This window comes from Roseibium sp. JB4-4, from assembly GCF_055693425.1.
On the sequence record NZ_CM146333.1, the window covers coordinates 2,527,279 to 2,584,949 of the forward strand.

The 57,671-nt window shown below is 54.8% G+C and carries 52 protein-coding genes, 1 tRNA gene and 2 pseudogenes; 31 read left to right on the forward strand and 24 right to left on the reverse strand.

What is annotated here, in order from left to right:
- Positions 1-16: 16 nt before the first annotated feature.
- Together ACZ1HV_RS11715 and ACZ1HV_RS11720 are read right to left on the reverse strand one after the other, a co-directional pair.
- Complete coding sequence (locus tag ACZ1HV_RS11715; protein WP_298960682.1) at positions 17-298, reverse strand: hypothetical protein; 282 nt, start codon at positions 296-298, stop codon at positions 17-19.
- A gap of 600 nt (positions 299-898) precedes the next feature.
- Positions 899-1,243 (reverse strand): hypothetical protein, encoded by a 345-nt coding sequence (locus ACZ1HV_RS11720; RefSeq protein ID WP_298822802.1) that lies wholly within the window; start codon positions 1,241-1,243, stop codon positions 899-901.
- Positions 1,244-1,465: 222 nt separating this feature from the next.
- On the opposite strand from ACZ1HV_RS11720, the gene ACZ1HV_RS11725 reads away from it, so the two are divergent.
- Positions 1,466-2,104: a nucleotidyltransferase family protein gene (locus ACZ1HV_RS11725; RefSeq protein WP_472718173.1), complete on the forward strand. Its 639-nt coding sequence runs from the start codon at positions 1,466-1,468 to the stop codon at positions 2,102-2,104.
- A gap of 46 nt (positions 2,105-2,150) precedes the next feature.
- On the opposite strand, the gene pabB is transcribed toward ACZ1HV_RS11725, so the two are convergent.
- The 5 genes from pabB to ACZ1HV_RS11750 form a co-directional block, all read right to left on the reverse strand.
- Positions 2,151-4,007 carry an aminodeoxychorismate synthase component I gene (gene pabB, locus ACZ1HV_RS11730; RefSeq protein WP_472718174.1) on the reverse strand — a complete coding sequence of 619 codons (1,857 nt, stop codon included), beginning with the start codon at positions 4,005-4,007 and terminating at the stop codon, positions 2,151-2,153.
- 199 nt (positions 4,008-4,206) lie between these two features.
- A complete protein-coding gene (locus ACZ1HV_RS11735) occupies positions 4,207-5,697 on the reverse strand; it encodes a methyl-accepting chemotaxis protein (RefSeq protein WP_472718175.1) in 1,491 nt (496 codons plus the stop codon).
- Positions 5,694-6,017 (reverse strand): hypothetical protein, encoded by a 324-nt coding sequence (locus ACZ1HV_RS11740; protein ID WP_298982826.1) that lies wholly within the window; start codon positions 6,015-6,017, stop codon positions 5,694-5,696. The genes ACZ1HV_RS11735 and ACZ1HV_RS11740 overlap by 4 nt, the downstream gene beginning before the upstream one ends.
- A gap of 251 nt (positions 6,018-6,268) precedes the next feature.
- Positions 6,269-6,913 (reverse strand): peptide-methionine (S)-S-oxide reductase MsrA, encoded by a 645-nt coding sequence (gene msrA, locus ACZ1HV_RS11745; protein WP_472718437.1) that lies wholly within the window; start codon positions 6,911-6,913, stop codon positions 6,269-6,271.
- A gap of 141 nt (positions 6,914-7,054) precedes the next feature.
- On the reverse strand, positions 7,055-7,381 hold the full coding sequence (locus ACZ1HV_RS11750; RefSeq protein WP_152503623.1) for a hypothetical protein: 327 nt from the start codon (positions 7,379-7,381) through the stop codon (positions 7,055-7,057).
- A gap of 439 nt (positions 7,382-7,820) precedes the next feature.
- Here ACZ1HV_RS11750 and ACZ1HV_RS11755 point away from each other — a divergent pair.
- From ACZ1HV_RS11755 to ACZ1HV_RS11765, 3 genes are all read left to right on the forward strand, one after another.
- Positions 7,821-7,910, forward strand: a tRNA-Ser gene (locus tag ACZ1HV_RS11755).
- Positions 7,911-8,356: 446 nt separating this feature from the next.
- Positions 8,357-8,716, forward strand: a complete 360-nt coding sequence (locus tag ACZ1HV_RS11760) for a DEAD/DEAH box helicase (protein ID WP_298960749.1) — start codon at positions 8,357-8,359, stop codon at positions 8,714-8,716.
- Positions 8,717-8,774: 58 nt separating this feature from the next.
- Positions 8,775-8,984 (forward strand): cold-shock protein, encoded by a 210-nt coding sequence (locus ACZ1HV_RS11765; RefSeq protein ID WP_298822794.1) that lies wholly within the window; start codon positions 8,775-8,777, stop codon positions 8,982-8,984.
- Positions 8,985-9,510: 526 nt separating this feature from the next.
- Here ACZ1HV_RS11765 and ACZ1HV_RS11770 read toward each other — a convergent pair.
- From ACZ1HV_RS11770 to ACZ1HV_RS11810, 9 genes are all read right to left on the reverse strand, one after another.
- Positions 9,511-10,791, reverse strand: coding sequence for a TRAP transporter large permease (locus ACZ1HV_RS11770; protein ID WP_298822793.1), 1,281 nt, complete (start codon positions 10,789-10,791; stop codon positions 9,511-9,513).
- A 1-nt stretch (position 10,792) separates the two neighbouring features.
- Positions 10,793-11,326 (reverse strand): TRAP transporter small permease, encoded by a 534-nt coding sequence (locus tag ACZ1HV_RS11775; RefSeq protein ID WP_298822791.1) that lies wholly within the window; start codon positions 11,324-11,326, stop codon positions 10,793-10,795.
- Between the two features lie 60 nt (positions 11,327-11,386).
- Positions 11,387-12,385, reverse strand: coding sequence for a TRAP transporter substrate-binding protein (locus ACZ1HV_RS11780; protein ID WP_298822789.1), 999 nt, complete (start codon positions 12,383-12,385; stop codon positions 11,387-11,389).
- Positions 12,386-12,478: 93 nt separating this feature from the next.
- Positions 12,479-13,366, reverse strand: a complete 888-nt coding sequence (locus tag ACZ1HV_RS11785) for an SDR family NAD(P)-dependent oxidoreductase (RefSeq protein WP_472718176.1) — start codon at positions 13,364-13,366, stop codon at positions 12,479-12,481.
- Between the two features lie 63 nt (positions 13,367-13,429).
- Positions 13,430-15,766: a DUF4962 domain-containing protein gene (locus ACZ1HV_RS11790; protein ID WP_472718177.1), complete on the reverse strand. Its 2,337-nt coding sequence runs from the start codon at positions 15,764-15,766 to the stop codon at positions 13,430-13,432.
- A gap of 65 nt (positions 15,767-15,831) precedes the next feature.
- Positions 15,832-17,394, reverse strand: coding sequence for an extracellular solute-binding protein (locus tag ACZ1HV_RS11795; protein WP_298822786.1), 1,563 nt, complete (start codon positions 17,392-17,394; stop codon positions 15,832-15,834).
- 27 nt (positions 17,395-17,421) lie between these two features.
- Positions 17,422-18,303: a carbohydrate ABC transporter permease gene (locus tag ACZ1HV_RS11800; RefSeq protein ID WP_298822785.1), complete on the reverse strand. Its 882-nt coding sequence runs from the start codon at positions 18,301-18,303 to the stop codon at positions 17,422-17,424.
- 13 nt (positions 18,304-18,316) lie between these two features.
- On the reverse strand, positions 18,317-19,303 hold the full coding sequence (locus ACZ1HV_RS11805; protein ID WP_298822784.1) for an ABC transporter permease: 987 nt from the start codon (positions 19,301-19,303) through the stop codon (positions 18,317-18,319).
- A 2-nt stretch (positions 19,304-19,305) separates the two neighbouring features.
- Positions 19,306-20,406 carry an ABC transporter ATP-binding protein gene (locus ACZ1HV_RS11810; RefSeq protein ID WP_472718178.1) on the reverse strand — a complete coding sequence of 367 codons (1,101 nt, stop codon included), beginning with the start codon at positions 20,404-20,406 and terminating at the stop codon, positions 19,306-19,308.
- Between the two features lie 636 nt (positions 20,407-21,042).
- On the opposite strand from ACZ1HV_RS11810, the gene ACZ1HV_RS11815 reads away from it, so the two are divergent.
- Together ACZ1HV_RS11815 and ACZ1HV_RS11820 are read left to right on the forward strand one after the other, a co-directional pair.
- On the forward strand, positions 21,043-21,759 hold the full coding sequence (locus tag ACZ1HV_RS11815) for a ribonuclease activity regulator RraA (RefSeq protein ID WP_298822782.1): 717 nt from the start codon (positions 21,043-21,045) through the stop codon (positions 21,757-21,759).
- 11 nt (positions 21,760-21,770) lie between these two features.
- On the forward strand, positions 21,771-22,466 hold the full coding sequence (locus ACZ1HV_RS11820; RefSeq protein WP_472718179.1) for a FadR/GntR family transcriptional regulator: 696 nt from the start codon (positions 21,771-21,773) through the stop codon (positions 22,464-22,466).
- Between the two features lie 173 nt (positions 22,467-22,639).
- On the opposite strand, the gene ACZ1HV_RS11825 is transcribed toward ACZ1HV_RS11820, so the two are convergent.
- Positions 22,640-22,987 carry a cupin domain-containing protein gene (locus tag ACZ1HV_RS11825; protein WP_298822780.1) on the reverse strand — a complete coding sequence of 116 codons (348 nt, stop codon included), beginning with the start codon at positions 22,985-22,987 and terminating at the stop codon, positions 22,640-22,642.
- A 215-nt stretch (positions 22,988-23,202) separates the two neighbouring features.
- On the opposite strand from ACZ1HV_RS11825, the gene ACZ1HV_RS11830 reads away from it, so the two are divergent.
- Positions 23,203-23,619 (forward strand): GlcG/HbpS family heme-binding protein, encoded by a 417-nt coding sequence (locus tag ACZ1HV_RS11830; RefSeq protein WP_472718180.1) that lies wholly within the window; start codon positions 23,203-23,205, stop codon positions 23,617-23,619.
- A 148-nt stretch (positions 23,620-23,767) separates the two neighbouring features.
- Here ACZ1HV_RS11830 and ACZ1HV_RS11835 read toward each other — a convergent pair.
- A pseudogene (locus tag ACZ1HV_RS11835) lies at positions 23,768-24,798 on the reverse strand (L-idonate 5-dehydrogenase).
- A 7-nt stretch (positions 24,799-24,805) separates the two neighbouring features.
- The gene (locus ACZ1HV_RS11840) at positions 24,806-25,753 is read right to left on the reverse strand and encodes a 2-hydroxyacid dehydrogenase (protein ID WP_298960716.1); all 948 of its coding nucleotides are present in this window, start codon (positions 25,751-25,753) and stop codon (positions 24,806-24,808) included.
- An 85-nt stretch (positions 25,754-25,838) separates the two neighbouring features.
- Between ACZ1HV_RS11840 and ACZ1HV_RS11845 the strand changes: the two genes are divergently transcribed.
- From ACZ1HV_RS11845 to ACZ1HV_RS11865, 5 genes are all read left to right on the forward strand, one after another.
- On the forward strand, positions 25,839-26,606 hold the full coding sequence (locus tag ACZ1HV_RS11845; protein WP_298822776.1) for an SDR family oxidoreductase: 768 nt from the start codon (positions 25,839-25,841) through the stop codon (positions 26,604-26,606).
- Positions 26,606-27,106: a gluconokinase gene (locus ACZ1HV_RS11850; protein WP_298822806.1), complete on the forward strand. Its 501-nt coding sequence runs from the start codon at positions 26,606-26,608 to the stop codon at positions 27,104-27,106. Before ACZ1HV_RS11845 ends, ACZ1HV_RS11850 begins: the two co-directional genes overlap by 1 nt.
- Positions 27,103-27,990: an NAD(P)-dependent oxidoreductase gene (locus ACZ1HV_RS11855; protein ID WP_472718181.1), complete on the forward strand. Its 888-nt coding sequence runs from the start codon at positions 27,103-27,105 to the stop codon at positions 27,988-27,990. Before ACZ1HV_RS11850 ends, ACZ1HV_RS11855 begins: the two co-directional genes overlap by 4 nt.
- Entirely contained in the window at positions 27,987-28,319 is a 333-nt protein-coding gene (locus ACZ1HV_RS11860) for a hypothetical protein (protein WP_152503759.1), read from the forward strand. The genes ACZ1HV_RS11855 and ACZ1HV_RS11860 overlap by 4 nt, the downstream gene beginning before the upstream one ends.
- 111 nt (positions 28,320-28,430) lie before the next feature.
- Positions 28,431-29,447 carry a LacI family DNA-binding transcriptional regulator gene (locus ACZ1HV_RS11865; RefSeq protein ID WP_298822774.1) on the forward strand — a complete coding sequence of 339 codons (1,017 nt, stop codon included), beginning with the start codon at positions 28,431-28,433 and terminating at the stop codon, positions 29,445-29,447.
- 7 nt (positions 29,448-29,454) lie between these two features.
- Here ACZ1HV_RS11865 and ACZ1HV_RS11870 read toward each other — a convergent pair whose 3' ends face one another.
- From ACZ1HV_RS11870 to ACZ1HV_RS11880, 3 genes are read right to left on the reverse strand one after another with little or no spacing between them, the layout of a single operon-like run.
- Positions 29,455-30,438, reverse strand: coding sequence for a TRAP transporter substrate-binding protein (locus ACZ1HV_RS11870; RefSeq protein ID WP_472718182.1), 984 nt, complete (start codon positions 30,436-30,438; stop codon positions 29,455-29,457).
- A gap of 17 nt (positions 30,439-30,455) precedes the next feature.
- Positions 30,456-31,736, reverse strand: a complete 1,281-nt coding sequence (locus ACZ1HV_RS11875; protein ID WP_472718183.1) for a TRAP transporter large permease subunit — start codon at positions 31,734-31,736, stop codon at positions 30,456-30,458.
- The gene (locus ACZ1HV_RS11880) at positions 31,733-32,221 is read right to left on the reverse strand and encodes a TRAP transporter small permease (RefSeq protein WP_298822771.1); all 489 of its coding nucleotides are present in this window, start codon (positions 32,219-32,221) and stop codon (positions 31,733-31,735) included. Before ACZ1HV_RS11880 ends, ACZ1HV_RS11875 begins: the two co-directional genes overlap by 4 nt.
- A gap of 154 nt (positions 32,222-32,375) precedes the next feature.
- On the opposite strand from ACZ1HV_RS11880, the gene ACZ1HV_RS11885 reads away from it, so the two are divergent.
- Positions 32,376-33,368 (forward strand): LacI family DNA-binding transcriptional regulator, encoded by a 993-nt coding sequence (locus tag ACZ1HV_RS11885; protein WP_472718184.1) that lies wholly within the window; start codon positions 32,376-32,378, stop codon positions 33,366-33,368.
- Between the two features lie 19 nt (positions 33,369-33,387).
- Here ACZ1HV_RS11885 and ACZ1HV_RS11890 read toward each other — a convergent pair whose 3' ends face one another.
- Positions 33,388-34,413: a LacI family DNA-binding transcriptional regulator gene (locus tag ACZ1HV_RS11890; protein WP_298960727.1), complete on the reverse strand. Its 1,026-nt coding sequence runs from the start codon at positions 34,411-34,413 to the stop codon at positions 33,388-33,390.
- A 130-nt stretch (positions 34,414-34,543) separates the two neighbouring features.
- On the opposite strand from ACZ1HV_RS11890, the gene ACZ1HV_RS11895 reads away from it, so the two are divergent.
- The 6 genes from ACZ1HV_RS11895 (at position 34,544) to ACZ1HV_RS11920 (ending at position 41,386) form a co-directional block, all read left to right on the forward strand.
- A complete protein-coding gene (locus ACZ1HV_RS11895) occupies positions 34,544-36,052 on the forward strand; it encodes a sugar ABC transporter ATP-binding protein (RefSeq protein WP_472718185.1) in 1,509 nt (502 codons plus the stop codon).
- A gap of 11 nt (positions 36,053-36,063) precedes the next feature.
- A complete protein-coding gene (locus ACZ1HV_RS11900) occupies positions 36,064-37,086 on the forward strand; it encodes an ABC transporter permease (protein ID WP_298960731.1) in 1,023 nt (340 codons plus the stop codon).
- A gap of 23 nt (positions 37,087-37,109) precedes the next feature.
- Positions 37,110-38,159: a substrate-binding domain-containing protein gene (locus ACZ1HV_RS11905; protein ID WP_298822766.1), complete on the forward strand. Its 1,050-nt coding sequence runs from the start codon at positions 37,110-37,112 to the stop codon at positions 38,157-38,159.
- A gap of 136 nt (positions 38,160-38,295) precedes the next feature.
- Positions 38,296-39,069: an ATP-binding cassette domain-containing protein gene (locus ACZ1HV_RS11910; protein WP_298822765.1), complete on the forward strand. Its 774-nt coding sequence runs from the start codon at positions 38,296-38,298 to the stop codon at positions 39,067-39,069.
- A 9-nt stretch (positions 39,070-39,078) separates the two neighbouring features.
- The gene (locus ACZ1HV_RS11915; RefSeq protein WP_472718186.1) at positions 39,079-40,206 is read left to right on the forward strand and encodes an ABC transporter permease; all 1,128 of its coding nucleotides are present in this window, start codon (positions 39,079-39,081) and stop codon (positions 40,204-40,206) included.
- Between the two features lie 37 nt (positions 40,207-40,243).
- Complete coding sequence (locus ACZ1HV_RS11920) at positions 40,244-41,386, forward strand: substrate-binding domain-containing protein (RefSeq protein ID WP_298822762.1); 1,143 nt, start codon at positions 40,244-40,246, stop codon at positions 41,384-41,386.
- 185 nt (positions 41,387-41,571) lie between these two features.
- Here ACZ1HV_RS11920 and ACZ1HV_RS11925 read toward each other — a convergent pair whose 3' ends face one another.
- Complete coding sequence (locus ACZ1HV_RS11925; protein WP_472718516.1) at positions 41,572-41,829, reverse strand: hypothetical protein; 258 nt, start codon at positions 41,827-41,829, stop codon at positions 41,572-41,574.
- Between ACZ1HV_RS11925 and ACZ1HV_RS11930 the strand changes: the two genes are divergently transcribed.
- From ACZ1HV_RS11930 to rfbG, 12 genes and pseudogenes are all read left to right on the forward strand, one after another.
- The gene (locus ACZ1HV_RS11930; RefSeq protein ID WP_472718438.1) at positions 41,747-42,859 is read left to right on the forward strand and encodes a LacI family DNA-binding transcriptional regulator; all 1,113 of its coding nucleotides are present in this window, start codon (positions 41,747-41,749) and stop codon (positions 42,857-42,859) included. The genes ACZ1HV_RS11925 and ACZ1HV_RS11930 overlap by 83 nt on opposite strands.
- Positions 42,829-43,920 carry an ABC transporter ATP-binding protein gene (locus ACZ1HV_RS11935; RefSeq protein ID WP_298982856.1) on the forward strand — a complete coding sequence of 364 codons (1,092 nt, stop codon included), beginning with the start codon at positions 42,829-42,831 and terminating at the stop codon, positions 43,918-43,920. Before ACZ1HV_RS11930 ends, ACZ1HV_RS11935 begins: the two co-directional genes overlap by 31 nt.
- A 28-nt stretch (positions 43,921-43,948) precedes the next feature.
- Positions 43,949-45,280 carry an extracellular solute-binding protein gene (locus ACZ1HV_RS11940; RefSeq protein WP_298822760.1) on the forward strand — a complete coding sequence of 444 codons (1,332 nt, stop codon included), beginning with the start codon at positions 43,949-43,951 and terminating at the stop codon, positions 45,278-45,280.
- A 66-nt stretch (positions 45,281-45,346) separates the two neighbouring features.
- Entirely contained in the window at positions 45,347-46,270 is a 924-nt protein-coding gene (locus ACZ1HV_RS11945; protein ID WP_472718187.1) for a carbohydrate ABC transporter permease, read from the forward strand.
- On the forward strand, positions 46,270-47,142 hold the full coding sequence (locus tag ACZ1HV_RS11950; RefSeq protein WP_298822758.1) for a carbohydrate ABC transporter permease: 873 nt from the start codon (positions 46,270-46,272) through the stop codon (positions 47,140-47,142). The genes ACZ1HV_RS11945 and ACZ1HV_RS11950 overlap by 1 nt, the downstream gene beginning before the upstream one ends.
- Positions 47,139-47,882: a cytochrome b561 domain-containing protein gene (locus ACZ1HV_RS11955; protein WP_472718188.1), complete on the forward strand. Its 744-nt coding sequence runs from the start codon at positions 47,139-47,141 to the stop codon at positions 47,880-47,882. The genes ACZ1HV_RS11950 and ACZ1HV_RS11955 overlap by 4 nt, the downstream gene beginning before the upstream one ends.
- A complete protein-coding gene (locus tag ACZ1HV_RS11960) occupies positions 47,882-48,808 on the forward strand; it encodes an SMP-30/gluconolactonase/LRE family protein (protein ID WP_472718189.1) in 927 nt (308 codons plus the stop codon). Before ACZ1HV_RS11955 ends, ACZ1HV_RS11960 begins: the two co-directional genes overlap by 1 nt.
- A 558-nt stretch (positions 48,809-49,366) precedes the next feature.
- On the forward strand, positions 49,367-51,850 hold the full coding sequence (locus tag ACZ1HV_RS11965) for a M10 family metallopeptidase (RefSeq protein ID WP_472718190.1): 2,484 nt from the start codon (positions 49,367-49,369) through the stop codon (positions 51,848-51,850).
- 717 nt (positions 51,851-52,567) lie between these two features.
- The gene (locus ACZ1HV_RS11970) at positions 52,568-54,394 is read left to right on the forward strand and encodes an N-acetylneuraminate synthase family protein (RefSeq protein WP_472718191.1); all 1,827 of its coding nucleotides are present in this window, start codon (positions 52,568-52,570) and stop codon (positions 54,392-54,394) included.
- Positions 54,387-55,406 (forward strand): GDP-mannose 4,6-dehydratase, encoded by a 1,020-nt coding sequence (locus tag ACZ1HV_RS11975; protein ID WP_472718192.1) that lies wholly within the window; start codon positions 54,387-54,389, stop codon positions 55,404-55,406. Before ACZ1HV_RS11970 ends, ACZ1HV_RS11975 begins: the two co-directional genes overlap by 8 nt.
- Before the next feature lie 137 nt (positions 55,407-55,543).
- A pseudogene (gene rfbF, locus ACZ1HV_RS11980) lies at positions 55,544-56,306 on the forward strand (glucose-1-phosphate cytidylyltransferase).
- Positions 56,306-57,388 (forward strand): CDP-glucose 4,6-dehydratase, encoded by a 1,083-nt coding sequence (gene rfbG, locus ACZ1HV_RS11985; protein ID WP_472718193.1) that lies wholly within the window; start codon positions 56,306-56,308, stop codon positions 57,386-57,388. Before rfbF ends, rfbG begins: the two are co-directional and overlap by 1 nt.
- Positions 57,389-57,671 lie beyond the last annotated feature (283 nt).

The following is a 57,671-nucleotide window of genomic DNA, read 5'->3' on the forward strand; positions in this document are numbered from 1 at the left end:
GGCTGATCTGTTTGGCTTAGTTGTTGTTTTCGCGTGGCTCAACGCAAACACTGACACCGCAGCGCATCGTGTCCTTGGTCGGGACGGTCGTCGTTCTTACATTCTGCCCGGGAAAACACTGATTGCGGCTGGCGACATATCTGTCGAATTTGATCGGTCCGGATTTCAGATTAATCGCGCCGAACCTGTTGATAAGGTCCGTTGTCTGCGCACATGTCAGCTGCGTCGTGTCCGGTTGCCGACGCGTTTGGGCCTCGGTTGAAGATGCAGTCCAAAGGGGCGCAAGCAACATACTCATCCCTACAGCCAAAGACCCTGCACTTTTTTGGTGTTTTTTTGTATTTTTCCCGCGCATTACAAGGCCTCTCCTGATCGTTCAGGCAAATAATACTATTCAGATGAGATTGATTACCCGAAGCGGATCATCCCTTTTCATATTTGTGAAAAGGGCAGGAAATGCAATGCCGATGAGAGATTGAGCAGTGGGTATAAAGCCAATTCGGGTTCTGGGAGACGATTTTGCGCAGTGCTCAACCCATCACCTGTTGTCCCTGTTTTGGAAACATCTGAAGCCGACGGCACACTTGGGATTGTCTTTTGTCGGTGCGTATCTTGCCCTGAGCGAGTTTGACCGGGACTCGCAGAACCCGGCGTTCGCCACAAATTTATCGAAGGTGGCCGGACCAGTTGTCATTACGACACTGCCGCGTTCCTTGACCAGAGACTGCGCCTGAGAACAGGTCAACTGGCGCGTATCCGGTCTCCCGGCTTGCGCCATCGCGGCAGCAGAAGTCTGCAGGGTGAGAAAACTACTCACGACAAGAACGATTGTCTTCCTGCCGCAAGATCGACTGGCTTCAGAAACCATCTCCACTCCTTCAAACGCTGCAAAAAGCGTCTATCGATTGAATTCAAACGGGCTGGCACTATCACAGCGCTGCACCGTACAACGCCGTTTGTCCTTGGTCGGGATGTTGGCACGCACCAGGAACTCTCCCCGCTCACAAAAATTGCGGTTGGAGACATATCGGTCAAACGTATATTGGCCGGTGCTCATCACGACGGCTCCGCGCTGGTTGATCATCGATTGCGCCTGCGCACAGGTCATGGATGTCGACAGCGGCCTTCTTGACTGGGCCTCGGCGTCCAGAATGGTGGGAAGCAAAAGCGCAGATCCCGCAATCGCAATCGCAAAACACTTTCCCGCGGCGACGGCTGGAAACGAAACTGAAATTGGGCGCATCTCTAGAGTCCTGGTTGGCTTATCCTGTTGATGAGATGGCGTCATGCCTACCGCTGTCAAGCTCCGCAAGAGTGCCTAGATGTCGCTCGACTTTAACACCAGATTTTGGAATTGCCTTTGCGAGATCGTTGCAAGGTCAGCAGGGAGAAGGTCCCGCCTGGCTTACCCGGCCTTCAGAATCGGATATGCTTTGGTTTCGTTTCTTGCCGATTGGTATCCCGAATGACACTTGAAGAACGAACTCCCGACTGGGAACGGTTGGGCGACCCCTATGCGTCAGCAGAAGAAGAACGGCTCGCAGCACTGGTTGCGATCCTCCAGTCGATCCCGCATGTCGTGGACATTCTGGCAGCCGTGCGCGATCTCGGGCTGCCGGACGCCTGGCTTGTGTCCGGTGGCATATACCAGACCGTCTGGAACGTCATGACTGACCGCCCTGCCCTTCATGGTATCAAGGATTTCGACATTATCTATTTTGATGGAAGCGACCTTTCCTACGAGGCCGAAGATGCTGTGATCAAAAGGGTCAACAGCGCATTGCCGGACCTTGCCAGGCTGCTGGAAGTCAGAAATCAGGCTCGTGTTCACCTGTGGTACGAGCAACGTTTTGGCCGGCCTTACCGACCGCTTGATTGCGCGATGGACTCCCTGACAACCTATGCCGCACGCACGCACGCGGTTGCAGCCTGCATGAACGAAGACGGAATCCTAAAACCATACGCTCCCTTTGGACTTGCGAATCTTTTCGGCATGCGTCTGGTGCCCAATTATGTGCAACCAAACGAAAAGACCTATGTTGAGAAAGCAGATCGCATGAAAGAGTTGTGGCCTGAGCTAACTGTCTTGCCCTGGACCGGGTGACGGCAACCCGACCTCAAACTGCCAATCACCACTTGTCATCTTTCGTTCAACCGACCTTGCGTGTTTCGTGCACGGCATCTGAAGCGCTAACACCACCTGTCAGTGCAACCTGACTGGTCAACAGCCTCGCCCTAACCAGGCCACGCACAGAGTTCCCCACGAAGATCTCGTCGGCCGTCTCCAGATCTGTCCGTCTGAGGTCAGCCTCAAAGGCAAGGCCACGCTCCAGAAGCCCTTCCCGGAAGGTTCCTGGCAGCAATCCATGCCGCAAGGCCGGTGTTATCAACCTGCCGCCCTTTTTGACAAACAGTGTCGTGTAGCTGCCTTCGGTGAGAAACCCCATTTCATTTTCAAACAGAACTTCCTGACAGCCTGTCTCTGCCTGATAGCGCGCTCTTGTATCGTCGAAGAACGCACGATGGGTGGTCTTATGATAGAGAAACCGGTTGCCGGGGTCGGTTGTCTCGCTCGCCAGAACCAGATTGAAGACGGTTTCCTCGTCCACTGGTGTCAGGGCCGTGGCCGTAACGGACAGGCCACCTTCTGCATTGAGTAGCAGCCGCACACGCATATGACCGGCAAATCCGCTTGCTCGTGCTGCGAGGCTGGATCGGATTTCGGCCTCGTTGAAGGGAAAACCGAAATATTTAGCGGATTTCTCGAGACGTTGAAGGTGGCGTTCCAGCAACAAGAAGCCGTCGACAGGATCGAAGGCCAGCGTCTCCAACAAGTCGAAGTCCGGGATGTCTTCGCTCATGAACCTGAGTTTCAGGGCGCATTCGTCATATTCAGGCGCAGCTCCGGAATCAAAGACAACACCGGAACCCGTTCCGGCTACTGCCGTTCCATCATCGCGTAGTTGAAGCGTTCGGATTGCAACGTTCAGCCGGAAATCTCCGCCGGGCTTCAGGTAGCCAATGGAGCCGGTATAGACACCCCGCGGACCGGACTCCAGATCATGTGCTATCTGCATCGCGCTCAACTTTGGGGCTCCCGTGATGGAACCACAGGGAAACAGACGGCCAATAACTTCGCCAAAACCGACACTCGGTGGAACCCGCGCCTCGACCGTCGATGTCATCTGGTGAAGGCTTTGATAGCGTTCAACTTCACACAGTTTCGTCACGCGAACAGACCCTGTTTCGGAAATCCGCGACAGATCGTTTCGCATCAGATCAACGATCATTGTGTTTTCGGACCGTTGTTTTGGATCCGAGGCCAGGTCTCTGCTGATCCTCATGTCCTCGGAACCCGTTCTGCCCCTGGGTGCCGTACCTTTCATAGGTTTCGTGCGAAGACAGCTTCCGCTGCGTTCCAGAAAAAGCTCCGGCGACAAGGACACCACCGTTCTGTCGTTCATCCTGACAAGCGCGGCAAATTCAACGGGCTGTCTCCGCATGAGGTCCAGGAACAGTCTTTCTGCGGAGCCCCTGTGCGTGAACCGGGCACGCATGGTCAGATTGACCTGATAGATGTCGCCTTTGGCCAGATGCTCCCTGGCACGCTCAAACGCCTCACCGTATTGCGACCGGTTCATGTCGAATTTCGGTGCCGTTATCTCCGCCCCCTGCCCAGAAGCGCTCTCGTTTAGAAAGGCCCTGGTTTCACCAAGGCTCAGCTTGGACGGTGCATCATAGAGCCCGAACCACATAAGCGGTTCGCCAGTTTCGACAAATCGATCCTGCAGCTTTTTTTCAAAGGCATAGCCAAGCTCATACGCCAGAAAGCCGGCGGCAAATCTGCCTTCGTTCTGCGCGGTTTCGAGCCTCGACAGACAGCCGGGTACTTCGTCCAAACGCGTGCAGGAGACGACGTCAGAGGGTTTTTTGAACAAAAGCGCGGATTTCTGCTTGAGGAGATCGACAAGCAGGATTGATCCTGGCTGCAACGCGCTCGCTGACATCTGTGTGGGCCGGTTCCGGAACTGCTCAAGACACTTGAGACGACTGTGCCATACATTTTGGGCGCGAATGTCTCATAAGAAGCGGCTCATGACATCCAAGCGACATCGGGTCAAGTTTTGAACTTCCGGTCTCCAAACAAAAAAGACCGGCTGGTGTCACCAGCCGGTCACTTGTCTTGATCGTATTACCCTTGCAGCATCAGGCGGCAGCGACATCCTTCAGGAAGCTGTCGATTGCCCGGCGCATGTCCGCTGTTTCCGTTTCAAGAACATCGGCTGAACCCGTCAGAGACGACGCGGATTGGCCTGTGCGCTCAACCGCTTCCCGTACGCCGCCAATATTCGTGGCAACACGGCCTGTTCCGTCGGCTGCTTCGGCAACGTTTCTGGAAATCTCAGCCGTAGCGGCTCCCTGCTGGTCAACCGCAGAGGCAATGGCCGTGGTATAGCTGTTGACTTCGTCCATGGTTGCCGCAATGACCCCGATGGAATTGACGGCATCTTTCGTCTCGGCCTGAATGGCCGCGATCTGAGAACCTATTTCTTCCGTTGCCTTGGATGTCTGGGTAGCCAGTTCTTTCACTTCAGAGGCAACGACCGCGAACCCCTTGCCTGCTTCCCCGGCGCGCGCGGCCTCGATTGTGGCATTGAGCGCCAGAAGATTGGTTTGCTCTGCAATCGCCTGGATCAACGTGACAACTTCACCAATTCGATTGGCAGCTTCCGCCAACCCGGCAACTTTCTGGTTGCTGGTCTGCGCGTTTTCCGTCGCCTGGTGCACAATTTCGGTCGTTTGCTCGACCTGGCGGGTGATCTCGGAAATCGAGGATGACAGCTCTTCTGCGGCAGAGGCGACCATCTGAACGTTCGAGGATGCGGTTTCGGACGCATCGGACACGGAGGAGGCGCGTTCCGTCGTATCTTCTGCAACAACCCCAAGCTCTTCAGCGGACCCGCGCATGTCGCGCACCCTTTCACCGACATTGTTCAGTGCGCCGGAAATTTCGTCCCGGAAGGCGTCGATGCGCTGGCTGACCGCTTCGCGGCGATGATGTTCCATCTCGTCATGTTCGCTTGTCTGCTGTTGCAGCAACTCAGCTTCCGAACGTGCCGTTTCTGCTTCATGGCGCGCCTGATCAGAGGCCTGGAAGGCCTTGGCTAGGCTGTCGGCCATCCACCACAGGACCGCGACTTCGGCGACCACAATAATCGCGTGGAAAACCACACGGGCAAAATCAGCCCCGTTCGGGAAGACAGCCCACGGCATGGCAAAATTCAGCACAAGGTGATGCACGGCTACGACCCCGGCATAAGCGGCCAGCGCGCGCCAGTCCACCCAGCAGGCCAGCATGGCCAGCACAGCGAAAAAGTACATGTGGCCGTCGAGCTGATAGGACACTTCACCGGCAGGCGTTGCAAGCGCGGCAACGAACAAGGCGACGAGACCGGCAAGGGACATGGATGTTGCAAGGCGCGTCTCAACGCCTGCCCCAAACTTGACCCAGGCGGCGGTTGCCGCAAGACCAAGAAGAACTGCAGCACCACCGACTGCTGTCATTGACACAAAACCGTTCCACCAGGCCGTTCCCACGACCAGCAGCACGTTGAACCAGGTAAAGTAGACCGCGATCCGGGCAAAACTGTCCCGGAAGGCGTCCAGGCCCGAAGCTGGGCTTGCCGTATCAGTCATGTTGAGCTCCCCAATGAAATTGCACTCCAGCGGGCGCATGCCTGCGCCACCAACGAGGAGGCAACGAAACCTGCGCCAGACCTGTAAAGCCTAGCGACATCGTCTGAATTTCTGACTTCCGTGAGAGCGATCCAGGTTGAATCGTTTACAAAGATGACCTGCCCGTCTGCTTGTGCAATCACCTCAAGGGCGTTTTCACCCCAAGGCTTAGCAAAGACGGCAACCAAGCCCTGGCTGCCGGGTATCAATGACCCGATGACCACAATCGTGCTGCAAAGCAGGAAATAAACGGCCGCAAAAACTTTTGCGGATTTGGACATGAACCTTACCCTCAACGCGGAAGCGCTATGAGTTAACTCTGGCCATGTAACTTTAATAAAATCTGAAATTAAAAGAGGTTGTCGGCAATTCTATGCAACCTGACAGTCGAAAAACAAATTACACGCGGAAGGCGCTGTATTCGCGCCTAATAGTCTCGTCAAAAATACTTAGGTCAGGCAAGACAACAACATAACACCCCGGAGCCATTTACAGCACCGGGGTGAAGCTGTCTATTGTCAAAGACCCGTTATCAGAGACCCGTTGGGCACGAAACCCCTGTCCCCCCGATACCGCAATAGCCGGCTGGATTCTTCGCCAGATATTGCTGGTGGTAGTCCTCCGCGAAATAGAACTCGTCGAGTTGACGGATTTCGGTTGTGATCGATGCCCTGTGACCACCGGCTTTCAATGCCGACTGATAGGCTTCTCTTGACTGTTCGGCCTGCGCGATATCCTCGCCGGAGCCGACATAGATCGCAGAGCGGTACTGCGTGCCGGTATCATTGCCCTGGCGCATTCCCTGCGTCGGGTCGTGGTTTTCCCAAAATACTTTCAGGAGATCGGACAGACTGGTCTGATCCGGGTCATAGACAACCAGAACGGCCTCGGTGTGGCCCGTCCGCCCCGAACAGGTTTCGTGATAGGTGGGATTGGGCGTATGGCCACCCGCATATCCAACGGCCGTTACATGAACACCCGGGAGCTGCCAGAACAACCGCTCGGCACCCCAGAAGCACCCCATACCGAACAGAACCGTTTTGAAGGTCTCAGGGTATGGCCCCTGAAGCGAGCGCCCGTTCACGAAGTGGGCCTCACCTGGCACAATTGCATTCGACCGGCCCGGCAATGCTTCGTCTTGTGCGGGAAGTGAAAATTTCTTGCTCAACATCGTCATGAAGGACATGGCACTCTCCTGCGCTGAGCCGTCTCCGGTCCAGCCGGGACGGCTCAATTCCAATCGCGTTCGTGTCCATGAATGTGGAGCAGTTAGGTCCATATTCCAAGGGCCTCTTGAGACACCGGCCCAGGACAGCCTTTATGCGAACTGAACGGTTTGCCTGCGACGGCGTGCGCCAATCCAGAGAAACAGCAGGCCAAGTGGCGCAAAAAACGCCCAGACCGGCCAGGTCAACACGGTCAGGATGCCCGGATCCCAAAGGGCCGGATGGATGTGCCGCTCTATGGCGGGCTGCAGAATAGGAAAACTGTCGGGGAAGAGATCAAAAAGAAGTTTTCCAAGCGGCTGCAGTTCCACCTGTGACAGGGCAATGGAACTGCTAGCATCGGAAATACCGGCGACGATCGCAATCGCAATGCAAGCGTATCCCAAAACGCGGAATAAAAACTTAAAAACACTCGTCATGGATTTTCTTTCGGCTCTGTCGGTCTAAGCTGTTTAATACTCTCCTTGGAGTGCTTTGAAAAAACGCACTCTCTGCTCTCGGAGTATTCCTTAGATAAATAAGCGATAAAATTTGCACAAGAATTGATATGCAACACATTCTTGTGAGATTTTTGCGACCCGGTCACGAATTTTGCTGCATTTTTCCGCCGGACAGCAGCGGTAGCTTCATGTATGCAGAATATCTGTCGAGGCTGTTTTCATCCCAAACTAGCACTCAATCTGATGTGATAGCCAACTTTTTCTGGCGCAAACAAGATCCATTTGACGGGCTTTGGTGGCCCGTGATCGACGCAGAATCCACAAGCCACGGAGTTCTCAAAAAAACTCCCGCAAGCGCTTGCGCAATAACACGCCATGAGTATATTGCGCCCACTCCAAGCGGCTACCGCTTGCGAACGGACAGGTGGCCGAGTGGCTGAAGGCGCACGCCTGGAACGCGTGTATACGGGCAACCGTATCGAGGGTTCGAATCCCTCTCTGTCCGCCATTTTCTATTATACAACTGCACTTCCGAAACCGTTTGACGGAATCAGAGCAGGGCGATTGAGTTTTTCATACCCTATGCTCGCCTGTTCAGCTCTATGGTTGGGTGATGCTTGGGCTAACTAGCCTCAAAAATCGGCAAGCGGCGATAGCTGGCAAATTTGCCGCCTGACAGATTATCGCCAATGTATGGCTTCTAGAATGATTGCTTTATCAACTTGTATCGTATAGAAGCTACGCAATTGCCGTGTGTAGACTGTATCATCAGCGGTGATATGTTCTTGACTTTGATTTTACGATCCCTGCCTCGAATAGCCAAAAAAGGCAAATAAACTAAGGCAGTAGATCTACACATGCTTCCCAAATGAAAGTCCTGCTGTTGTTGGCGAAACGCCATTTTGTTGCAGCGGATTGTTAAGAGGCGTTTTGACTACATTTGACGACCTCGGCTTGGCCGAACCTATCCTTAGAGCCGTATCGGTTGAAGGATTTAAACGCCCCACCCCAATTCAAGCACAAGCAATTCGTCCCCTATTACAGGGACGAGCCGTCGTCGGAATTTCTCAAACAGGAACTGGCAAAACAGCATCATTTGTGTTGCCGTTACTGCACCGTTTTGGCGAGCAAAGACGCAGACGGTTATCAAGAATGGTCGGCGCACTGGTCTTGACGCCAACACGTGAGTTAGCTTCACAAATCGTGAAGAACATCAAAACCAATTCTCAAAACACCTGGGCCCGACCAGCCAATCGATGGTCTGATGCGCATGTTCTCAAACATTGGCGCGCCCCAATCCACCCTGCAGCTTAATGCAGAAAAAGTTCTCGCCCATCAGGGCGGATAACAAGTCATCAAAAAGGAAAATGTTATGACTTCAGGTACAGTAAAATTTTATAACGATCAAAAAGGCTTTGGCTTTATTCAACCAGACGAAGCAGGCAATGATGTCTTCGTACATGCCACAGCTCTTGAGCGTTCAGGTATCACCGGTTTGAACGAAGGACAAAAAGTTGTCTTCTCAACCGAGGTCGACAGCCGTTCAGGCAAAACAGCTGTAAGCACAATCGAACTTGCATAAAGTTTGAGACATTCTTGAGCTGTCTACAGATGTACTGACAGCTCTATTAAAAAGTATCTTTCGATACTGAAGGCGGGGCAATGTCCCGCCTTCTTTAATATAGGCTGTCTATCCAGAAAGCGGACACAAAACTGGATATGTGATGCATTCAAATAGGGTTCCGACCTTCTTCGGGCAGATCCGCCATATCTCCTGAAAAATCTACCACTCATCCCTCCATTTGGGACCAGCGAATTTGTTGGCCGCGAGAAGGTGTACGTGAGTTCCATATCACCAGGTGGAATTGATCAGCGGCTGCAGAACTTTCAGGTGAGGATTACATGAGCGCCGAAGGAAGGCCCTGCTGCTCGGCAAGCTATGAACGATGGCTCATATCATCTTTTCGCGCCAATAGTTACTCACCTACCTTTAGACAAAGCCGGCGCAGGAGTGCTGCCTTGCTATCCAAGGATTGCATTGACGTTGCCTCTGCAAAAGCCGTTTAGGAGCGGACGAAGTGAGCCGGAACGCTCTTGCCTTTTCGAACCTAGTCGAACAGCGACGGCAGATACATCGAGAACGCAGGCACGTAGGTGATCAGCATGAGTGCCACTAACAACGCGAGATAGAAGGGCCAGATGGATTTCAGAGCCTCTTCGATCTTGATCTTGCCGACCGCACAGCCAACGAAAAGACAGGTGCCGACAGGCGGTGTGCACAGCCCGAGGCCAAGATTGACCAACATCATGATGCCGAACTGTACCGGGTCCATACCAAGGTCACGGGCGATCGGCAGGAATATCGGTGTGCAGATGAGGATCAGAGCGGCCATGTCCATAATCATTCCGAGCATGAGCAGCATCAGATTGATCATCAGCAGGATGGCGATCTTGTTTTCGGAAATACCAAGGAGAAACTCGCTGAGTTTCGTCGGGACCTGATAAAGCGCCAATAGATAGGCAAAAGAGCTCGCGAACCCGATCAGGATCATCACCATCGCGGTTGTTCTCAGAGCTGAAGTTACGGAGACGACAAATTCGTTCCATCCGAGCGTTCGATAGGCGACAGCAGTCAACACAAGGGCATAGATAGCGCCGAAGGCGCCGGATTCCGTGACGGTAAAGATGCCGGACAATACACCGCCGACAATGATCACGGCCGTAATCAGGCCAGGGATCGCAGTGATTGCCGTTTGCGCAACGACCTGCCATCCGGGGAAAGGTTCAGATCCGTAATTGTGTTTCAAAGCCACAACGTAGGCGGCAACAGCCAGACAAAAGCACATGAGAATGCCCGGGATCACGCCAGCCAAAAACAATTTGGAGATCGAGATGCCACCGCCTGCGGCAACAACAAAAATGATCATGTTGTGGCTCGGCGGAATGACAATGCCCGCGATTGACGACGTAACAGTCACGTTGACTGCGTAGTCCGGCCTGTAGCCCTTTTCCTTCATGACCGGAATGAGCAGCGACCCAAGCGCTGAGATGTCTGCAATGGCGGAGCCGGAGATACCGCCGAAAAGCATGCTTGAGAAAATGTTGACCGACGCGAGACCACCGCGAATATGGCCGACCAGTGAGGAGGCAAACTTAACAAGCCGGAGTGCAATTCCACCATGCAGCATCAGTTCGCCGGCAAACACGAAAAACGGAATGGCCAGCAGAGAAAAGGTGGTCACGCCCGAAATGGTCCGCTGAAAGGTCATCAGCAAGGGAAAGCCTTCGTACCAGAAAGCCGCTGCTGCAGAAATTCCCATGGCGAATGCCACAGGCACACCAAGAACGACGCTGACAGCAAAAACACCCAGCAAAATAGCGAGACCCATCTCAGCTTACCTTTTCTTTGTTTTCGTAGATCTCACCGCGCAGGGCGCTCCGTCCACGCAGGAGAAACCGGGTCCCGGCAAAGACAACCATCAATCCGCCGCAAGCGACCGCGGCTGCGGTTCTTATACTTTCAGGAATGTTGAGCATGGGTAGCAGCGTCGACCAGCCGAAGTTGAAGAGTTCAAGGCCAGCGACCAGCATCACACCACCAAAGACGGCAAGCACGAAATCCGTCACAAGCAGCAACAGCTGTCTGATCTTCGGTGGAAGCGCATCCCGGACCAGCGTGACGCCAAGATGGGATTCTTCATGAATGCCGACGGCCGCACCAAGGAACGTAATGTAGCAAATGAGAAGCAGGGCGAGCTGTTCGACCCAAGTGGGGGTTTGATTGAGAACGTATCGCCCGAATACGAGCCAACCGAACGTTGCGACAAGAACGACGAGTGCCACAGACCCTGCCAGCACGCAGGCACGTTTCAACCAGACCAGCCAGAGTTCGAGCCGGTCCAGTAAGCTTCCGGTGTGCGACATCATATTCCCCCGAATAGAAAGGGGCCGCGCCGGTAAGTTCAGCACGGCCCCTATCTGCTATTATTCTGCGTTTTTGAACATCTCTACAAGTCCGGCCAGATCTGGGCTCTGCTCAAGGAACTGCGCATAAACCGGCTCCATGGCTGCCTGGAACGCGGCCTTGTCAGCGATCTCGTTCACGGCAACACCACCTTCTGAGACCTTGGCCATGCTGGCGGCTTCCCGCTCCTGCCACAGCTTGCGCTGAAGCTCGGTGCTGTTGCGGCCGGCCTCAATGACGATTGCCTGCTGCTCGGGCGTCAGGGAGTCAAAGGTGCGCTTGCTCATGCACAGGCACTCGGGAATGATCAGGTGCTGTGTCAGAGAATAGAATTGAGCAACCTCGAAATGGTTGGTGGATTCGTAGGACGGGGGATTGTTTTCTGCGCCGTCCACAACACCGGTCTTGATCGCCTGATAGACTTCTGCGAAGGCCATCGGAGTTGCGTTTCCGCCCATGGAGTCAACCATGCCGACAAAGAGATCGTTGTTCATGACGCGGATTTTCATGCCCGTCAGATCAGCAGGCTCGGTAATTGCTTTTGCGGACGTGTAGAAAGAGCGGGCACCAGCATCATAGTAACCGAGGGCAACAAGGCCCTTGGCTTCCAGACCTTTGCTAAGCTCCTTGCCCGGCTCCCCGTCCATGACTTCATACATTTGCGAAACGCTTTTGAAGATGAACGGCAACGACACGACATTGGCTTCCGGAACAACCTGACCCATCGGCCCGAGGCTGAAGACACCGAAATCGATAACTCCAAGACGGGTTTGCTCGATTGCGTCCGGTTGCGAACCAAGCACACCGGCATGGAAGACTTTACCGCTTATTTCGCCGCCGGTTTTCTCATCGACCTCTTTCAGGAATGCTTCCATTCCATGTGAGACAGGATAGTCCTCGACATGGATATTCCAGCCGCGCAATTCACGGGCTTCGGCAGCGACTGTTGCGAATGCAAGACTTGCGGCAACGACTGAACCAAACAGCATGCCAGCTTTCTTTGAATTAAACAGGGTCATTGGTTCCTCCCTTTTGACCTGATAAAACGATACGCAATTTACAAATATTTACAAGTTAAAAAATCAATAAAACAAATTAATTTCGCAATCCGGTTAAGCGATTGTTTTATTTGATTTAACTTGCCCCGGCCCGCATATCTCCAGCGCGAATTGGAGTACCTCAGCAATGCACCCACTTGGCCGCGGGAAATTGCGGGCCTGGATAAGAGGGGCAATACCCACTCCTCGCCAGTCGTCAGGAAAAAGCATCCCGCCGTTGATGTCGACACAGGCACCAGTGATAAAGGCGGACTGTTCTGACGCCAGGAAAACGGCAAGATTTGCAACATCTTCAGAAGCGCCTTCCCGTTTCAATGGCGTCACGCCAGCTACGTGTTTGCGCACTTCAGGCTTCGTAAAGATATTGTGGAAGTCCGTGTCGATCATTCCGGGGCACATCGCATTAACACGAATGTCAGGTCCCAATTCCTTGGCCAACCCGCGTGTGAGCGTCATAACCGCGCCTTTCGACATTCCATAAGCAAGTGCTCCCGGACCACCGCCGTCTCTCCCGGCTTGTGATGCCATCGTCACAATGGCTCCGCCATTTTTCATATGAGGAACGGCTTCCTTGACGACGAGAAGTGCGGATGTTGTGTTGAGGTCGAACACCGACTGCCAGTAATCGAGAGAAATCTCCGACAGTGGCCGGCGTGCGACGATGCCTCCAGTGATCGGCATGACAACATCGATGCCGCCAAACTCGTCAACCGTTCGGTTGACCAGTGCCGCAACATCGTCGGGTTTTGTCATGTCGCCCTGCATGGCAAAAGCCTTGCCTCCAGACGCTGCGATTTCGGAGACAGCACTGTCCGCGCCATTGCCGCTGCTGAAATAGTTGATGGCGACATTCGCGCCGCGTTCCGCAAGCGCCATGACGCATGCCCGACCGATATCGCGGCCACCGCCAGTAACAATTGCTGTTTTTCCCTTGAGATCCATTAGAGGCTCCTTGTAATGCCTTGGGTGTTGTTCGGGGACCAGCCGGTCTCCGTGATCCGTGGTTCAGGCTCTCGCCAGTTTCTCGATGACAACTTTGAAGGACCTCTCCTGCGCGTCGGAGAAATAGAGGTCGCAGTCGTAACCCTGATCATCGAGGAAATGAAAAACGCGTCTGGGGTCGTGTGCCGGATAGGGAACCAGTAGCGTAGCCACGCGGTGTCTTGCCGATTTCGGAAAACTCGCCTTCAGGCACGTGCTGACGGGCAAACCTTCGTAGTCGCCCTCATCCACGCCTGGAAATCCGGTTTCCTGCGAGAGCTCTGCTGCTCCGGCTTCCGACCACAAAAACTGGCCATAGAACCCGGCCTTTTTACCGGAGTATCTGAAACTGGTGTCGCCCAGTTCGAACGGTGCATTTGCATGCAACAGCCAGTCCATCGAGACGGGAGCACTGCTGTCGATGCTGTCGACAATCACAAAATAGCTATCATGCACGAAGTAGATTTCCCGCTCGACCTTCTGGATTGCCGGGGTCAGGCTTTGGTAGGCAGCAGTCGCATTGCCTCGCATATAGATGTGATCGTCACGCTGCTCGGCGGTTTCGATGCTACCGGTTGCCTGCATCGCCTTGGCCTTGTCCCGATCGGCATATTGGCCCTTTCCATCGATCAGGATCGCGTTTTTGGAACGGGTTTGACGCCGCCAGTTTCGGTGCATGGAGCTGTTGAAAGCAACGTAGTGTCCGGATTGGATCGCAAGATCTTCGCCGAAAGCCGACAGGCAGAAGGCGTTTTGGTCGCCGTGGCTGTGGCTGATGGAGCCAAAGGGCGATGACTTCATCACAAAGTGTATATGCGCCTCTGGATCATCCATCTTATGCTGGATGGCTGCCCAGCCGATGCCTTTGAACCATCTGAGCTTGTCGTTGTCACCGGGAGCTGCCGGCTCAATCGACGGCCAGTCGTTTCGATACATCAGGTCATCGAAATTGAGATCCCACCAGCCGTAATTGTAGAAAGCCATTTCGGTGCCGGGATCGTTCCGCTTGACCTCTTCAAAGAACCATTGATAGGCCGGATTTCCGGTCACACCGGCGAACTGGCGTAAATTGTAACCTACCTTTAGACAGGGAAGATCACCCATTGTGCTGTCGTCGCCGAAGGTGGCGCGGCGCGTGTCGGGCGCTTTCGTATAAAGCGGGAAATCACCGGTCAGGTGGAAGAAGGGACGACTGTACAGGTTTATTCCCGTATAGTTTTTCAGGAGATTGGCCGCGTCGATCAGATAGGCCATCCCGGTCATCCAGTAATGCGGACCTTCGGCCCAGCCACCCTCCGCGTCGCCCCAGGGCGAATAGACGCTGAACAGAAATTCAATCGAACAGTCCAGCCAGTCCCTCGCCTCCTCGCAACCTTCTTCATCCAGAAGAGCAAGGCTGGCAGGGATCAGGACAGCGGAGACCGCCCGCACGGCGTGGCTGTCAAAGGGAAATATGTGAATGTTGGCATGTTTGAAAACGTGATGGGCAATCTCTCGCGTGCGGGTCAGCAATGCGGTCCTGACTTCTTCGCGCTCAGTTTCACTGAGATCGCCATGAAGCCAGTCATAGCCCCACGAAAGTGCGAGCGTGACGCGGAATGCCCATTCGTCGGTATAGGCTCGCGATGTGGTGCCAGCAGGATCCCAGCTGGCCGCGGCGAGCAACCAGTCCTTCGCCTTGTCCCGCAAGGACTTGTCCTCAAGGACATGTCCTGCGATGGCAAGATGCCGGATTGCGTAAATAAGCTCCTGGCAATCGATATAGGTCTGACGCCAGACCGGTGCCGTACGCTGGTTGTTCGGATAGGGAGCCGGCTCGGACATGACCGGGCGGTCAATCCAGGGCCGGACCGATTTTTCGAAGAAGGTTGCCCAGCCGCAATGATCGGCATCAGCAGCGACAGCTTCGCGGAACGTCGGCAAGGTGTCGGGGGTAAGCCAAAGACGCGGATGAGCGCGGCTGCAGTGATCGTATCGCGTGGCAGCAGGTGCAAGCGGTGAGCGAGGCAGATCGTCGGGAACGTCAAATTGCCGAATGGTGCTCCATTGCGAGGTGGCACATCCGGTACCATTGTCCCAGATTGCATAGCTCCAATAGTAGGTACCAGGCGCTTGCACCTTGTCCGGCGTAAAGAAATTTCGCTTCAGGTTTTCAAAGACGAGTGTTTCAGCTGCAGGAAATTCCGGACTTGAGGAAATCCGTAGTACGTAGCGTGCGCTCTCTTCGATATCCGGGATCCAGGTGAATCTGGCAGGAGCTTCATTGACAGTCGAGCCGTCGGCGGGCCCGTATTGAATGTTCAGGCGTCCAGCTTTCGGCTGGTCCAAAAATCCCGGTTTCAGATCGCAATTCACAGACATGACACTTCTTTGCTCGCAGGAAGAAGCCATCCGCCGGGTGGCGAATGGCCTGATAAGCGATTGTTTTATTTATTATACTGCCGCTCGTAAGCGGACTGCATGACTTCAAGCACTTCACTTAGACCGAGTTTTTCCAGTTGAGCGATGTAGTCGTCCCATTCGGCTTCGACATCACCATTGCCCAGTATCCAGCTCTGCTGCCGCTCAAGCATGTAGTCGCGGATCGAGGCCCAATGCTTGTCATAGACCTTCTGTTCATCGGCATCGAAAGCAACACCAAGGAACTGGTCGATCAGGTAGTCTCCCTCATCGTAAAGAGCGATGCCTTCGAGAGCATATTCGTTCGACCATTGGATCTCGTAGCCATAGTCCTGGAAGTACCCGCGGCTCTGCAGCTGTGAACCGATCTGGTAGAGCGAGCGATTTACAGGGCCTGCATCCAGAAACTCCTGCTTGAAGACAGCCTTGCCGTCGACCAAGTCATAGTGCATGCCCTCAACGCCGAAGTTCGCCAGGCGGCGTCCTTCTTCTGTGAACCAGAAGTCAAAGTACTTGATGGTCTCGACCGGGTGCTCGTTGGTGTGACCGATCGCCCATCCGTCCGGCTTGATCGGGATACGGCGGTGCTCCTCGATCCGCTTGCCCGAGATCGAGGCAGGCGGCGCCATTGCCTTGAACTCGAACCCGTCGATATCGGAGGCCAAGCGATTGTAGCCCGAAGTAGAGGCAAACCAGTCGTGTGTCGCTCCTCCAAGATTTTCCGACAGGAGGAAATCGCGCGCCGAGCTGCCACGGGTAAAAATCTCCGCATCGATCAGTCCTTCAGCATACCAGCGCGCCAGGTTCTTGACGCCTTCGCGGTAGCCCTCTTCCGCGTAGGGATGTTTCAATTGACCATTGTCGACGTAGAAGTCGTGGTAAGTGTCGGAACCGGAAGACCGGCCGTCCCAAAGCGTGACGAGGCGAATGAGTTCAGGCCACTGACGGGCAAAATAAGGCACCTCGTCAGCCTCACCATTGCCGTTGGGGTCCTGGGTCTTAAAAGCACGCAGCACAGTTTCGAACTCTTCGACTGTTTCTGGAACGTCAAGCCCCAACTTTTCAAGCCAGTCGGTACGGACCCAGTAAGCGCGGCCATACTTCCCGTCCGGCAGATAGGGAATGTAATACATCTTGCCATCAGCCGCTGAAATCGCGGCGGCAATTTCCGGGCGCTCATCGAAAAACGCCTTCAGATTAGGAGCGTGCTCTTCAATCAGATCGTTCAACGGCAGGAATGCACCTTCCGGACCGTACTGGTTGACAAAGTCCTTGATCCGGCTGGAGCCGACAATGTCCGGAATCTTGCCCCCGGCAAGCATCAGGTTCAGGGCTTCCGTGCGGCCGGTGTTCTCATCTGTGCGCATGTTCGCGCCAACTGTCACGTCTATCAGGTGGACATTGGTCCACTCGCGCGCCTGCTGTTCCACCGGCCAGCTTTCCTCATAGACGGGGTAGCGTGCGTGATTCATCTGGATCGTCAGTTCCAACGGCTCACCTTCGACAATCTTGAGGTGGTCGTCTGCCGACGACGGTGTAGCCAGGGCAGTGCCGACCAGGACAGCTGCCGACAAGGTAAGTTTACGCATGGTTTCCTCCCTTTGCGTTCATTGCGACTACTCTTTGACCCCTCCGAGAAGAATTCCCTTCTCGAAATATTTCTGAATAAAGGGGTAGACGATCAGAACCGGGACGATGGAGCAGACGATGATTGCTGCTGTCACGGTTTCCGCGCTGAACCCTGCCGCGGTTTGCACGATCGCAAATTCATCGTCATCGCTGAGATTTGAAATCGTATGCCGCAGGAATACCTGGAGCGGGATCTTGTCCTCACTCTGCAAGAGCACCATCGCCCAGAAGAACCCGTTCCAGCGTGATACGATGCAGAAAAGCGTGATCGTCGCGATGGCCGGTTTGCTAAGCGGGACAAACACTTTCCAAAGAACCTGGAAATCGTTCGCCCCATCCATCCGCGCAGCCTCTTCAAAGCTTTTCGGTATCGCTTCGAAGAAATTTCTCAGCAGGATGACATTGAAGGCATTCACGGCGAACGCGAGAATGATGCCGAACATGCTGTCCAGCAGGTTCAGGTCCCGCATATTCAGGAAGAACGGTATCAGCCCTGCATTGAACCACATGGTGAAGGCGATGAAGAGGTTGAAGAACCTGCGCCCTTTCAATTGCGGCCGCGACAGTGCGTATGCACCTGGAATGATGAACGCGAGGCTCATCACCGTACCGCCGATCGTATAGATGAAGGTATTGCGGTAGGAGATCCAGAATTGCGGGTCCTTGAGGATATATCCATAGGCCTCGAGCGTCGCATCGATCGGTGTGAGAACCACCTTTCCTGCCTGCGCTGCGAATCCGGAACTGAAAGACACGGCCGCGATGTAGATAAACGGGTAAAGCGTCGCAACCGTGAACATGCCGATCAGGATCGAGACCACGATCGCGAAGAACTTGTCGCCGCGAGAGTAAAGGTTCCAATTCATCATTGTTCCGCCCCCTCTACCAAAGCGACGTACGCGAGAAGCGCCGCGACAAGGTGTTGGCCGTCATCACCAGAACGAAGGCGACAATTGCGTTGAAAAGACCTGCAGCTGCAGCCAGATCGTATTGTCCTGATTGCAGGCCCTGCCGATAGATCCAGGTATTCACCACATCGGCGGTCTCGTAGGTCGCCGGTTGGTAAAGGAGAATGACCAGCTCGAAGGACACTTCCATGATGTTGCCGATACGGATGATCAACATGATCAGGATCGTCGGCAGGATCGACGGGATCGTGATCTTCCACATCATCTGCCAGCGATTGGCGCCGTCCACGACCGCACTTTCATAGAGCGACGGGTTCACACCGGCGATGGCCGCCAGGAACACGATGGAGCCGAAGCCAGCCTCCTGCCAGATGCCGGTTCCGATGAAGATCGGGCGAAACCATTCCGGCTGCGTGAGGAAGTAGACCGGATCAAGACCAAACCAGCCCATGACGGTGTTCACAATGCCGGCCGTGGGCGAGAAGGCAGTGATGACGATACCGGCGATGATCACCGAAGAGATGAAATGCGGCAGATAGACAATCGTCTGCGCTGTCCTTTTGTAGCTCGCGTTCAGAACCTCGTTGAACATCAGCGCCAGAATGATCGGCGCCGGAAAACCGAAGAGCAGGTTCAACGCGCTGATCGTGATCGTGTTCTTGATCGCGCGAAGGAACTGGTCGTTGGCAAAGAGTGTCTCGAAGTGCTCAAGTCCGACCCAGGGGCTGCCGGCGATACCGCGGAAGATCGAATAGTCCTTGAAAGCGATCTGCAGTCCGTACATCGGCTTGTAAAGAAAAACGGCGAACCAGATGATCATCGGCAAGAGCATGAGGTAAAGCTGCCATTCGCGTTTCAAGTGCTCGACTGCAGCTTCGAACGGCCCGATGGTAGCGCTGTGCTCGTCAGAGATCGCGACCTCACTTTTGGAGAGCGGCCGCTCCTTTTCCTGAACCGTCATGATCAAGCCCCTGCCTCAAGAGAAAGGGACCGACCGGTCTCGGCGTCAAACAGCTTCATGAGATCGGGCCGGACATGGAGCGTATCGACACCGGTCAGATGGCCCACGTCTCCAAGTGTCTCGACACGGGCAACAAAGGACATTCCGTCGAAGTCAGTGTGCAACAACGCTTCCGAACCCAGCGTTTCCACAAGGTCGAGATTGACATTGATCGGGAAAGATCCGGGAACCTCATTGACGGTGACATGTTCCGGGCGAATTCCCAAAATGACCGGCCTGCCCGTTTCGTGCCGGAGGGATTCCGATTTGGGCAACTTCACTTTAATTCGTCCGACCTGAGCCAGAGGCCCGCTGTCGCCAGCTTCCAGAAAACCATGGAGCTGGTTCATTGGCGGCGAGCCGATAAATCCGGCAACAAACCTGTTTGCAGGGTTGTTGAACAGATCCATCGGTGTTCCGATTTGCTCGATCACACCCTGGTTCATCACAACGATTCGGTCGGCGAGCGTCATGGCCTCGACCTGATCGTGGGTCACGTAGATGCTGGTGACGCCGAGCCGTTTGTGCAGCCGCTTGATTTCGGCCCGCATCTGGGTCCGCAACTTGGCGTCGAGGTTGGAAAGCGGTTCGTCAAACAGGAAGACCTTCGGGTGCCGGACAATTGCCCGGCCCATTGCAACCCGCTGACGCTGCCCGCCAGACAGGTCAGAAGGCCTGCGCGCGAGGAAGTCCGTCAGGCCCAGGATCTCTGCAACTTCATGCACGGCTTTCTTGATTTCGGCTTTGGGGACCTTTCGTATCCTGAGACCGAATGCGATATTGTCAGCAACGTTCAAATGCGGGTAGAGCGCGTAGTTTTGAAAGACCATGGCGACGTCCCGGTCCTTGGGCGCGACCTTGTTAACAACGCGATCATCAATGGTAAGCGTGCCGCCCGTGATGGCTTCCAGTCCGGCAATCATGCGAAGCGTGGTGGATTTGCCGCAGCCGGAGGGACCGACCAGAACCACAAACTCCTTTGGATCGATCCTGAGATCTATCCCATGCACGACTTGAAGCGCCCCGTATTTCTTCACAATTTTGCTAAGGACAACTCCGGACATGCTTCCTCCCTGGAAGCCGGACAACCTGCCAATCAGCCATAGCTCATCGTTCGGGCGACAGAGACTCGCCCGGTGGTATCCGGCTTACAAATTTAAACATTTTTCGATCTCTTGGCCTTGGCCCAACTCCCTATCAGGCCCTACCGGGTATCTAGAGACCGCTCTCGCGCATTTTGAACATTTGTCGAACCGAGTTTCTGAACCAAGTCAGACAACTGTTTTAATTCACGTTTCAGACTTCTGCCTTTGATGCTCATCGCGTCTGGACGATCGCGTTGTACAGCGACACATCACATCGCCGTGCAGCGCGCCATGCATTCAGCCTTACAAGATGCAGAGTCACAATTCAAGATTAATTTTTACAAATAAATTACAAAAACGCATTTTTTAAATTCCTTGAAACGCATTGCACACATGGAACTCCACCCTCAGAAATTTGAAATAGTTCCCAACTATCTCTTAAGCATCTGTTTTTAAACATATAAAAATATAATGTATTTTGCACGCCTCCGAAATGACGTCAAAATTCTCTCTTCATTTAGGTTTTACAAATTATTGACAAGTTGGCAAGTCAGCGTTATTCATCAGCCTATGACCCAGCCAAGCGAAAACTGCCGAAACGGTGGAACGTACGCCATGAGCGGATTGAGCACCGAAACTCACGAAAAACTGTTGCGAGTCAGCACAGCAACTCTGACGACTGTCATGTTCAAACGCGGACTTCGAAACATATTCCTGCAGGGCCTGCACAGGCTTCGCAAAGGGCCGAACATGATTGGGCCGGCCTACACGCTGCGCTACATTCCAGCACGCGAAGACCTGGACAACCTGGATTCCTTTGCAGACAGAACAAATGCCCAGCGGAAGGGCGTTGAGGAATGTCCGCATGGAGCCGTTTTCGTAATTGATTCCCGAGGAGACGCTTCGGCCGCGTCCGCCGGCTGCATCCTGGCGATGCGCCTGCAGGCCAGAGGATGCGCCGGCGTTGTCACCGATGGCGGGTTTCGCGATACACCTGAAATTGCCGAACTCGACATGCCCGGTTATCATGCAAGACCAAGCGCACCGACCAACTTGACGAAGCATCATGCTGTTGCGGTAAATGATCCGATTGCATGCGGCGGCGTATCCGTGTTTCCGGGCGATATTATTGTTGGCGACAACGAGGGAGTTGTTTGCATACCGAAACATATGGCAAATGAAGTAGCGAACGAAGCTGCCGAAATGACGGTCTTCGAAGACTTCGTGATGGAGATGGTGAAACAAGGCGCATCAACATTCGGGCTCTATCCCCCGACTGATCCGTCTACCGAAGACAGGTTTATAGTGTGGCGGCAGAAAAACGGACGGTAAATCAAACCCACTTGAGCGAACGGCAGGTGCGGGACAGAACACTGTCCGATCGCGCCTATGAAAATATCCTGTCCAAAATCATGGATGGCGACATTCCAGTTGGCGGCAAACTTCCAACGGAGCAGGTTCTTTCAAGTGAGCTCGGGGTTTCCCGCCCGGTGCTGCGCCAGGCTCTGAAACAATTGCGCGAAGACGATGTCATCGTATCCCGCCAAGGGTCGGGGTCTTTCGTGAAGCGGCGTCCGGAGGGCGCTATTCTCGATTTTGCACCCATCGGTTCGATTGCCGACATTCAGCGTACTTTTGAATTCAGGGCAGCCGTGGAAGGAGAAGCTGCTTATCTGGCCGCTGAAAGACGCACGGATTCGGATCTGAACGAACTGCGCGCTTCTCTAACCGAACTTGACCGTTGCATCGCCGAGGGAGAGTTGGGTGTAGCAGCGGACGAGATCTTTCATGTTGCGGTCTGCAATGCGGCAGATAACAAGTATTTCGTCGCGGCACGGTCGTCCATGAAGCCAAATATTCTGACCGGCATGAACCTGACCCGCAATCTTTCACTTACCAAGCCTCAAGACCGTATGAAGCTGGTTCAAGCTGAGCATTATGAAATTTTCGAAGCAATCGAGAAAGGCGACCGCAGCGCGGCCCGTAACGCCATGCGAGCCCATGTTGAAAATGCCCGCAAGCGCATTTTTGAGGGCTGATCCTCACCGTTTGATTGCAACTGATACACTGCACGGGGATGCGTGAACCCGTCTGAGAAATTAGTTCAGAGACGATGTTTCCGCGAAGACGCCGAAAGCCGAAGCAGCTGCCGCCGTCCCGCACCTAAGTGAAGGACAAACGACAGCTGTTCTTTCCTCGGGAGGGAAGTCAATTAGGTTTGCGGCCAACCATGAGCCTCTAGAAAGTCATCGCGGCGCGGTGTGAAGGCATCAAGGAGGCTGCCAGCCTCTTCACAGACACACGAATGAATGGCGTTTGAGGGAATGACCATCGCATCTCCTGGCCCAAGCACTTTGGTCTGACCCTCCACCGTGAAACGAAAGCGCCCCGAGGCAACATAAGTCGTTTGCAAGTGAGGATGATTGTGGGCAGCGCCCTCGCCACCTTTTTCAAACCGGAACTCGACCATCATGATGTCTTTGTCCTCACAAAGAATGCGCCGCTTTGCACCAGGTCCGCTGTCCATCCATTCAGAGGCTGCATCAGAATTTACAATCATGTCGTTGCCTAGTTGTAAAATTTGTATTTGATTTGTTTTATTTGTAAACAAACTAAAGTCGACATGCAATTGAAAAATGCCGTTCCGCAGTCACCTTTCGGCAAGTCCCCACAATACCTCCGGTATTCCCAGTCACTCCAGCATCACCCCCTATCGGGGCTTGCAAGTCTGGCACAAAACAGCAGAATGTTATCGATATCATTTTGGAGAGAGATGTGGAAACGACCCAGACAACCCAAGTCCTGACCCATCAGGGCACCTTGACACTCTTGACGGCTGCTGTCGCAAAAGCTGAAGAAATCGGTCAGCCACAATGCATTGTCATCGTGGATGCCAGCGGCGAAGTCCTGGCGGAAATCCGCATGACCGGAGCTAAATTTCTAAGCCGGAAAAGTGCACTTGCGAAAGCATTGACGGCAGCTTCCATTGGCGCGGCCACCGTCAATGTTCCAGAGGAAGTCCGCACTCTGATCGGACTTGCGACCGGTGGCAACGTGACCGGACTTCCCGGTGGAATGCCGATTGTCGTCAACGGTGCGGTGCTTGGCGGCATTGGCGTTGGCTCTGGGTCAGGAGAACAAGACATTGAAGTCGCGCGTGCTGCACTTGCGGCCATTGGCGCTGAAACTTGAGGGCATCAATCCTTTGATCGGTCAGCGCTTGACCATGAAGTGCTGCGCGCTCTTTTGAGAGTCTTGGCCACGAATGCAGAACCGGCCGGGCCTCTCAATTGGGAGACCCGGCCAGCGCGCTGCTTCAAGAAAGGAATGCTGCTGCTTCTCAGTTAAAGGCGATCTGCGCCTTGACAGCCTGGCTGCGGTCCCCGGCTGTCTTGAAAGCGGCAACTGCATCGCTGAGCGGGAATGTCTGAGTGATGAACGGCTTGACGTCGATCAGACCCTTTTGCATCAGACTGACGCCGGTAAAGAACTCTTCGTGAAACCGAAATGAGCCCTTCAAGGAAAGTTCCTTGGCCGTCAGCGCCATCATCGGCACCGGCATATCGCCGCCAAGACCGAGCTGAACGATTGTGCCGCCCGGTCGCATCGCTGAAATACCGGAAGCAAGTGCCGGGGCTGCTCCTGAGCATTCGAAAAGAACATCGAACGTACCCTTGTCGGCGAAATAGGCCTCAAGCCCTTCCGGAGTTTCGGCCATATTGATGACACGATCGGCTCCGGCCGTTTCAGCCTTGGAAAGCGTGAATGCACTGAGATCCGTTGCAACGATGAGGTCCGCACCGGCGCGACGTGCCGCGAGGATGCACAGGATCCCGATCGGACCGCATCCTGTCACCAGGACAGACTTTCCAAGCATGCTGCCGGCATTACGCACGGCATGCAGACACACGGCGAGCGGCTCTGCCATGGCCGCTTCTCCGGGAGACAATCCATCAGCTGGTGCGCACTGCGAAGCATCTGCAACAAGAACCTCACGAAATGCTCCCTGAATATGCGGAAAGGGCATTGCGCTGCCGTAGAACCGCATATTCAGGCACTGATTGAATTGTCCCTCGTTGCAGAACCGGCAGTTCCCGCAAGGTCGCGACGGCGATACGGCGACCAGCTGTCCAATGGACAGGCCTGAAACGCCTTCGCCTAGAGCGGTGATATGACCTGCAACTTCATGACCGAGGATCATTGGCTCTTTCAAGCGAACCGGACCGAAGCCGCCATGGTTATAGTAGTGCAGATCGGAGCCGCAAATGCCGCCTCTCGCGAGTTCGATCTGAACCTCACCTGGACCAGGGGGGCGACGCTCTGCTCCTCAATGCGCAGGTCTTCGGCTGCGTGAATCACTATGGCTTTCATGATGTCCTCACAGCACAGGCGTCAATAGTTCGCGGCCATCGAAATGCGCCTTCAGATTGTCGCGTACCAACTTGCCCATGGCCTTTCTGGTTTCAACGGTACCGGAGGCGTGGTGCGGCTGCAAAAGCACGTTGTTCAATTCCAGAAACCGCGGGTTCAGTGCGGGCTCGCCCTCAAACACGTCAAGGGCAGCTGCCCCGAGGCGTCCGTTTTCAAGTGCATCCAACAAAGCGTTCTCGTCGATATTCGACGCGCGGCTGATATTGATCACCATGCCTTGTGGGCCAATTGCCTCAATCACCTGACTGTTGACGATGTGCCGGGTTTCCGCCGAGGCTGCGAGAGTAACAAAAAGGAAGTCCGAGTGACGCGCCAGTTCGACTGCATCGGGCACAAATGTCCAATCCGCGGCATATTCCTTCGGACCGATGTCGCTGTAGGCGATATCAAGATCGAAGCCAGCAAGCCTTTTGCCGACTTCAAACCCGATCCGGCCAAGACCGAGAATGCCAGCCTTCTTGCCCCATACGCGGCTTTTTAGAGGATAGAGCCCCTTTTCGACCCAACTGCCATCCCTGACCCAGGTTTCCGCACCGACGAGCCCGCGCGATTGTGCAAGCATCATTGCAACACCAAGGTCAGCGACGTCGTTGGTCAGAACGTCAGGCGTGTTGGTCACGCGAATATTGCGCTCCCGGCAGACCTGAAGGTCCACCGCGTCAAACCCGACGCCATATACGGAAATGACCTCGACGTTGGGACAGGCTTCGATCATGGCCCTGTCTGCACCCAGCTCTCCGCGCGTTGCGATCCCGCGGACGCTCTCGCCAACCGAAGACAGAAAGGCTCCAGCGTCTGATGCCTCAAACAACTTGTGCATGTGAAAACTCTCCTGGAGCGGGATTTGATCCCACTCCGGATACGGACCGACTTGAAGAATGTCGGGTTTGCTCATTGGCACGCTCCCTACTTGACAACTAATGTTATCGATAACATATTCGAAAAAACTGTCAATCAATTCGCGTCAAAAAGGAAATTCGATGAGCCTTTCACTGTTTGATCTGTCCGGAAAGCGGGCGCTGATTACCGGCTCTTCGCAAGGAATCGGCTTTGCATTGGCGCGCGGTCTCGCGGCCGCCGGTGCCAAGATCGTTCTAAACGGCCGTTCGGCGGACAAGCTAGCCACGGCGGCCACGCAGCTTCGCTCGGAGGGCTTCAGCGTTGAGGAACTGCTTTTCGATGTGACCGATCATGATGCCGTTCGAAAGGCTGTCGACGACTTCGAAGCGGCCAAAGGCCCCATCGATATTCTCGTGAACAATGCGGGCATGCAGCACCGGACGCAGCTGGAAGACTTTCCGGCGGATGCGTTCGAGCGCCTTCTCCAGACGAACATTGCCTCTGTTTTCCATGTCGGACAGGCGGTTGCGCGCCACATGATCACACGAGGTGCCGGCAAGATCGTCAATATCTGCTCCGTTCAAACGGCCCTCGCACGTCCCGGCATTGCACCCTATACAGCGACAAAGGGAGCGGTAGCGAACCTGACCAAAGGTATGGCGACCGACTGGGCCAAGCACGGCCTGCAGTGCAACGGGCTCGCACCAGGGTACTTCGACACACCGCTGAACGCAGCGCTTGTGAATGATCCTGAGTTCAGCGCCTGGCTGGAAAAACGCACGCCAGCCGGCCGCTGGGGCAAAGTAGAGGAGCTCGTCGGAACCTGTGTGTTCCTGTCCTCCGATGCCTCCTCATTCGTCAATGGTACAACCGTCTTTGTCGACGGTGGCATTTCGGCGTGCCTGTGATGGTTGCCTATGTCGTCATGGGCGTATCGGGCTGCGGCAAATCGGAAATCGGTCGCGGTTTCGCCCGTGCGATTGGCGGGACATTTGTTGATGGTGACGACCTGCACCCGGAAGAAAACATTGCAAAAATGGGCCGCGGCGAACCACTGACAGATGAAGATCGCGCTCCTTGGCTGGACAAGGTCGGAGACAGACTGAAGGAAGCGGATGAACCGACTGTCATCGCCTGTTCAGCGCTCAGACGTATCTATCGGGAACGCATCTCCGGCAGAGCTGAACGACCCGTGACTTTTCTCTATCTGGAGGGGTCACGTGACATTCTTACCAGCCGCATGAACAACAGATCGGGACACTTCATGCCTGTCGCCCTGCTGGACAGCCAGCTCGCGACGCTGGAACCGCCTGCCGTGGACGAAATGTTCGTCTCCGCATCAATCGACCAAACACCGGATATGGTGATCGCCACCTTGTTGTCCGGACTTCGAAGGGAAACAAAATGAGCGAAAAAGCAGCTCTAATCGGTGCTGGCGCCATGGGAGGCGCGATCGGAACGCGTCTTCTGGAAACCGGCAACACTCTGACCGTGTTCGATCTGGACGCCGAAAAAGTTTCTGCCCTGGTCGAGAAAGGTGCCACTGCTGCAGCCTCGGCCGCTGAAGCAGCGGCCCAGGCGGACTTTGTGGTGACAAGCCTGAATTCGCCCAAGATCGTCGAGATCGCGGTTTTTGGCGAGAACGGTGTTTCCTCCGGCGCGCGGCCAGGCACTCTCATCATCGACATGTCATCCATCGACCCGGATGCGACCAAGGCACTGGCGTCGAAGGCAGCGGATGCCGGATTGCGTTGGGTGGACAGCCCTCTGTCGGGTGGTGCGCCCAAAGCCTTGATCGGTGAACTGACGTTGATGGCCGGTGGTGCAGAGGCCGATGTCAAGGATGCGCACCGGATCCTGAAACACGTCTCGAGCAACTACACCCATATGGGCCCGGTTGGCGCGGGCCAGACAACCAAACTCATCAATCAGGTTCTTTGCGGTCTCGGATTTCTGGCAGTTGCGGAAGCAACTCAGCTCGCGCTGGACGCCGGTGTAGACGCTCAAAAAATACCGACAGCGCTCAAGGGCGGACGGGCAGATAGTGCCATCCTGCAGGAATACATGCCTCGTTTCGTCGACAAGGATTACAGGCGCACGGGACGGATCGACAACATGGTCAAGGACCTCAACGGCGCGCAGGATCTTGCACGCCGAACCCATACCGCCATGCCCCTGACGGCCTTGTGCGCCGAGGTGCACAGGATGCTGACCTCCGCCGGACTTGGCGGCGAAGACCAGGCCGCACTGATGGAATTTTTCAAGGGACCCGACAAGGAGCAGTTTCAATGATCACCCGTTTCGCGCTTTTCGAGGGCAGCATCAAGACAGGCCGAACGGATGCGTTCAGATCTGCGGTAACCGAACGGCTTGTTCCCCTGTGGCGGCAGTTTCCCGGCAACACGGATGTGCGTGTCATGTTTGGAGAGGAGCGGGATGAAGGAGCGCCGGAATTTCCGCTCATCCTGGCCATTACCTATCCGGACAAAACTGCAATGGCGGGTGCACTGGAAAGCGCCGCGCGCAACGAATCGCGCGAAGTCACGGGCGAGATAGTGGCCGAGTTTTTCGATGGCCGCATTCATCACCACGTAACCGAGGCCAACGAATACACAGGCTGAAACCGCCGAATTCTTGGTTTCGTCAGAGCGCATGACCATCAGCCGGCAGTCTTGTTTGCAGTTGCTAGTGCGTTCTGACAGTTTTACGCCTGTTTTGAGAGCGGAGGGCGTATGCAACGACCTGTTACAATGAAGGATGTGGCTGAAAAGGCGGGCGTTTCCGTGATGACCGTCAGCCGTGCCTTCAAGAAGCACGCATCTGTCGGTGAGAAGACACGCAAACGCATCCTGCAAATTGCCGACGATCTCGGATATGTATTCGACAGCACCGCCGCAACCTTCAAGTCGCAGCGTACCGGCTTCGTCGCCGTGACGATCCCTTCCATCAACAATGCGAACTTTGCCGATACGGTCGGCGCGCTTTCCGAAGTCCTCAAGGCTTCGGACCTGCAGGTGCTCCTCGGATATTCCAACTACGACATCCGAGAAGAGGAGCGGATTGTCGAGCAGTTCCTGAAACGACGTCCCGAAGCCATTGTGCTGACAGGCGGGCGCCACACCGACCGGACCCGTCAACTTCTTGCAAGAGCAAAAATCCCCGTCATCGAGACCTGGGACCTGCCTGAAGATCCGATAGGCCACGTCGTCGGATTTTCCAATTCCGCCACCATGCATGACCTTGTCGGGCATCTGGTCAAAACCGGCCGAAAACGCATCGCCTTTATCGGAGGGGATACCGACGGCGACACACGTGGTGCGGACCGCCGCCGTGGTTTCATCAATGCGATGAACCGGCACAATCTTTCGAAGGATAGATTGATCGGCGCGGGAGAACCGCCGATTTCAATGCGCGAGGGAGCCGATGCGATGTCCCTGCTCTTGAGGGATTTTCCGGACACGGACGCAGTTATCTGCGTATCGGATCTGTCGGCGTTCGGTGCCCTGACCGAGTGCATGCGCAAAGACGTGCGGGTGCCGGAAGACATCGCCATAGCCGGTTTCGGTGCCTATGACATCTCATCGGTCTGTGTGCCGACACTCACGACGGTTGATCCTCATCCGGTCGAAATCGGACACAAGACAGGGGAAATTATTGTCTCGCTGCTACGAGGCTCCGGCGATAACGACTGTGACCCGATCCGGCTGGAAATCGGGCCACAGCTAAGCATAAGACAATCCAGCTCTTAAGCAGTGGTCATTTCTGCGACGCTGCAAGAATGGCATTCACAAGCGTATCGCCATTTTGCTCGATAAAGGCGTCCCAAACAGGCTTCACCTTGTCCTGAAATGCCGCTCCATCCACATCGCGGTTGACTTTCATCCCTGCTTCTTCAAGCGCTGTGATCATCTCGTCTTCCTTGGAGATGCTCAACTCGCGCTGCATGGCAACAGCTTCGGCGGCAACTTCAAGCACAGTCTTTTGCTGCTCTTCGGTCAGACCGTTGAACTTGTTCAGGTTCATCGCAACCGCCAGGGGTGAATAAGCATGTTGCGTCATGCTCAAATAGTCCTGAACCTCATAGAACTTGAAGGAGAGCGTGACCCCGATCGGGTGGTCCTGACTGTCGACAACACCTGTTTCCAGCGCTGTATAAAGCTCAGCTACCGGGATTTGCTGTGGGTTCGCATCCAGCGCGGCAAACATGTCGTTAAGCGCTTTGGAATTGTTGACGCGCATGCGCAATCCCGCAACATCATCGGGTGTGCGGATAGGACCTTTGTTGTTGGTCATATTGCGGTAGCCGTTCTCGGAATACCCAAGCCCTTTCAGACCATGATCTTCGAATTTTGCAAGAACGCTCTGACCGACGTCGCCATCCAGAACCGAATACGCCGTCTCGCGCGTCGGGAACATGAAAGGCAGCGTGAAGGCAGCTGATTCCGGCATCAAACCGGAAAAATTGTTGAGGCCAACCATGACGACATCGATGATACCGGCCCGCGCGCCATCGATCATGGTCGCGTCATTTCCAAGCTGTCCCTGAGGAAAGATTTGAACCTTGACTTCGCCGTTCGTGCGCGCATCGACTTCTTTTTGAAAGAACTTCGCAAGATCCTGCTGCAGATCGGTCTCCGGAGCTGCATGTGCAAACTTCAAAGTGACCTCTGCGAGAGAAGATGTTGCCATGCTCAGCGTCAGGAACGTTGCCAGACCAATTTTTGTCAGGTGATTTTTCATTGAGAATTCCTCCCTACTCAGCCGATGAACCATTTCATCGGGACCGTGATGATGCTCGGGAACGCAACGAAGAGTGCGAGGAGCACCAGATATGCAGCGATGAAAGGCCAAGAGCCTTTGACCGCCGCTGACATCGGCACACGGCCGACGCCGCAAACGACGTTCAGGACAGTTCCAACTGGAGGTGTGATCAGTCCGATGGAGCAGTTGATGACGAACATCAAACCGAAATAGACAGGGTCGATGTTGGCCAACTTGACCACTGGCATAAGCAGTGGCACCAGGATGAGGATAGTTGGTGACAGATCCATCACCATGCCGACACACAGCACCAATATCATGATGACGGCCATCAGCAGGCGCGGATTCTCGACCAACGGTCCTAGCAAGGTCGCAAGTTGTTGCGGCAGTTGCGCAACGGTGATGAGCCAAGCAGCCACCATGGCGCAGCCGACCAGAAACATCACCATGGCCGTTGAACGGCCTGCATTCACGAGTATCTGGAAGAAACCCCGCAGCGTCATCTCCCGGTAGATCACTGTAGAGACAAGGATCGCGTAGACGGCTGCGACCACCGCGGCTTCCGTAGGTGTAAAGACGCCAAAGCGAATGCCTCCGATGATGATAATCGGCAGAAACAACGCCCAGATGCCATCCTTGAAGGCGGCGATGCGTTCTTGGGCTGTTGCACGCTCGAGCGTCTCGACGTTTTCGCTCCGCATGAGCACATTCCAGACCAGCATTAATGCGAGGCCCATCATCAAGCCGGGGACAATGCCGCCCAGGAACAGGTTCTTGATTGAAATGTTTCCGGCAACCCCGATCAGGATGAGTGGCAAGGAAGGTGGGATCACGGGCGCAATGATCCCACCGGACGCAAGCAGGCCCACCGAACAGCCGCTGGGATAGCCAGCTTTTTGCATCATCGGATAGAGGATCGCGACCAGAGCCGCAGCGTCAGCGACAGCAGACCCTGACAGGCCCGCAAGAAGGATCGCCGTCAAAATGGCTACATACCCGAGACCACCACGCTTGTGACCGATCATGGAAACCGCCATGCGCACGATGCGCTTGGACAATCCGCCGGTGGACATCACTTCGCCGGCGACCAGGAAAAACGGAATTGCAAGCAGCGGAAAGCTGTCGACCCCATTGATGAGCGCCTGTGCCAGTATGTCGGCGCTGAACAGATTCAATTGAAGCATCAGCGCGATTGCTGCCAGAAGCAGAGCAAAAGCAACCGGTAACCCGAGAAGAATAGCGCCGATCAGGACACTCAGAAAAAGCAGGAGGGTCAATGATTTCCCTCCTGTTCTTCGTCGAAGTCGAGGGCGTCCGGAAAAAACACGCGCACAGCCGCAATGACGGTCATCAGAACGGCGGAGACAACACCGGCAAGATAAAACAGGGCGGACGGCAACCCGGTCAGTTGCGAAATGTTGTTCCAGTTTGCGTTCATCTGACGAAACGCACCCCAGAACAGCATTAGCACCGCAACCAGAATGACGAGGTAGGCCAAGCGACGCAGAAAAGGCACAAGTTTGGGAAACAGCACCTCGGAAAATTCCGTTACCGCGAGATGCTCACTTCTGCGCAGAACCACGGCCGCACCAAGCATGACAACCCAGACCAGGCCCAGTCGTGACAGCTCAACGGATGGTCGCAACCCGGAAGAAAAGCCGTATCGCAGGACCACGTTTGTGAATACCAGCACAATCATCGCCAGAAGCAGCGCTGCCATCATCCAGTCAACGAAGCGCCATAGCCACCGCCAATAAACCAATTTTTCCTCCCGAAAATCGATCACTCAAGTGCAAATTTGCCTTTAGGTTATCGATAACCTTATTATGTGTTATCGATAACAAAATAGATTGTCAACTCGACCAAGACAGTTATTTTGTCACACTGAGGATGGGCACCTGGGCTGGAGGAAAAATATGGTCACGCTCGAGGACGTTGCCAAATTGGCGAATGTCAGCACCATGACTGTTTCGAAGGTATTGCGGGGTACCGGCGCTATCTCCAAGCAGACACGAACACGCGTTTTCGAAGCCGCTGACAAGCTTGGCTATGTGCCAAATCGGCTCGCAGGCTCGCTCAGTGCCCGCAAGAGCATGTTGGTTGCGGTGCTGATCCCTTCGATAGCTGACACGGTTTACGCCGAGATCATAAGCAGCCTGCATAGCCTCCTGGATCAGGCCTCGCTCTCAATCTTTATTGCGGAAAGTCTCATGGATCCCGAGGTGGAAGAACGCCAGATCCAAGAACTTCTAAGCTTGCGACCGGCGTTTCTGGTACGCAGCGGAGGTATCGCCTCCACCCAGCGCACAAAAATGCTGCTTCAGCGGTTCGGTGTTCCTCACATTCAAATCTGGGATGGAGATGACCCGCAGGGACAAGCCACTGTCGGCCCATCGCATATTGAAGCAGGAAAAATTGCGGCAAGTCACTTCCTGGAGCTTGGGCTACGCAAGGTCGCTTACATAGGAGCGGAAACCCATAAAGACATTTGTGCATACCGGCGCATGGAAAGTTTCATAGGTGACATGACGGCAGCCGGTGCGGAAACGCGCGTTCTAACGGAACCCGACCTTCCGCGTCAGGCAGAGAGTGGAGAGCTTCTAACACACCGCCTTCTTGAAGACGGATTGCAAGTCGATGGGATTTTTTATCTGAATGATGCAATGGCTATCGGAGGATTGAGAGTCCTCCTAAAGGCAGGCCTTCGAGTGCCTGAAGATGTCCGCGTTATGGGCTTCAACGGAACATCGAGAGAGCAGACGATCAACACAAGACTGACAACAATCAGCACAAATGGTCACGCGCTCGGGCAGACAGTTGCCAAAGCCATTCTTGAAAACATCGGCGGCCAATTGCCGACAAGCCGCACTCTTTGCCCTGTTACGCTGGATTTAGGCAACACCACCTAGTCAGCCAGTTCACGCAACATCAAACCGTATCGCCTGCGACAAGCGTGAATCCGACATCAGAGACGGGCTCGAGCAGGTCGCCATTGATCCGCAAGAGCAGTTTTTCAGCAGCGAGCTGTCCGATGCGGAGGTGATTAACCTGAACCGTCGTCAGCCGATACGGCAAGACAGAGGCAATCGGCAATTCGCCCCAACCCGCAATTCCAAGGTCCCCCGGTATGGAGATTTTCTGTGCCTCGCAGAATTGGACCGCACCCACTGCCATATTGTCGTTCTGAAAGAAAACAACCTCTACAGACGGGTCCGCAGACAGAAGCTGCTCCGTTCCATAATAGCCGGGGTAAAACCCGGGAATGTCATTCAGGCACAGCTGTTTTGTCAGGCGGCCACCGCCATCTTCGATAGCTTTCGCATACCCGTGAAGCCGCGCTGTCGCTGCATTCGCCGTGTCGTGAGACGTGCCCACATACCCGAAACGCTGATAGCCCTTGGACAACAGAAAACGGCCCATATCATAACCGCTGTCAAAGTGGTTCAGGCCGACGCACATGTCGATCGGACTTGAATTCAGATCCCAGATTTCGACAAGCGGCACACCGGCCCCGGCGAGCAGTTGCAAGGCTCTTGGCGTATGGGCCCGGCCGGTCAGAATCAGACCTGCCGGCTGCCAGGACAACACAGTCTCAACCCAGCTTTCCTCCTCGGCCAAAACATGCTGCGTCATGCCCAGAACAGTCTGATGATTGAAGCTCACCAGCTTCCGGTCGATTCCTTCCAGAACGTGTGTGAATACCTCGTTGCCCAGATCGGGAATGCTCACTCCGATAAAGGTCGATTTTTTGTCGCCTGCAAAGACGGTCGCCAGTCTGTTGGGCAGATACCCGAGCCGCTCGACTTCCGCCAAAACCTTGACGCGTGTCTTTTCCGAAAAACCACCTTCATCTCTGAGGACACGACTGGCAGTCATCTTGGACACACCTGCCGCCCTGGCGACCTCGGCAAGGCTTACTTTATTGTTTTTGCTGGAAATTTTCTGCTCTGGCAAAATTTAAGTTACCGGTAACTTTTTTGATTGACTTCACTATATGACGAGTCAATGATAATGCCACGTTACCGGTAACTCAATGTCTGTCTTGGGAGAAGATGCACAGTCCGGTCGCGGCGGGAGGAAGATAGTGCCAGGCAGTTTACAAAACCGGCTGTTCTTTGACGGCATCCAAAAGCATTTCGGCGGGACCTACGCCGTTCGGGACGTTTCCCTTGCTGTCGACCGGGGTGAAATCGTCGCGCTTTTGGGCGAGAATGGTGCCGGCAAATCAACACTCATCAAGATTCTCGGTGGCATTCACAAACCCGACGCAGGGCGCGTTTTGATTGACGGCGAGACTTACGAGCATCGCCCGGGTGGTTTCGGACAACGTCAATCCGTCGCCTTCATCCACCAGGATCTGGGCATGATCGAGTGGATGACCGTAGCCGAGAACATGTCTCTTGCGCTTGGCTTTTCCAAAAAACTCGGTCTGATCAATTGGGGCAACGCAGAAAATTTCGCTGCTGAAGCCCTTAAGAAAGTCGGTTGCGATTTCGATCCAACAACCCGGGTGCAGGACCTTTCCAGAACGGAGAAGTCCCTAGTGGCGATTGCCCGTGCCCTTGCGGTCGATTGTGATTTCCTTGTTCTGGACGAACCGACCGCTTCACTCCCGGCAGATGAGGTCAACCGCCTGTTCAATGCACTCAGGCCACTTCGCGAACGCGGTGTTGGAATGATCTATGTGTCTCACAGGCTCGACGAGATTTTCCAGATCGCCGACCGTGTTGCGGTTCTTCGCGACGGTGTGCTTGTTGGCGTACGGGCCATTCAGCACACGACAACCGAAGAACTCGTTCACATGATTGTCGGGCGAAAGACCCGTCAGGTCAGCAAGCTTGCCGAAGCACCGGGGAAACCGGTCCTCAGCGTGGCGAACCTGAAAACGCACAATGCAGGGCCGGTTGATTTCACCCTGCACCAGAACGAGTTGGTCGGACTGGTCGGATTGCGCGGCGCGGGACACGAGCAGATTGCCAGGGCCCTTTATGGCATGGAAGATCATGAAGGCGAGGTTGTTCTGAACGGTCAGGGAACCCCGGACCTGCGCAACACCAAAACAGCGCTTGATTCCGGCATTGGTCTGGTCGCCCGCGACCGCACCGAGGAATCCGTTGCCCTTCCCCTCACCATTCGCGAGAACACGTTCTTGAACCCGGCGTCGACCGGGCGGGGCCTCTTGTCTTTCCTGTCACCGGACAAGGAAACAAAAATGGCGGAGGCGATCGGCCGGGAAGTCGCTCTGAGCCCCAACGACCAGTCGCTCGCCATTGAAGCACTTTCAGGCGGCAACCAGCAAAAGGTTGTGATTGCAAGGTGGCTGGCGACAAAACGCAAGCTGCTGATCTGCGAAGATCCGACAGCCGGTGTCGATGTCGGCGCCAAGGCGGAAATCTATGCGCTATTGAACAAGGCACTTCGCGAAGGTGTCGGGCTTTTGCTTGTGTCAACAGATTTTGAAGAAGTCGCAACGATCTGCCATCGCGCCATCGTTTTCAGTCAGGGCAAGATTGTTGAAGAACTCTCGGGCACCAAACTGTCCACGGAAAACCTGATTCAAGCGGCTTCGGCCAGCAACGCCGCAGCTGCCTAAGGATAAGAAACATGCAATCTCTTGAATCCAATGCACTGGAGCCAACCAAGGCGGAAATGGAAGGCCTGTCCCTGCGCAGCAGGCTTTTCAGGCTCCTGCCCGTCTACGGGCTCGTGATCCTGACCCTGTTGCTTATCCTGCTGTTTTCGATCCTTTTGCCACGGACATTTCCGACACTATTGAACCTGCGTGCGATCATCTCCGATAAAGCCATTATCGCGCTTTTGTCTCTTGGTGCAATGATCCCGATGGCGGCTGGACGGATCGACCTGACGGTCGGTTATGGCATCGTGCTCTGGCATATTCTGGCGATCAGCCTGCAAACCATGTTCGGCATCCCCTGGCCGGCCGCGGTCATGATCGTTCTGATGCTCGGCGCAATGACCGGCTTCTTCAACGGGCTGCTCGTGGAAGTCGCCAAGATCGACAGTTTCATCGCAACACTCGGTACCGGAACGGTTCTCTATGCGATTGCGCTTTGGCATACAGGTGGACGCCAGGTGGTCGGTGTATTGCCGGAAGGGTTTTATGCGGTGAACGGAACGTTCGTGTTCGGTCTGCCGATCACGGGATTTTACGTGCTTGCCATCACAATCGCCATGTGGCTGGTGCTCGAATACACACCGATTGGCCGATACCTTTATGCCATCGGCGCCAACCAGCGTGCTGCGCAGCTGAACGGCATTCCCACACGTAAATACGTCATCGGATCCTTCATGGCATCTGGAATGATGACCGCGCTCGCTGGCGTGTTGCTGGCCTCAAAGCTTCGGATTGGTCAGGCGAGTGTCGGACTTGAATTCCTGCTGCCGGCGCTGGTCGGTGCATTCCTTGGATCGACAACCATCAAACCCGGCCGGGTCAATGTTTGGGGCACCGTTGTCGGTGTTGCCATCCTGGCTGTCGGGATCTCCGGCATCCAGCAGTTCGGCGGATCTTTCTGGGTTGAGCCACTCTTCAATGGCGTGACCCTGCTGATCGCAATCGGCATTGCCGGCTATGCGCAACGCCGCAAAGGCGCTGCGAAAAAATAAGAATTTTGCAAAGGGAGGATAGAATGCAAAAGCGTGATTTTCTGAAGACCATTTTGGCAACGACAATGCTTGCCGGTTCCGTGTTGCCTGCATTTGCAGAAACCGCATGGGACGGCCCAACAAGCGGCCCTGCGGGCGCGGATGGCAAAACCATCGTGGTGGTTGCGGCCGACCTCAAAAACGGCGGCATCCTGGGCGTGACCAATGGTGTTGAAGAAGCAGCCGACAAGATCGGCTGGGAGGTCCGCGTCCTGGACGGCGCTGGCTCTATCCAGGGCCGGACCGCCGCTATCGGTCAAGCGCTGGCACTTCAGCCCGACGGGATCGTCATCAACGGTTTTGACGCTGTTGAACAGCAGGCCGCGCTTGAGGGGGTCGTGACGGCCGATATTCCAATGGTGGCCTGGCACTCCGGCCCGAAGATCGGCTGCGACGCTCCGGGAGGCATTTTCGCAAATATCTCGACCGATGCGATGACCGTTTCCGAAGTCGCTGCAAACTGGGCGATCGACGATGGCGGCAAGGATATCGGTGTCATCATTTTCACCGATTCCACGTATCAGATCGCGATCGACAAGGCCGACCGGCTGAAGGAGACCGTTGAAGCTGCCGGTGGCAAGGTTCTGGAATATGTCGACACCCCAATTGCCGACACATCGACCCGTATGGGACCGCTCACCACAAGTCTCTTGCAGAAATACGGAGACAGCTGGACCCATGCGCTCGCGATCAACGATCTCTATTTCGATTTCATGGGGCCGGCACTGACGTCTGCGGGAATTTCCGCAGCTGACGGGCCGCAGGCGGGCTCTGCCGGAGACGGTTCGGAAGCCGCTTTCCAACGTATTCGGACCGGCGGCTATCAGACGATCACCGTTGCTGAACCGCTTAACCTGCAGGGTTGGCAGCTTGTCGACGAGTTGAACCGTGCCGTACAAGGACAGCCTTGTTCCGGTTACGTGACTTCTCCTGCCCTTGTGACCAAAGAAGGGCTTGAGAAGATGGGCGACAGCAACTCCTTCGATCCCGATACGCCTTATCGTGAGGCTTACGCCGCCATCTGGGGCAAGTAAGCACTCACAAAGCGGGTCGCCTGACGCAGCCGCCAGGCGACCTGCTGACAACCGAGCAAAGCTAATAACTGAAGGTCTTTTTTGCCGTGGTGCTACCGCGGACAGGAAAGATTTGTCCAAAACTCAGGGTGGAACAATGTCTTCGGACAACAAAGATGCAGAACCCTTGGTCGTCATGCGCAACATCTCCAAGCGATTTGGCGGCGTGCAGGCGCTCTCGCAAGTCAACCTGGACGCTTACGCAGGCGAAGTTCTTGCGATTGTCGGCGACAACGGTGCCGGCAAATCGACGCTGATCAAAATTCTCACCGGGGTCTATCAACCGACCGAGGGCGAAATTTTCGTTGGCGGGGAAAAACTCGTCATGAACAGTCACTCCGATGCAATCGATCAGGGTATCGATGCGGTTTATCAGACACTGGCTCTTGCCGACCACCTTGATCCAGCCGCGAACATGTTTCTCGGAAACGAGCTCACCCGTTCGTTCCTCGGCATCCCCACGCTCGACAACAAGAGGATGCGCACCGAAACGGAGCGCGTGCTGTTTGAGCGTCTAGGTGTGCGTTTGCGTTCGCTCGATGTTCCCACGGCAAGCCTGTCCGGAGGTCAGCGACAGGCAGTGGCCATCGCGCGCGCTGTCTATCACGAGGGCCTTCGGGTCCTCGTGATGGACGAACCGACCGCGGCTCTTGGGCCCCAGGAGACTGCGCGTACGCTGAAACTCATCAAAACACTGAAAGAACAGGGACTGGTGGTCATTCTGATTTCCCATTCCCTGGACGACGTTTTTGAAGTCGCCGATCGCGTCCATGTCCAGCGCCGCGGCAAATGTGCCGGTGTGGTCAAGGTGGCCGACAGTTCCCAACAGGATGTGCTGGGACTGATCGTCGGTGCGGAAGAAGCGGCTTAGGAGGCCAAGATGGCAACAACCACTCATCCAGGAACACCGATGAAGCTTTCAGAGCGCATCGAACCGTTCCTGGCCATTATCGGCCCGATGGTCATGATTTTGGCCATACTTCTCTTCATGGGCGTCGCGGAACCAGCCCGGTATTTCAGGCTTTCGAACCTGAACCTGATCCTTTTGGACGCTGCGCTCTACATGCCGATGGCGATGGCGATGACGTTCGTCATCACCCAGCGAGGCATCGACCTTTCCATTGGCTCGATCGCGGCCCTGTCGAGCATCGTGATGGCGTTCCTGATCAAGCAATATGGATTTTCCACGCCTATCGCGATTGCATTTGCACTGATGCTCGGAGCCCTGTTCGGCCTGATCAACGGTCTGGTCATCTCCAAATTCAAGGTGCCTGACCTGATCGGTACATTGGCCATGGATCTTGTCTATCGCGGACTTGCTCTTGTCATCGCCAAGGGCCTCGTGCTTGCCAGATTTCCGGATCTTATGACCGACATCGGCAGGGGACAGATCCCGGGCTTCATTCCGGTACCGGTGGTCATTGGTCTTTTGACGATGGCGCTTGGCTACTGGCTGCTGAAGAAAACTTATTTCGGCCGCTACACGGTCGCGATCGGCTCCAACCCGGAAGCAGCTGAAATGACCGGGATCGCGGTCGATCGCTACAAAATTTACGCCTATGTTCTTATGGGTGCTTCCGCAGCGCTCGCCGGCGTCATGCTGACAGGCAAGTTGAACGCCATCCAGGCGACTTCCGCCCCTTATTTCAACCTTCATGTCATTGCGGCTGTTGTCGTTGGCGGAACGTCTCTCTTTGGCGGGCGAGCTTCCATGCTCGGTTCACTGGCAGGTGTTCTGCTTCTGTCGATGATGATCAACGCCCTGGTCACGCTCAGGATCGAATTCTTCTGGCAGTCCGTTGCCTCCGGGGTTGTGATTGTTTCGTCGGTGGCACTCTACACCTGGCTTCAAAAGAAGGACCGTGACGGGGCCAAAGGCTTCGTGGCCGGTTTGACGACGCCGGAAAGCCTCAGGCTGCTGCGGCTGTGCGGCCTGATCGGCGGAGGACTGTTGCTTCTACTTCTCATTGGATCTCTGCTTTCCGGCGCACCCGTTGCCAGTGGTTGAGATCCCTTACCGCGGCATTCATCACAGGGAGGAAAAGATGATGAATAAACTGCTTAAATCCACACTCGCTCTCCTGCTGCTATCTGGCACGAGCGCGCTGGCAGAAGACAAATTGCCTTTGAAGGAGCTTCCCGGCATCGCCGATCGCGACTACTGGGTTCCCGGAGAGGTGAATGCGGAAGGAAAACTGGAGGCACTGCAGGCGGTTGTCGGCGCAAAAGGTGTGCCGTTTACCGGGTCTCAGGAAAAGCCGGTGGAAATCGCGCTGATCTACCCGTCGGCGGACACATCCGACTTCTGGGCAAGAAACTTTCTGGCTATGACAAAGCGCCTGGACGAGCTTGGCATCAAATACAACACCACCGAGTTCGCCAGCCGTCAGATTGAACACTCGCTTCAGTCGACCTACGCCAATCAGGTGCTTCAGGATGGAGACATCTATGACTATGTGATCTTCGGCCCGTCCGAACTGGCCATTCAGGCCGACAACATAGACAAACTGGCCGAGAATGAAGACTTCACGACTTATGTCTGGGCATTCCACACTCCACTAAAGGATCTGAAGAACCAGCCTGACGTGTGGTTCGACTTCTCGTCGGCAGCAGGTGCTCTTGTGATGTGCGACTATATGCTGGAGCGTCTCGGATCGGATGTTACCATGGCCATGAACCGGGGTATTCCGGGCATCACCGACGATCAGCGGTCTGGTGATTTCAAAGACTGCGTCATGGAAAAAGGCAACTGGAAAGTCGCTTACGAGCACTATGGTGAGTATCAGCGTGAAGGCGGTTTTGAAGGCACAAGCCTGATCCTTCAGGCTTATCCGGAAGCAACCATCATCCACAACGCCAACACCGCCATGGCGATGGGCAGCGTTGAGGCGCAGATCTCAGTTGGCAAGGAAAAGGAAGTCTTTTCGACCGGCTGGGGTGGTACAGGCCTAGAGCTTGATGCCATTCGCCGCGGTGAATTGGACGCGACCCCCATGCGCATGGGCGACGATGTCGGTGCCGCAACTGCTGAAGCCATCAAGGCCGATCTGGAAGATCGTGCAGGCGAACTGCCGCTTGTATTCCTTGGCAGGATCACGGTTGCTCATGATCAGCTTGAGGCGGCGGAACTTGACGCACTTCAACAGGAAGCCTTCCGCTTCTCGGGCATCGGTGCGCTTGAGCGCTAAGGGATCTGAACCAAACCCTGGACACCTGCCCAGGGAAAGATAAGAGCCTTTAATATCACTTGACTGGTGGGATGTTTCCGCTCACACATGTGATCGATAACATCCCATCTCTTTGTCGGGAAGGCAGTTTGTCCAGCCCCACTGTTGGGCGGTGGCACCGATATTTGGGCAATCCTCCATCGCTTTCAGTGGACACCTGACACGCCCTTCAGGCGGCTTTTCTCCTGATAGTGCCAGAGCATGTGATTGAGTTGCATCGGTGTGCTGGAAATACCTGGAGGCAAAGGGGTGACGGAACAAAGCGGTAAACCAAGTCCGGTCACGATGCGGGATGTCGCAAAAGCTGCTGGCGTTTCCCGCATGACCGTTTCGCGCGCCCTGCGAAAAGACAGCCCCGTTTCGCCGGAAACGAGGGCGCATATTTTGAAAATAGTACGGGACATGAATTATGTTCCCGACCAGATGGCGGGTAGCCTGACAACCAAGAAGTCCGGTTTTGTCGCAACTCTTCTGCCTTCCCTCAACAATCTTCACTTTGCACTGACAGTTCAATCGCTCACCGAGGAGCTTGAGGAAATCGGATTGCAAATCCTGCTCGGCCACACAGCTTATTCGGCCGAGAGAGAAGAAGAGCTTCTTGAAACCATGCTTCGGCGTCGGCCAGAAGCCATAGTCCTTTCCTATGACGGCCACACCGACAGGACCAGGCGCCTGATGAAAACCGCAGCCGTTCCTGTTGTCGAAATCTGGGAGAAGCCGGACCGTCCGATTGCACACACGGTTGGGTTTTCCAACTTTGAAGCCGCCAAGAAAATGACCGAGCAAGTCATCGCAAAAGGATATCAGCGGATCGCCTTTGTGGGCGAAAGTCAGGACGACTGGACCCGTGGTGCAGCACGGCGCATGGGCTTTGTCTCTGCCATGGAAGACGCCGGACTGGATTGTCATCGGCTGATCGGTTTCGGCATGCCGCCGCTTTCCATCGAGAGTGGCGCAGCTGCTGCTTCGCAGTTGCTGCGAGACCATCCAGACACACAATGCCTGATCTGTGTTTCGGACGTTGCCGCGTTTGGCGCACAAAGCTGGCTGTTGTCGCAGGGATACAGGATCCCCGACGATATTGCTGTTGCGGGATTTGGTAATTTCGAGGTGTCCCGCTTTGCCACCCCGAGCATCTCGACAGTTGTCGTCGACCCGGAAGGGATAGGGCGAGAAACAGGCAAGCTTTTGAAACGGCTGTTTTCCTCAAGCGATCCGTTGCTTAACTCCCCCAGCACATCCACGTGCCGGCGACCGTCGCCTTTCGACAGAGCTGCTAAGCACTCTCTTCGAGAAAGATTCTTCTCATTGCGTCAAAAAATTCTTGTTACCGATAACATTTCTGCTAATGTGACCGGTAACATAACAGTGCCAAAAAAGAGTTTGGCGGCTCGGGAGGAAACATGCCTCGTATTCATCTGGAAAATCTGGTGAAGCGATACGGCGACTTTGAAGTCCTGCACGGTATCAATCTGGAAATGCACGAGAACGAGTTCACCGTTCTCGTCGGACCATCAGGCTGTGGCAAGTCGACAACGTTGCGCATGATCGCGGGTCTGGAGACGGTTAGCTCCGGCGAAATCTTTATCAACGAAAAGCCGGTCAGTCATCTGGAGCCCAAAGCCCGCGACCTGGCAATGGTCTTCCAGGACTATGCGCTTTATCCGCACATGAATGTCGCCAAGAACATGTCGTTTGCGCTGCGACTGCAAAGACGGCCCAAAGCCGAGATCGACGAGAAAGTCGGCGCTGTTGCGGACATGCTTGGGCTGACCAAATTTCTGCATAGAAAGCCGGGAGAACTTTCGGGCGGACAACGGCAGCGAGTTGCCATGGGCCGGGCCCTTACCCGCGATGCCGGCACGTTTCTTTTCGATGAACCGCTATCGAACCTGGACGCCAAGCTTCGCGGTCAGATGCGTGCCGAACTGGCACTCATGCGCCAAAAAGTGCGCAAGAACATGATCTATGTGACCCACGATCAGATTGAGGCCATGACATTGGCTGATCGGATCGTCGTCATGCATGGCGGTTACATCCAACAACAGGGAACACCGGAAGAACTCTTCAAACGACCGGTCAACAAATTCGTTGCCGGTTTTCTGGGGTCCCCTCCCATGAATTTTCTGGATGCGAACCTCGAGGAACGTGCCGGCCGCCTTTTTGTGCACGGAGCGGGTTTCGACATCGCCTTGCCGGAAGACAAAATCGCTGCAGCCAAGGCGCACAACGATGGCGCCCTTACCTTGGGTATCCGGCCGTCGGACCTGCATTTCAACCCGGATGCACCGGATGAAAGCTCCATCGATCTCAAGGTGATCGTCTCTGAATACATCGGCGCGCAATCAGTGCTGCTGTGTGCATGCGGCGACCAGAATGTCGAAGTTGAACTGAAGTCGGAAACACCTATCGCACTGGGTGAAACACTGAGATTTGCGGTCAACACTGAAGGAATTCACATGTTCGACCGCGAGACAGAGGTTGCCATTCGGTGATCTGAGAATTTTGCAAGGGAGGAGTAATATGCTGAGTTATCTGAAAACAACCGTATGCGCTGCCGCCGGGCTGGCCATGGCCGCGACTTCGGTCATCGCAGACCCTTACGCGGATCATCGCGGTGAAACACTCGTCGTGAATTTTCCAGCTCACCCGCATTTTGATGCGGTGATGAAGGTGTTGCCGGAATTCACCAAGGAAACAGGCATCAATGTTGAAGTCGACCAGCTTCAATATCTGAAAATGCGCGAACGTCAGACGCTCGAACTGACCAAGAACAAGGGCGACTATGACCTGATTGCCTATGTCGTCTTTTCCAAGGCTGACTATGTCTATGCCGATCAGCTGGAAAATCTTGCACGCTATTTCATGAACCCCAAGCTCGCCGATCCTAACTTCGACGCCGAAGATCTGATCGATGGATATGTCGCAAATATTGGCGTCGCGGGCGGCAAAAAGGGATACCTTCCTGGCCCGACCGGCTCCTTGTTCGGCCTGCCGTTCGGATCGGAAACGTCCATTCTCGGCTACCGGAAGGACATTTTCGAAAAGCACGACCTAAAGGTTCCCGAAACCTATGATGAGCTTCTTGAACTTGCCTGCCTCATTCCCGAACTTGAGCCGGGCATGGGCGGTCTGGCCTCGCGGGCGGCATCGGGTCACCATGCCAGCCACGCCTTCCTGCTTCACCTGGCACCACTTGGTGGCAGGATCTTCGATGACGAGTGGAACCCGATCGTCGACAACGAAGCCGGCGTCAAAGCCGCTGAAGCGTTGAAGAAAATCGTGAATTGTGGCGCCGAAGGATCCAAGACGTTCGGCTTTGCCGAGGCCGGAGCTTCGTTCCTGCAGGGCAATTCCGCGATGTTCCTCGACTCCACCGTCTTTGCAGGTCAGGTCAACAATCCCGACAAATCAAAGGTGGTTGGCAAGATTGGCTGGGCTCCGCATCCCGTTGGTGTCCGCGCCGGCTCTCAGACAGGTGGTTTCGGCATTGGCATTCCGAAAAACGCGCCTAACAAAGATGCGGCCTTCTTGCTGATGCAGTGGCTGACATCGAAAAAGGCCGACAAACTGATTGCGCTCGCAGGTGGCAATCCGTCCCGCTATTCGACGCACGCAGATCCTGAGGTGAACGAGAAGTTTCCGCATATGGAGACCTTCGGCGAAGCATTGAAGAATGCCGATCCGGACTGGCGTCCGATTATCCCCGTCTGGGGCAAAATCAACGCTGACCTTGGCACCACGCTTTCCAAGATCATCGTCGACGACTTCCCGATCCAGGAGTCTCTTGAAGGCGTCTCGGTACGGACGCGGGCCCTCATGGATGAGGCCGGCTACTACACCTGGACCCAGTAAAACGTGTCCCCCACGGCCCAGCCGTGGGGGTCTCCAATTCAATCGTGACATTGAAAGCGATCTGCAATGAGCGTTGCGATCAAGGCCAACAAGCTGACCCCCTATCTGTTTCTGGCGCCTGCCGGGATCATCCTCATCTTCGCGCTGCTCTATCCGATCGGCTACATGGTTTATGCCAGTTTTCTGGACTGGAGCCCCAGCCAACGGATCGGCCAGGCCGAATTCATCGGATTGCGCAACTACATCAATCTGATGAGCGACGAAGCCTTTCGTGAGAGTTTCTGGGTCACCATCCGATTTGCTGCAGTTGTCGTGACGTTGGAAATGGCGCTTGGCGTCGGTCTGGCGCTGCTTCTGGATCGCAACATTCCCGGAATGGCCGTATTGCGCACGGTCTTCATCCTGCCGATGATGATCGCGCCCATCGTTGTCGGTCTCATGTGGCGCTACATGTACCACCCGACCGTCGGGATCTTCAATCGCACGCTCAAGGACATGGGATTGGAAGGTATTCCATGGCTTTCTGACAGCACGTGGTCGTTCATTGCTGTCGTCATTGCCGATGTCTGGCAATGGACGCCCTTCATTTTCATTCTTGCTCTTGCCGCCATGCAATCCCTGCCCCGGTCCGCGCTGGAAGCTGCCGAGATCGACGGGGCGAGCGAGTGGCAAAAAATTATCCTCATCAAACTTCCCCTGATGATGCCAGTCCTGATCGTGACGCTGCTTTTGCGCCTGATCGATGCCTTCAAGGTTCTGGAAGTCATTCTGGTTCTGACAAATGGCGGTCCTGGTCTTTCAACTGAAATTCTTGCGCTGAGGATCTTCAGAACCGCCCAGGAGTTTCAGGAACTCGGCGAAGCCGCGGCCATGTCGAATGTCCTCCTGATGCTGCTTATGGCCATCACGATCGGAATGTTTGCTTACAACCGTGTGCAGGAAGCGCGCGCTGCCAGGCAACGGGCGATTGCCGAAAAGGGAGATGACTGATGGCGTCCCAAACACAGACCCGAAATCCTGCCTTTTATGCCCTGATCGCAGCGCTCGTCTTCATGAGCGCGGGCCCGATTGCGCTGATGCTGGCAACCTCGTTCAAGACCAATGTCGACGTTTACGACGCATCGGTTTCCGCGTTTTTCTTCACGCCCACGATCCAGAACTACGAAACCGTATTATGCAACGTGTTGTGGTATGAGCCGGCGCATGTGGACTATTGCGACCCGACCTTCGGACGCGCCCTCAAGAACTCCTTGATCGTCGGCCTGATCTCGACCGGGCTGACGCTGGTGATCGGCTGTATGGCGGCTTATGCACTGGTGCGCTTCCGCTTCATGGGACGCGGCACGGTCTCCATGACCACCCTATTGATGCGCATGGTTCCACCGGCGGTTCTGTTGGTCCCCGTTTTCGGGATCTGGACGTTCCAGTTCGGCCTGGACCAGACCTACACCGGCATCATCTTGATCTATACGGCCATGAACCTGCCCTTCGTGATCTGGATCCTGCAGAGTTTCATCGTACAGGTTCCGATCCAGCTTGAAGAGGCTGCCCGCATGGATGGAGCCAACCCTTTCCAGGTTTTTTTCCTAGTGGTGCTGCCGATCATTCAGCCCGGGCTTGCAGCCGCGGCGATCTTCACATTCCGGATTGCCTGGAACGAGTTTCTCCTGGCCAATGCCTTGTCCGGCAGATCGACCAGAACAGTGCCGGTCACGATCGTGAACTCGATCACCGAATATGACATCAATTGGGGAGTGATCATGGCGACCGGCATGTTGCTCGCGATCCCGCCGATCCTTTTCACCTTCGTTGCGTCAAAGCAGATCATCACGGGAATGACGGCGGGGGCTGTCAAGGGATGATCTGGGACTGGCTGCTCTCCCCGGCGGACCCGGCCCGGGCCCATGATGTGGGAGTGGCCTTGTCCTGGCATGCCCGCACTATGGTGCTCGGCTGGGGAGTGCTGGCGCCATCGGCGGTGATCGCCGCTCGATACTTCAAGGTGCTTCCGAGGCAGAAGTGGCCGAAAGAACTGGACAACAAGACCTGGTGGCGCTGGCACTGGATATCGCAAAGCCTGGTTCTGGTATTGTCCGCCATTGGCCTCGGCCTGGTCCTGGTGTCGGAACAGAATACCGGAGCTGCCATTCTGCACCGCACCTTCGGGTACAGCGTTCTGGTGCTGGGTCTCTTCCAGGCGCTTTCCGGCCTCCTGCGCGGCAGCAAGGGCGGGCCGACCAGCCGCGCTGCGGACGGGTCACTGCGCGGTGACCACTATGACATGACGCTTCGCAGGCAACTCTTTGAAACCTATCACAAGCTCTTGGGTTACATCACATTGATCCTGATGATCGGCGCTTTTGCCAGTGGCCTCTGGCAGGCAAATGCCCCCAAATGGATGTGGATTTTTCTGTCCCTTTGGTGGTTGGGCTTGCTCTTTGTGGCCTTTATCCTTGAAAAAAGAGGCTGGGCTTTCGACACCTATCAGGCGATCTGGGGCCCTGACCCGTCTCACCCGGGCAATCGGATGACAAGGCTCGAAGACAAGGTGCAAGCACCTCGTTCCAGCATCGGGCCCTACAGCAAGAAGCGAGATATGTAATGTTCGGCGTGCTTGAAGGAACCGGATTTGAGGTCATCGAACCTGAGTTCGCTGCCTGCTTTATCGGTCATGCAAGGGTTGAGCGGCTGTGGACCGGTGCCAGATGGTCCGAAGGCCCTGCCTGGTTTCCGGCAGGCCGCTATCTGGTCTGGTCCGATATTCCGAACAATCGGATGATGCGATGGGACGAAACCGATGGTTCTGTGTCCGTCTTTCGCGCGCCGTCCAACAATTCAAACGGCAATACAACGGATAGACAGGGCCGCCTTGTCTCGTGTGAACACCTGACCCGGCGCGTAACGCGAACCGAACACGACGGGTCCATCAAAGTTCTTGCCGACGCGTGGTCCGGCAAAAGGTTGAACTCGCCCAATGATGTCGTTGTGAAATCCGACGGATCGGTATGGTTCACCGATCCTTTCTACGGCATCTTGATGGACTATGAAGGCGAACGCGCGGAGAGTGAAATCGGGGCCTGCCACGTCTACCGCGCAGACCCCGACACAGGCACCGTCGAGACGGTTTCCACCGACTTCGTCAAGCCGAATGGCCTGGCCTTTTCTCCAGATGAAAAGTCCCTCTTTATCGCCGACACGGGCGGCACCCACCAGGAAGACGGGCCGGCACATATCCGAAAATTCGAGATCGGCAGCGACGGCAAGACACTTCACGGCGGCGAGGTTTTCGCCCACTGCACCAACGGCTTTTTCGATGGCTTCCGGTTCGACAGGGACGGCCGCATCTGGACATCCGCCGCCGACGGCGTCCACTGCCTCAACTCCCACGGTGACCTCATCGGGAAGATCCACATCCCAGAAATCGTCTCCAACGTCTGCTTCGGCAGCAGCAAACTCAACCGCCTGTTCATCACTGGCACAAGTTCGCTTTATTCAGTTTATCTGAACGTAAACGGTGTTGGTGTGTGAGGTGTGGATGACGGGTATAGGCTCTGCATCTAACGCGACGTTCGATTGATCACAGTCATTTAAAGATCATGGTGTGAACTGCCTGGGACAGAGCTCGCTACCTGTTGGTTACTTGCACCCATAAGTGACCGGTGAATTCTCCCGAAAAAATCATTCTTCAGTGAGCTGCCTTCACCTGAGTTTGGACACCATCTTTCCAAGTCATGACACTTGCACTTCCGTGGCTCGTTAGGCGCTTAGCCAGTAAGACGCAAGTGTCGTGACTGCCACCAAAAAATAGACTCATTTGATCGTCGTTAATAACTTGCTGAGCAATCGAATAGATAATCAGGAACAAGCGAATGCTTGCGAACACATAAAATTTGAAGGTTTTAATCAACAGACCTGCAAACAAGCTCTGGATTTCTCGCCTCTGTCTATGGATGACAGATCGAAACAGCAATAAAATATTCTTCCTGTATACGGCAGGAAAATTCTATTCGTGCCAAGTGTTTTAGTTGAGAGTTGTCTTGAGACCAAGCATTCGATTTTGCTCACGGCTTTATGAGGAATTCTTAAGTGTGCACACTTTGCCTTGCAACCGGTAGAACTGTCGACTTTCCGGTGGTTGCCGGCTTTACCTGCAGCAATGCCACTGCCCAAAGCTCAAATTCACTCAGTGCATCTAAACCCCTTTATTCCAATGACCAGATCGCCTACCAACTGACCAATGTCTTCTGGGGCGGCTCTGACCGGTCCTTCAATGTCGGCGTTGGTGGATCCATTTCCGTGAACATCACCGCGTTAACTTCCGCGGGCCAGAACCTTGCGCGACAGGCGCTGGAGTTGTGGAGCGATACGACCGGCCTTTCCTTCAGCTTCGCCTCCGGCGGTGCCCAGATCACGTTTGACGACGGTGATGCCTGGAGCGCCTGGAACTGGTCTTCGACCAGTGGTGGCACGATCTATTCCAGCAACACAAATGTCGGGACGAGCTGGGTCGGTTTTTACGGTTCCGGCATCAACACCTACTCGCTGCAGACCTATGTGCATGAAATCGGACATGCACTCGGCCTGGGGCACGCGGGCAACTATAACGGTTCGGCAAGCTACGGCACGGACAATCACTATGCCAATGACAGTTGGCAATCTTCCGTCATGTCGTATTTCAGCCAATCCGAAAATACGTCCATCAACGCCAGCTATACCTACGCGATCACACCACAAGTCGCCGACATAATCGCCATTCGAAACCTGTACGGAAGCTCAGGCACCACGCGCACGGGCAATACCACCTACGGCGACAACGCCAACTCTGGCGATCTCATGCAGCAAATCAGTGGCATGAACAGCTACATTTCCTACACCATCATCGACGACGGCGGTGTCGACACACTCAACTTCTCATCCTCCAGCGCCAATCAAACCATTGACCTGCGCGAAGAAGCTATCTCCAGCGTGCGCGGATACACCGGAAATCTGATAATTTCTCGCGGTTCGGCGATTGAAAATGCTGCTGGTGGTGGAGGAAACGATACGCTTTTCGGGAATGATGCCATCAACCTGCTATCCGGTAACAATGGCTCAGACACGCTCAGAGGCGGAAACGGTCAAGACGTCCTGCGGGGCGGTAGCGGCGCAGACGCCCTGTTTGGCGATGCGGGGTATGACTGGGCATTCTATGACACTTCCAATGCCGCAGTTTACGTCAATCTGGCTATCAGCTCTGCCAAGATCGGCGGGCATGCCCAGGGCGACACTCTCACCAGCATCGAACGTATTCTTGGCTCCCAGTACAATGACATAATAACCGGTGATAACGTCCACAACTTCCTGAGAGGAAACGGCGGCAACGACACGCTCCGGGGCGGCAACGGCAATGACATCCTGCGCGGCGGTGACGGCAATGACTTCCTTCGAGGAGACAGCGGCGCCGACACGCTTCAGGGTGGTGACGGGTGGGACTGGGCGTTCTATGACACGTCAAACGCGGCGGTTTACGTCAATCTGGCTATCAGCTCTGCCAAAATCGGCGGGCACGCCCAGGGCGACACCCTCACCAGCATCGAACGTATTCTCGGCTCCCAGTACAACGACATCATAACCGGTGACAACGCTCACAACTTCCTGAGAGGAAACAGTGGCAACGACGCACTCCGAGGCGGCAACGGCAATGACATCCTGCGCGGTGGTGACGGCAATGATTTCCTTCGAGGAGACAGCGGCGCTGACACGCTTCAGGGTGGTGACGGGCTGGATTGGGCATTCTATGACACTTCCAATGCCGCGGTTTACGTCAATTTGACTGTCAGTTCTTCCAAAATCGGCGGGCATGCTCAAGGCGACACCCTCACCAGCATCGAGCGTATTCTCGGCTCCCAGTACAACGACATCATTACCGGTGACAGCGCCCACAACTTTCTGAGAGGAAACGGTGGCAACGACGCGCTGCGCGGGGGCAACGGCAATGACATCCTGCGTGGCGGTGATGGCCATGATACCCTTCGAGGAGACAGCGGCGCCGACACGCTTCAGGGTGGTGACGGGTGGGACTGGGCGTTCTATGACACGTCAAATGCATCGGTCGTCATAAACCTGGCCAACGGGTCTCCCGAGACCGGAGGGTACGCACAGGGCGATGTTCTCACCGGCATCGAGCGTATTCTCGGCTCCCTGTTCAACGACAGCATCACCGGCGACGGTGGTCACAATTTCCTGCGAGGCAACAACGGCGACGACACCATCAGCGCCGGAGCCGGCAACGACTATGTCCGGGGCGGTGACGGCCATGATCTGCTTCGGGGCGGCAGCGGCAACGACACGCTCGAGGGAAGTGCTGGAGATGACACCTTCTATTTCCTCACCGCCGGGGGAACGGACACGATTACCGACTTCGAGGACGGATCCGATATGATGAGGATCGGCCTCGGCCTCTCATCCTTCTCCGATCTTGCCGTTTCCGACAATGGCGCGGATGCAATGATCACTTTTGCCAGCAACACCATTGTCTTGCAGAATTTCGACCACGCACTTCTGTCCTCAGACGATTTTTCCTTTGTCTGAATGCCCTCTCCAGCCCGGTGCAAGGCAACTTCATCCGTCGCTTTGCGGATGTTTCCGCATGGCTCAGATCAACTCCAACTGACAGCAATCAATATACAGGACAAAACCGAAGTGCGCTGAAATCTGAAAGGAAAAACCCTGCGGGCCAGCGCTCGGCAGATTGATGTTTCCGTCAGCTCCGACGAAAGATTCTAAAGAGTTGGAACTTCATTCCGGCGTCCCGGGCGAAGGCTTCAACCATCAATTTTCCACGTGAGTTTCGATGTATTTTTCACTCCTGCCAAAGCCCTGCTCGCAAATAGCTCCGGAGGAAGATTTGGTCCTTTGACATTACCGCTCGCCAGACCTATGAATGCACCATCTTCCGCCCCGTTTGGTGAGCGAGGAGCTACCTTTTGTTTTGGGCGTCGCTGCAAGCTGGCTTACCGAAGAGGCGTGCAGAAAAGAAAATTAGTTGCTTCCGGTCAGGCAAATTGGTCATGAGCAACCTAGAAAACAGTAGAATGACGTGCCAGTCGTTGGCGTTGAAAAGCTGAGAATGAAAGACAGATCTAAAAAAAAGAATTTCACGCGGGTGCGGGATGAGGCCGAAATGTCTGGCCTTGAACGACATTTCAATCAACATGCGGAATGGCCTCTAGAGGTGTTTCCTCAGGTTAGAAATTCCGGAAATACAGACAAATTATCAACGGCATTGCGACGTTGTTGGGGTAAACCATGTCCAAAGTGATTGCAGAGATCGGTATTAATCATCGAGGATCTACGGAAGTTGCAAAAGAACTGGTGCAGATTGCGGGCGACGCGGGCGCTTGGGCCGTGAAGTTCCAGTATCGAGCAAAAAGCAATTTTTACTCGGAAGTCAATGAAATCGGCGACGAGATTATCAGCCAGGAACTTGAGCGCACGTATCTGGCGCCCGAGGATGTTCTCGATATCACCGAATTTGCAAAATCGCTCGGGCTGAAGGTTGGCATAAGCTTCTTCAAGTTTTCAGACTCTGCCGATTTCGGAGACGACATTCATCGATTCGACTTCTTCAAGGTTCCTTCCGCCGAACTTCTGAATTTCGAGCTAGTTGAACAATTGACCACCTTGAAGAAGCTGATCATCGTGAGCACCGGCGGCCACAGCGAGGAGATCATTTTCCGTGCAGTCGATCAGTTGAGATCCGTCGATAACCTCGTCTACCTGCATTGCATCTCCAACTACCCCGTCCTTCTTGGGAACCAGGAACTCGGCTTCATGAAGCGGCTTGCCGACCATGTCGGACAGCCGGTCGGATATTCAAGCCATGATCAGGATTGGGAAGTCTGTTTGTTTGCCACCGCATTGGGTGCAAATTACATTGAAAGACACCTGACGCTGGACAAGAACGGCTCGGGCCTTGATGACAGTTCAAGCTCCGATCCGGAAGAATTCGTGCAGTTGTGCCGCTTCACCAATACCTACCAGGGGCTGCTCGGAAGTGATCGGCGCGAGGTCAACCAGGGCGAACTGATCAACATGCAGAACCTGGGCTCATCGCTCTATGCGTTGCGGGACATCGAACCCGGGGAAGACGTCGGGCTGGACAATTGCGAAATCCGTGCGCCGAGAAAGGGGTTGACCCTTTCCGAACTCGAGGACGTTTCGAACAGGGCGGCAAAACGCAGGATCGAAAAAGGCCATGCGGTCACGTCGCTGCACTTCGCCGATGCGTGGAAAGCCTTGGACGACGACAAGATTGAATTTTGCAACGCCCACGAGTTCTCCATCCCAATCCGTCTTCATGACTCGCAGGTTCTTCAAAACAGGTTTCCGATCCGGAACTTCGAACTTCACCTGTCCTATAACGAGGTCTACTCCTACAAGGATAGTCCGGAGGAATTCCTCGCCAAAATCCACCGCGACAAGAAATACTCGATTCACCTGCCGGATTATCTGCCCGGCAACAGACTTATCGATCCGCTGTCGACCGATTCAGACATTAAGTCCGACAGCAAACAGATCATCGAAGTCTGCAACGACCTAGCTGTGAGCCTGCAAGAGCTTTCCGGTGCCGACGTGCCGGTGGTGGGCAGTTTTTCAAGGATTGTCTCCGAAGGCAAGGCAGCAACATACCAGCGGCTGCATGACTATCTCCAGGCGATAAAAGCATCTCGGAATGTCTCCATCTATCCGCAATGGCTGCCCAGAATTGCCTGGTATTTCGGCGGAGCGGAAGTGCTGGACATGTTCTGCGGAACAAACGATGTAGCGTTTGTGTCTGACCTGGGCATCGAGATCTGCCTTGATCTTTCCCATCTCATCCTCGCCGCGAACTATGACAAGGCCGACTGGCGCGAATGGTGCGACACACTGCTCCCGCTCGCTCAGCATCTCCATATCGCGGACGCAAAGGGCACGGACGGCGAAGGCATCGAGTTCGGAAAAGGGGAACTGGGTGACCTGTCGCCATATCTGAAAGTTCCGAAACGCAAAGTACTTGAAGTTTGGCAGGGTCATCTGAGTGAGGGTGATGGCTTTGACAAAGCAATAAATCATTTGAGGTCAAAATATGCCTAAAACACTGATTACCGGCATCTCCGGTCAAGACGGTTCCTATCTTGCGCGCATTCTTGTCGAGCGGGGACATGAAGTCTATGGCGCCATGCGCCGGGGCAGCACGGCAAAAACCGACCGCCTGCAGGAGGTCAACGTTCTGGACAAGATCCAGATGTGCACGATGGAAATCACCGAGTACGCCAACGTTCAGACGGTACTGTCTGACATCAGGCCGGACTACATCTACAACCTTGCAGCCCAGAGCTTCGTTGCGGACAGTTTCCACTTTCCCCACTACACATCAGACGTGAACTACATGGGTGTCATCAATCTGCTTGAGGCAGTTCGGCTGCTCAAGCTCGATTGCCGCATCTACCAGGCTTCGACATCTGAAATGTATGGCGACGTTCTGGAGAAGCCGCAGTCCGAAACGACGCCGTTCAATCCGATGAGCCCCTATGCGGTTTCAAAGCTGGCAGCTCACTCTCTCGTCAAGAACTACCGCGAGGCCTATGGCCTGTTCGCGACATCCGGCATCCTGTTCAATCACGAGTCCGAATTGCGTGGTCTTGAGTTCGTGACGCGGAAAATCACAAGCTGGCTTGCGAAAGTGAAGCTGTTCAATCACGAGCCGCTTCCGCTCGGAAACCTTTCCAGCGTCCGCGACTGGGGCTATGCCCCCGAATACACCGAAATGATGGTGAAAATGCTCGATCATGAACGCCCGGACGACTTTGTTATCTCCACCAACACCGAATACACGGTTCGCGAGTTTCTCGAAATGGCTGCACGCGAAATCGGGTTTGACCCGGTCTTCGAGGGTGAAGGACTTAAGGAGAAATGCTACGACAAGAAAGACGGCAAGCTCATCGCTTACGTCAATCCAAAGTACTACAGAGCGTCTGACGTTGTTTACCTGCGCGGCGACAACTCAAAAGCGTTGAACGAACTCGGCTGGCAGCCAAAGGTACTGACGCCCGAGATCGCCCGCAAAATGGCCGCATACGATCTGCAATTGCTGAACCGCAAGTAGGTTAAACAATCTGTGGTGTGGATCTGATGTTTCGATTGCTTGTTTCAGGTTTGTTGTCTCGCTGAAAATAAGAAAACTGAAACGCAGATCCAATCACACTCAGATTGTCAAATTCCATTTTTGCAAGGGGAAATACCATGAAAGCAGTCATTCTTGCTGGTGGTTTTGGAACTAGACTGGCCGAAGAAACATCTCGTATTCCCAAACCCATGGTAGAAATTGGCGGAATGCCGATCCTGCTGCACATAATGAAAATCTACAGCCACTACGGCGTAAAGGACTTCGTTATCTGCCTTGGGTACAAGGGCTACCTCATCAAAGAATATTTCTGCAATTACTACCGTCATACCAGTGACCTTACCGTCAACACCCGGACAGGTGACATAAAGGTTCACAAGCAAGGCGATTGTGACTGGAATGTCTCATTGATCGATACAGATCTTGAAACCATGACTGGTGGCCGAATCAAACGTATTCAAGACTACATTGATGGCGATTTCTTCATGACCTACGGCGACGGTCTGGCAGACATCAATATTGACAAGCTTCTCGAATTTCACAAGAAAAGCAACCGTCATGCGACCCTCACCGCAACGCTCCCCCGGCCGTTTTGGGGCGTTGAATATCGAAGACGGGCAGGTAAATACCTTTGAAGAGAAGCCGCGCGGCGACAATGCCTATGTGAATGGCGGGTTCTTTGTCCTTTCCCCTAAAGTATTTGACCATATCGAAGGGCCTTCAACGATCTGGGAACGCGAGCCACTCGAAACTTTGGCACGGGAGGGGCAACTTGGTGCCTACAAGCATGACGGCTTCTGGCAACCCATGGACACTCTCAGAGACAGGACAAACTTGGAAGCGCTCTGGGACGCAGGCAAGGCTCCCTGGAGGGTTTGGTAATGGGACCTTCTGCTGAGTTCTGGAAAGGCAAACGTGTTTTCCTAACCGGTCATACAGGTTTCAAGGGCGCATGGCTTTCTTTGTGGCTTGAGGAGCTGGGAGCCCATGTGACGGGTTATTCCATGGAGAAGCCGCCGACCAACCCAAACCTGTTCTCCGAGTTGAGTTTTGAGACTTTGCAGGACCACAGAGGAGATATCCGCGACTGGAACGATCTGTCGTCTGCGTTGGGCAAAGCTGAGCCTGAGATCGTCTTGCACCTGGCTGCCCAACCTCTGGTTCGCCTGTCCTATGAATCTCCGGTCGAAACCTATGCAACCAATGTGATGGGGACCGTAAACCTGCTGGACTGTGTACGGAAACGGCCAAGCATCAAGGCAGTCATCGTCGTGACGAGCGATAAATGCTATGAAAACAGGGAGTGGCACTGGGCCTATCGGGAAACTGACCGCATGGGTGGTCATGACCCTTATAGCAATTCCAAGGGCTGTACGGAGCTGGTTACCAATTCTTTCCGGCACTCCTACTTTGGCAAAGGTCAGCCTTCACAGGTTGCATCCGCTCGCGCGGGAAACGTCATAGGTGGCGGAGATTGGGGGGCGAACAGAATCGTTCCAGACTGCATTCGCGCCTTTCTGTCAAACAGTCCTGTCGTTCTCCGCAACCCAAGAGCGATCCGGCCATGGCAACACGTGCTGGAGCCACTGAGCGGCTATCTGGTGCTTGCTGAACGGCTTTACGAACAAAAACACAGTTATGCCGAAGGATGGAATTTCGGGCCCAAAGAGGACTCGGCACGACCAGTAGAAGATCTGGTCGACTATTTGTGCCAGTCTTGGGGACAGGGTGCTTCCTGGGCGCTGGCTTCAGATGCAGCAACGCAACCTCACGAAGCTCGGTTCCTCAAGATCGACGCGTCAAAGGCTCGCAACTTGTTGGCATGGCAGCCCAAACTGACGCTGGAGCAAACGATGCAGTGGACCTCAAACTGGTATAGGCTGCACTCTGAAGGTGAAAGTGCAAAGGCTCTTTGCGTTGCCCAAATAAACGAATATGCAACGCTAACCTGCCGGTCTAGTTGACGTTCCCACGCCGCCGGAACGTCAAACGTGAACTTTCGAACATGAACCACGAAGGGCAAACCAAACACACAGGTTAAATTGCCTCCAGTTCATGAAATACCTTCACAAATGCAAATCGGAGTTGATCTCTTTGGTTGGCCGAAACCGGAAATGTCAGATCCAAACCCACTACTACTGATGCTGTAGACAAACCAATTCTTGACGGTTGAATTCTATTGAAACGCAAAATTCCGAGAACTGAACTGCAGGCAGGCATGAGAAAGCGAAATGGAATTTCATCTTT

Bases quoted from the DNA above. Each gene is read 5' to 3' on its own strand.
- ACZ1HV_RS11715 (WP_298960682.1), bottom strand. From the start codon at position 298: ATGAGTATGTTGCTTGCGCCCCTTTGGACTGCATCTTCAACCGAGGCC.
- ACZ1HV_RS11720 (WP_298822802.1), bottom strand. From the start codon at position 1,243: ATGCGCCCAATTTCAGTTTCGTTTCCAGCCGTCGCCGCGGGAAAGTGT.
- ACZ1HV_RS11725 (WP_472718173.1), top strand. From the start codon at position 1,466: ATGACACTTGAAGAACGAACTCCCGACTGGGAACGGTTGGGCGACCCC.
- pabB (WP_472718174.1), bottom strand. From the start codon at position 4,007: ATGTCAGCGAGCGCGTTGCAGCCAGGATCAATCCTGCTTGTCGATCTC.
- ACZ1HV_RS11735 (WP_472718175.1), bottom strand. From the start codon at position 5,697: ATGACTGATACGGCAAGCCCAGCTTCGGGCCTGGACGCCTTCCGGGAC.
- ACZ1HV_RS11740 (WP_298982826.1), bottom strand. From the start codon at position 6,017: ATGTCCAAATCCGCAAAAGTTTTTGCGGCCGTTTATTTCCTGCTTTGC.
- msrA (WP_472718437.1), bottom strand. From the start codon at position 6,913: ATGACGATGTTGAGCAAGAAATTTTCACTTCCCGCACAAGACGAAGCA.
- ACZ1HV_RS11750 (WP_152503623.1), bottom strand. From the start codon at position 7,381: ATGACGAGTGTTTTTAAGTTTTTATTCCGCGTTTTGGGATACGCTTGC.
- ACZ1HV_RS11765 (WP_298822794.1), top strand. From the start codon at position 8,775: ATGACTTCAGGTACAGTAAAATTTTATAACGATCAAAAAGGCTTTGGC.
- ACZ1HV_RS11770 (WP_298822793.1), bottom strand. From the start codon at position 10,791: ATGGGTCTCGCTATTTTGCTGGGTGTTTTTGCTGTCAGCGTCGTTCTT.
- ACZ1HV_RS11775 (WP_298822791.1), bottom strand. From the start codon at position 11,326: ATGTCGCACACCGGAAGCTTACTGGACCGGCTCGAACTCTGGCTGGTC.
- ACZ1HV_RS11780 (WP_298822789.1), bottom strand. From the start codon at position 12,385: ATGACCCTGTTTAATTCAAAGAAAGCTGGCATGCTGTTTGGTTCAGTC.
- ACZ1HV_RS11785 (WP_472718176.1), bottom strand. From the start codon at position 13,366: ATGGATCTCAAGGGAAAAACAGCAATTGTTACTGGCGGTGGCCGCGAT.
- ACZ1HV_RS11790 (WP_472718177.1), bottom strand. From the start codon at position 15,766: ATGTCTGTGAATTGCGATCTGAAACCGGGATTTTTGGACCAGCCGAAA.
- ACZ1HV_RS11795 (WP_298822786.1), bottom strand. From the start codon at position 17,394: ATGCGTAAACTTACCTTGTCGGCAGCTGTCCTGGTCGGCACTGCCCTG.
- ACZ1HV_RS11800 (WP_298822785.1), bottom strand. From the start codon at position 18,303: ATGATGAATTGGAACCTTTACTCTCGCGGCGACAAGTTCTTCGCGATC.
- ACZ1HV_RS11805 (WP_298822784.1), bottom strand. From the start codon at position 19,303: ATGACGGTTCAGGAAAAGGAGCGGCCGCTCTCCAAAAGTGAGGTCGCG.
- ACZ1HV_RS11810 (WP_472718178.1), bottom strand. From the start codon at position 20,406: ATGTCCGGAGTTGTCCTTAGCAAAATTGTGAAGAAATACGGGGCGCTT.
- ACZ1HV_RS11815 (WP_298822782.1), top strand. From the start codon at position 21,043: ATGAGCGGATTGAGCACCGAAACTCACGAAAAACTGTTGCGAGTCAGC.
- ACZ1HV_RS11825 (WP_298822780.1), bottom strand. From the start codon at position 22,987: ATGATTGTAAATTCTGATGCAGCCTCTGAATGGATGGACAGCGGACCT.
- ACZ1HV_RS11840 (WP_298960716.1), bottom strand. From the start codon at position 25,753: ATGAGCAAACCCGACATTCTTCAAGTCGGTCCGTATCCGGAGTGGGAT.
- ACZ1HV_RS11845 (WP_298822776.1), top strand. From the start codon at position 25,839: ATGAGCCTTTCACTGTTTGATCTGTCCGGAAAGCGGGCGCTGATTACC.
- ACZ1HV_RS11850 (WP_298822806.1), top strand. From the start codon at position 26,606: ATGGTTGCCTATGTCGTCATGGGCGTATCGGGCTGCGGCAAATCGGAA.
- ACZ1HV_RS11855 (WP_472718181.1), top strand. From the start codon at position 27,103: ATGAGCGAAAAAGCAGCTCTAATCGGTGCTGGCGCCATGGGAGGCGCG.
- ACZ1HV_RS11860 (WP_152503759.1), top strand. From the start codon at position 27,987: ATGATCACCCGTTTCGCGCTTTTCGAGGGCAGCATCAAGACAGGCCGA.
- ACZ1HV_RS11865 (WP_298822774.1), top strand. From the start codon at position 28,431: ATGCAACGACCTGTTACAATGAAGGATGTGGCTGAAAAGGCGGGCGTT.
- ACZ1HV_RS11870 (WP_472718182.1), bottom strand. From the start codon at position 30,438: ATGAAAAATCACCTGACAAAAATTGGTCTGGCAACGTTCCTGACGCTG.
- ACZ1HV_RS11885 (WP_472718184.1), top strand. From the start codon at position 32,376: ATGGTCACGCTCGAGGACGTTGCCAAATTGGCGAATGTCAGCACCATG.
- ACZ1HV_RS11900 (WP_298960731.1), top strand. From the start codon at position 36,064: ATGCAATCTCTTGAATCCAATGCACTGGAGCCAACCAAGGCGGAAATG.
- ACZ1HV_RS11905 (WP_298822766.1), top strand. From the start codon at position 37,110: ATGCAAAAGCGTGATTTTCTGAAGACCATTTTGGCAACGACAATGCTT.
- ACZ1HV_RS11910 (WP_298822765.1), top strand. From the start codon at position 38,296: ATGTCTTCGGACAACAAAGATGCAGAACCCTTGGTCGTCATGCGCAAC.
- ACZ1HV_RS11915 (WP_472718186.1), top strand. From the start codon at position 39,079: ATGGCAACAACCACTCATCCAGGAACACCGATGAAGCTTTCAGAGCGC.
- ACZ1HV_RS11920 (WP_298822762.1), top strand. From the start codon at position 40,244: ATGATGAATAAACTGCTTAAATCCACACTCGCTCTCCTGCTGCTATCT.
- ACZ1HV_RS11930 (WP_472718438.1), top strand. From the start codon at position 41,747: ATGACCGTTTCGCGCGCCCTGCGAAAAGACAGCCCCGTTTCGCCGGAA.
- ACZ1HV_RS11925 (WP_472718516.1), bottom strand. From the start codon at position 41,829: ATGTCCCGTACTATTTTCAAAATATGCGCCCTCGTTTCCGGCGAAACG.
- ACZ1HV_RS11935 (WP_298982856.1), top strand. From the start codon at position 42,829: ATGCCTCGTATTCATCTGGAAAATCTGGTGAAGCGATACGGCGACTTT.
- ACZ1HV_RS11940 (WP_298822760.1), top strand. From the start codon at position 43,949: ATGCTGAGTTATCTGAAAACAACCGTATGCGCTGCCGCCGGGCTGGCC.
- ACZ1HV_RS11945 (WP_472718187.1), top strand. From the start codon at position 45,347: ATGAGCGTTGCGATCAAGGCCAACAAGCTGACCCCCTATCTGTTTCTG.
- ACZ1HV_RS11950 (WP_298822758.1), top strand. From the start codon at position 46,270: ATGGCGTCCCAAACACAGACCCGAAATCCTGCCTTTTATGCCCTGATC.
- ACZ1HV_RS11955 (WP_472718188.1), top strand. From the start codon at position 47,139: ATGATCTGGGACTGGCTGCTCTCCCCGGCGGACCCGGCCCGGGCCCAT.
- ACZ1HV_RS11960 (WP_472718189.1), top strand. From the start codon at position 47,882: ATGTTCGGCGTGCTTGAAGGAACCGGATTTGAGGTCATCGAACCTGAG.
- ACZ1HV_RS11970 (WP_472718191.1), top strand. From the start codon at position 52,568: ATGTCCAAAGTGATTGCAGAGATCGGTATTAATCATCGAGGATCTACG.
- ACZ1HV_RS11975 (WP_472718192.1), top strand. From the start codon at position 54,387: ATGCCTAAAACACTGATTACCGGCATCTCCGGTCAAGACGGTTCCTAT.
- rfbG (WP_472718193.1), top strand. From the start codon at position 56,306: ATGGGACCTTCTGCTGAGTTCTGGAAAGGCAAACGTGTTTTCCTAACC.